At 65.8% G+C, this 49,698-nt stretch carries 55 protein-coding genes and 1 riboswitch (1 of these 56 only partly in view); of the genes, 35 read left to right on the top strand and 20 right to left on the bottom strand.

Annotated features, from left to right (window positions below; genetic code table 11):
* On the top strand, positions 1–228 hold the 3' portion of the coding sequence (locus ASD82_RS10340) for a copper chaperone PCu(A)C (RefSeq protein WP_056717743.1). Its footprint begins 282 nt before the window's first position; 228 of the gene's 510 nt are visible here — the last part of the coding sequence; the start codon falls outside the window, past its left edge; the stop codon is at positions 226–228.
* Here the strand turns inward: ASD82_RS10340 and ASD82_RS10345 are convergent.
* The 7 genes from ASD82_RS10345 to ASD82_RS10375 form a co-directional block, all read right to left on the bottom strand.
* On the bottom strand, positions 222–1,103 hold the full coding sequence (locus tag ASD82_RS10345) for a cytochrome c oxidase assembly protein (RefSeq protein ID WP_056717744.1): 882 nt from the start codon (positions 1,101–1,103) through the stop codon (positions 222–224). The two genes, ASD82_RS10340 and ASD82_RS10345, sit on opposite strands and share 7 nt — an antisense overlap.
* Positions 1,104–1,215: 112 nt before the next feature.
* Complete coding sequence (locus tag ASD82_RS10350; RefSeq protein WP_056717745.1) at positions 1,216–3,132, bottom strand: Gldg family protein; 1,917 nt, start codon at positions 3,130–3,132, stop codon at positions 1,216–1,218.
* 4 nt (positions 3,133–3,136) lie between these two features.
* Entirely contained in the window at positions 3,137–3,871 is a 735-nt protein-coding gene (locus ASD82_RS10355) for an ABC transporter permease subunit (RefSeq protein WP_056717746.1), read from the bottom strand.
* Complete coding sequence (locus tag ASD82_RS10360; RefSeq protein WP_056717747.1) at positions 3,868–4,812, bottom strand: ABC transporter ATP-binding protein; 945 nt, start codon at positions 4,810–4,812, stop codon at positions 3,868–3,870. The genes ASD82_RS10355 and ASD82_RS10360 overlap by 4 nt, the downstream gene beginning before the upstream one ends.
* A 171-nt stretch (positions 4,813–4,983) precedes the next feature.
* Positions 4,984–6,345: a hypothetical protein gene (locus ASD82_RS10365; RefSeq protein WP_056717748.1), complete on the bottom strand. Its 1,362-nt coding sequence runs from the start codon at positions 6,343–6,345 to the stop codon at positions 4,984–4,986.
* A 245-nt stretch (positions 6,346–6,590) separates the two neighbouring features.
* Positions 6,591–7,232: a response regulator transcription factor gene (locus ASD82_RS10370; protein ID WP_007806385.1), complete on the bottom strand. Its 642-nt coding sequence runs from the start codon at positions 7,230–7,232 to the stop codon at positions 6,591–6,593.
* 108 nt (positions 7,233–7,340) lie between these two features.
* A complete protein-coding gene (locus ASD82_RS10375; RefSeq protein WP_056717749.1) occupies positions 7,341–8,564 on the bottom strand; it encodes a sensor histidine kinase in 1,224 nt (407 codons plus the stop codon).
* Positions 8,565–8,770: 206 nt separating this feature from the next.
* Here ASD82_RS10375 and ASD82_RS10380 point away from each other — a divergent pair, with 206 nt between their 5' ends.
* The 5 genes from ASD82_RS10380 (at position 8,771) to ASD82_RS10400 (ending at position 11,869) form a co-directional block, all read left to right on the top strand.
* Positions 8,771–9,391 (top strand): GNAT family N-acetyltransferase, encoded by a 621-nt coding sequence (locus ASD82_RS10380; RefSeq protein WP_056717750.1) that lies wholly within the window; start codon positions 8,771–8,773, stop codon positions 9,389–9,391.
* Positions 9,388–10,149, top strand: coding sequence for a septum site-determining protein MinC (gene minC, locus ASD82_RS10385; protein WP_056717751.1), 762 nt, complete (start codon positions 9,388–9,390; stop codon positions 10,147–10,149). Before ASD82_RS10380 ends, minC begins: the two co-directional genes overlap by 4 nt.
* 37 nt (positions 10,150–10,186) lie before the next feature.
* The gene (minD, locus tag ASD82_RS10390) at positions 10,187–11,002 is read left to right on the top strand and encodes a septum site-determining protein MinD (RefSeq protein WP_056717752.1); all 816 of its coding nucleotides are present in this window, start codon (positions 10,187–10,189) and stop codon (positions 11,000–11,002) included.
* Between the two features lie 5 nt (positions 11,003–11,007).
* Positions 11,008–11,292, top strand: a complete 285-nt coding sequence (gene minE / locus ASD82_RS10395) for a cell division topological specificity factor MinE (protein WP_056717753.1) — start codon at positions 11,008–11,010, stop codon at positions 11,290–11,292.
* Positions 11,293–11,371: 79 nt separating this feature from the next.
* Positions 11,372–11,869 (top strand): hypothetical protein, encoded by a 498-nt coding sequence (locus ASD82_RS10400; protein ID WP_056717754.1) that lies wholly within the window; start codon positions 11,372–11,374, stop codon positions 11,867–11,869.
* A gap of 18 nt (positions 11,870–11,887) precedes the next feature.
* Here the strand turns inward: ASD82_RS10400 and chaB are convergent, their stop codons facing one another.
* The gene (gene chaB / locus ASD82_RS10405; protein ID WP_056717755.1) at positions 11,888–12,115 is read right to left on the bottom strand and encodes a putative cation transport regulator ChaB; all 228 of its coding nucleotides are present in this window, start codon (positions 12,113–12,115) and stop codon (positions 11,888–11,890) included.
* A gap of 3 nt (positions 12,116–12,118) precedes the next feature.
* Between chaB and ASD82_RS10410 the strand changes: the two genes are divergently transcribed.
* Positions 12,119–13,471, top strand: coding sequence for a DUF2235 domain-containing protein (locus ASD82_RS10410; protein WP_235580687.1), 1,353 nt, complete (start codon positions 12,119–12,121; stop codon positions 13,469–13,471).
* Between the two features lie 10 nt (positions 13,472–13,481).
* Here ASD82_RS10410 and ASD82_RS10415 read toward each other — a convergent pair whose 3' ends face one another.
* Entirely contained in the window at positions 13,482–14,747 is a 1,266-nt protein-coding gene (locus ASD82_RS10415; protein ID WP_056717756.1) for a multidrug effflux MFS transporter, read from the bottom strand.
* 76 nt (positions 14,748–14,823) lie between these two features.
* Positions 14,824–14,928, top strand: a riboswitch (Fluoride riboswitch).
* Positions 14,929–14,995: 67 nt separating this feature from the next.
* Here ASD82_RS10415 and crcB point away from each other — a divergent pair.
* The 13 genes from crcB to ASD82_RS10470 all read left to right on the top strand — a co-directional run bounded on the left by crcB (position 14,996) and on the right by ASD82_RS10470 (position 26,732).
* The gene (crcB, locus tag ASD82_RS10420; RefSeq protein WP_056717757.1) at positions 14,996–15,382 is read left to right on the top strand and encodes a fluoride efflux transporter CrcB; all 387 of its coding nucleotides are present in this window, start codon (positions 14,996–14,998) and stop codon (positions 15,380–15,382) included.
* Positions 15,383–15,394: 12 nt separating this feature from the next.
* The gene (locus tag ASD82_RS10425; RefSeq protein ID WP_056717758.1) at positions 15,395–15,733 is read left to right on the top strand and encodes a DUF190 domain-containing protein; all 339 of its coding nucleotides are present in this window, start codon (positions 15,395–15,397) and stop codon (positions 15,731–15,733) included.
* A gap of 39 nt (positions 15,734–15,772) precedes the next feature.
* Positions 15,773–16,891 (top strand): cyclopropane fatty acyl phospholipid synthase, encoded by a 1,119-nt coding sequence (cfa, locus tag ASD82_RS10430; RefSeq protein WP_056717759.1) that lies wholly within the window; start codon positions 15,773–15,775, stop codon positions 16,889–16,891.
* Positions 16,892–17,054: 163 nt separating this feature from the next.
* Positions 17,055–19,352, top strand: coding sequence for a winged helix-turn-helix domain-containing protein (locus ASD82_RS10435; protein ID WP_056717760.1), 2,298 nt, complete (start codon positions 17,055–17,057; stop codon positions 19,350–19,352).
* Positions 19,353–19,502: 150 nt separating this feature from the next.
* On the top strand, positions 19,503–20,393 hold the full coding sequence (locus tag ASD82_RS10440) for a hypothetical protein (RefSeq protein ID WP_056717761.1): 891 nt from the start codon (positions 19,503–19,505) through the stop codon (positions 20,391–20,393).
* Between the two features lie 34 nt (positions 20,394–20,427).
* Complete coding sequence (locus ASD82_RS10445) at positions 20,428–20,805, top strand: hypothetical protein (protein ID WP_056717762.1); 378 nt, start codon at positions 20,428–20,430, stop codon at positions 20,803–20,805.
* 223 nt (positions 20,806–21,028) lie between these two features.
* Positions 21,029–22,063 (top strand): proline iminopeptidase-family hydrolase, encoded by a 1,035-nt coding sequence (locus ASD82_RS10450; RefSeq protein ID WP_082585305.1) that lies wholly within the window; start codon positions 21,029–21,031, stop codon positions 22,061–22,063.
* Between the two features lie 749 nt (positions 22,064–22,812).
* Entirely contained in the window at positions 22,813–23,220 is a 408-nt protein-coding gene (locus ASD82_RS17745) for a hypothetical protein (protein WP_157599241.1), read from the top strand.
* A gap of 11 nt (positions 23,221–23,231) precedes the next feature.
* Positions 23,232–23,591: a hypothetical protein gene (locus ASD82_RS17750; RefSeq protein ID WP_157599242.1), complete on the top strand. Its 360-nt coding sequence runs from the start codon at positions 23,232–23,234 to the stop codon at positions 23,589–23,591.
* A 998-nt stretch (positions 23,592–24,589) separates the two neighbouring features.
* Complete coding sequence (locus ASD82_RS10455) at positions 24,590–24,955, top strand: hypothetical protein (RefSeq protein WP_056767624.1); 366 nt, start codon at positions 24,590–24,592, stop codon at positions 24,953–24,955.
* Positions 24,956–25,310: 355 nt separating this feature from the next.
* The gene (locus ASD82_RS10460) at positions 25,311–25,649 is read left to right on the top strand and encodes a hypothetical protein (RefSeq protein WP_157599034.1); all 339 of its coding nucleotides are present in this window, start codon (positions 25,311–25,313) and stop codon (positions 25,647–25,649) included.
* A 144-nt stretch (positions 25,650–25,793) separates the two neighbouring features.
* Entirely contained in the window at positions 25,794–26,261 is a 468-nt protein-coding gene (locus tag ASD82_RS10465; protein ID WP_235577845.1) for a hypothetical protein, read from the top strand.
* Positions 26,262–26,312: 51 nt separating this feature from the next.
* A complete protein-coding gene (locus tag ASD82_RS10470) occupies positions 26,313–26,732 on the top strand; it encodes a hypothetical protein (RefSeq protein WP_056717766.1) in 420 nt (139 codons plus the stop codon).
* Positions 26,733–26,963: 231 nt separating this feature from the next.
* Here ASD82_RS10470 and ASD82_RS17755 read toward each other — a convergent pair whose 3' ends face one another.
* Genes ASD82_RS17755 through ASD82_RS10485 form a run of 3 tightly spaced genes read right to left on the bottom strand, consistent with a single transcriptional unit; the run spans position 26,964 to position 28,044 of the window.
* Positions 26,964–27,284 carry a hypothetical protein gene (locus ASD82_RS17755; RefSeq protein ID WP_162253823.1) on the bottom strand — a complete coding sequence of 107 codons (321 nt, stop codon included), beginning with the start codon at positions 27,282–27,284 and terminating at the stop codon, positions 26,964–26,966.
* 56 nt (positions 27,285–27,340) lie between these two features.
* On the bottom strand, positions 27,341–27,700 hold the full coding sequence (locus ASD82_RS10480) for an antibiotic biosynthesis monooxygenase (protein ID WP_056717768.1): 360 nt from the start codon (positions 27,698–27,700) through the stop codon (positions 27,341–27,343).
* Entirely contained in the window at positions 27,700–28,044 is a 345-nt protein-coding gene (locus ASD82_RS10485; RefSeq protein WP_056717805.1) for an NIPSNAP family protein, read from the bottom strand. The genes ASD82_RS10480 and ASD82_RS10485 overlap by 1 nt, the downstream gene beginning before the upstream one ends.
* A gap of 123 nt (positions 28,045–28,167) precedes the next feature.
* Here ASD82_RS10485 and ASD82_RS10490 point away from each other — a divergent pair, with 123 nt between their 5' ends.
* From ASD82_RS10490 to ASD82_RS10520, 7 genes are all read left to right on the top strand, one after another.
* Positions 28,168–28,899: a winged helix-turn-helix domain-containing protein gene (locus tag ASD82_RS10490; RefSeq protein ID WP_056717769.1), complete on the top strand. Its 732-nt coding sequence runs from the start codon at positions 28,168–28,170 to the stop codon at positions 28,897–28,899.
* Between the two features lie 74 nt (positions 28,900–28,973).
* Positions 28,974–29,606, top strand: a complete 633-nt coding sequence (locus ASD82_RS10495) for a DUF6058 family natural product biosynthesis protein (protein ID WP_056717770.1) — start codon at positions 28,974–28,976, stop codon at positions 29,604–29,606.
* Between the two features lie 323 nt (positions 29,607–29,929).
* Positions 29,930–30,952 carry an MBL fold metallo-hydrolase gene (locus ASD82_RS10500; protein WP_056717771.1) on the top strand — a complete coding sequence of 341 codons (1,023 nt, stop codon included), beginning with the start codon at positions 29,930–29,932 and terminating at the stop codon, positions 30,950–30,952.
* A gap of 66 nt (positions 30,953–31,018) precedes the next feature.
* On the top strand, positions 31,019–31,405 hold the full coding sequence (locus ASD82_RS10505; RefSeq protein WP_056717772.1) for a YciI family protein: 387 nt from the start codon (positions 31,019–31,021) through the stop codon (positions 31,403–31,405).
* 129 nt (positions 31,406–31,534) lie between these two features.
* The gene (locus ASD82_RS10510; RefSeq protein WP_056717773.1) at positions 31,535–32,302 is read left to right on the top strand and encodes a hypothetical protein; all 768 of its coding nucleotides are present in this window, start codon (positions 31,535–31,537) and stop codon (positions 32,300–32,302) included.
* Positions 32,303–32,421: 119 nt separating this feature from the next.
* Entirely contained in the window at positions 32,422–32,670 is a 249-nt protein-coding gene (locus ASD82_RS10515; RefSeq protein WP_056717774.1) for a hypothetical protein, read from the top strand.
* Between the two features lie 69 nt (positions 32,671–32,739).
* On the top strand, positions 32,740–33,606 hold the full coding sequence (locus tag ASD82_RS10520; protein WP_056717775.1) for a TraB/GumN family protein: 867 nt from the start codon (positions 32,740–32,742) through the stop codon (positions 33,604–33,606).
* Here the strand turns inward: ASD82_RS10520 and ASD82_RS10525 are convergent, their stop codons facing one another.
* Together ASD82_RS10525 and ASD82_RS10530 are read right to left on the bottom strand one after the other, a co-directional pair.
* Positions 33,607–34,593 (bottom strand): aldo/keto reductase, encoded by a 987-nt coding sequence (locus ASD82_RS10525; protein WP_056717776.1) that lies wholly within the window; start codon positions 34,591–34,593, stop codon positions 33,607–33,609.
* A gap of 42 nt (positions 34,594–34,635) precedes the next feature.
* Positions 34,636–35,508 (bottom strand): hypothetical protein, encoded by an 873-nt coding sequence (locus ASD82_RS10530; RefSeq protein WP_056717777.1) that lies wholly within the window; start codon positions 35,506–35,508, stop codon positions 34,636–34,638.
* A gap of 94 nt (positions 35,509–35,602) precedes the next feature.
* Here ASD82_RS10530 and ASD82_RS10535 point away from each other — a divergent pair, with 94 nt between their 5' ends.
* From ASD82_RS10535 to ASD82_RS10545, 3 genes are all read left to right on the top strand, one after another.
* Positions 35,603–36,082, top strand: a complete 480-nt coding sequence (locus ASD82_RS10535) for an Lrp/AsnC family transcriptional regulator (RefSeq protein WP_056717778.1) — start codon at positions 35,603–35,605, stop codon at positions 36,080–36,082.
* 81 nt (positions 36,083–36,163) lie between these two features.
* Positions 36,164–38,401 (top strand): DNA topoisomerase IV subunit A, encoded by a 2,238-nt coding sequence (parC, locus tag ASD82_RS10540; RefSeq protein ID WP_056717779.1) that lies wholly within the window; start codon positions 36,164–36,166, stop codon positions 38,399–38,401.
* A gap of 135 nt (positions 38,402–38,536) precedes the next feature.
* Positions 38,537–38,974, top strand: a complete 438-nt coding sequence (locus ASD82_RS10545) for a hypothetical protein (RefSeq protein ID WP_056717780.1) — start codon at positions 38,537–38,539, stop codon at positions 38,972–38,974.
* A 36-nt stretch (positions 38,975–39,010) separates the two neighbouring features.
* Here the strand turns inward: ASD82_RS10545 and ASD82_RS10550 are convergent, their stop codons facing one another.
* From ASD82_RS10550 to ASD82_RS10560, 3 genes are read right to left on the bottom strand one after another with little or no spacing between them, the layout of a single operon-like run.
* Positions 39,011–40,357, bottom strand: a complete 1,347-nt coding sequence (locus ASD82_RS10550; protein ID WP_235580688.1) for a HAMP domain-containing sensor histidine kinase — start codon at positions 40,355–40,357, stop codon at positions 39,011–39,013.
* Positions 40,354–41,016 (bottom strand): response regulator transcription factor, encoded by a 663-nt coding sequence (locus tag ASD82_RS10555; RefSeq protein ID WP_056717781.1) that lies wholly within the window; start codon positions 41,014–41,016, stop codon positions 40,354–40,356. Before ASD82_RS10555 ends, ASD82_RS10550 begins: the two co-directional genes overlap by 4 nt.
* Positions 41,016–41,363, bottom strand: a complete 348-nt coding sequence (locus ASD82_RS10560; RefSeq protein WP_056717782.1) for a PepSY domain-containing protein — start codon at positions 41,361–41,363, stop codon at positions 41,016–41,018. Before ASD82_RS10560 ends, ASD82_RS10555 begins: the two co-directional genes overlap by 1 nt.
* Positions 41,364–41,471: 108 nt before the next feature.
* Between ASD82_RS10560 and ASD82_RS10565 the strand changes: the two genes are divergently transcribed.
* The 3 genes from ASD82_RS10565 to ASD82_RS10575 all read left to right on the top strand — a co-directional run bounded on the left by ASD82_RS10565 (position 41,472) and on the right by ASD82_RS10575 (position 44,229).
* Positions 41,472–43,526, top strand: coding sequence for a TonB-dependent receptor (locus tag ASD82_RS10565; protein ID WP_056717783.1), 2,055 nt, complete (start codon positions 41,472–41,474; stop codon positions 43,524–43,526).
* A 98-nt stretch (positions 43,527–43,624) separates the two neighbouring features.
* Positions 43,625–43,927 carry a type II toxin-antitoxin system RelE/ParE family toxin gene (locus ASD82_RS10570; RefSeq protein ID WP_056717784.1) on the top strand — a complete coding sequence of 101 codons (303 nt, stop codon included), beginning with the start codon at positions 43,625–43,627 and terminating at the stop codon, positions 43,925–43,927.
* The gene (locus tag ASD82_RS10575; RefSeq protein ID WP_056717785.1) at positions 43,924–44,229 is read left to right on the top strand and encodes an addiction module antidote protein; all 306 of its coding nucleotides are present in this window, start codon (positions 43,924–43,926) and stop codon (positions 44,227–44,229) included. The genes ASD82_RS10570 and ASD82_RS10575 overlap by 4 nt, the downstream gene beginning before the upstream one ends.
* A 177-nt stretch (positions 44,230–44,406) precedes the next feature.
* On the opposite strand, the gene ASD82_RS10580 is transcribed toward ASD82_RS10575, so the two are convergent.
* Entirely contained in the window at positions 44,407–45,924 is a 1,518-nt protein-coding gene (locus tag ASD82_RS10580; protein WP_162253824.1) for a serine hydrolase, read from the bottom strand.
* A gap of 26 nt (positions 45,925–45,950) precedes the next feature.
* Between ASD82_RS10580 and ASD82_RS17370 the strand changes: the two genes are divergently transcribed.
* Positions 45,951–46,574: a nucleotidyltransferase domain-containing protein gene (locus ASD82_RS17370; protein WP_082585309.1), complete on the top strand. Its 624-nt coding sequence runs from the start codon at positions 45,951–45,953 to the stop codon at positions 46,572–46,574.
* Here ASD82_RS17370 and ASD82_RS10585 read toward each other — a convergent pair.
* On the bottom strand, positions 46,552–47,454 hold the full coding sequence (locus ASD82_RS10585; protein ID WP_056717787.1) for an SDR family oxidoreductase: 903 nt from the start codon (positions 47,452–47,454) through the stop codon (positions 46,552–46,554). The two genes, ASD82_RS17370 and ASD82_RS10585, sit on opposite strands and share 23 nt — an antisense overlap.
* Positions 47,455–47,507: 53 nt before the next feature.
* Positions 47,508–48,248 carry an SDR family oxidoreductase gene (locus tag ASD82_RS10590; RefSeq protein WP_056717788.1) on the bottom strand — a complete coding sequence of 247 codons (741 nt, stop codon included), beginning with the start codon at positions 48,246–48,248 and terminating at the stop codon, positions 47,508–47,510.
* A 125-nt stretch (positions 48,249–48,373) separates the two neighbouring features.
* Here ASD82_RS10590 and ASD82_RS10595 point away from each other — a divergent pair, with 125 nt between their 5' ends.
* Positions 48,374–49,291 (top strand): LysR family transcriptional regulator, encoded by a 918-nt coding sequence (locus ASD82_RS10595; RefSeq protein ID WP_056717789.1) that lies wholly within the window; start codon positions 48,374–48,376, stop codon positions 49,289–49,291.
* The last annotated feature ends 407 nt before the right edge of the window (positions 49,292–49,698 follow it).

Raw genomic sequence — 49,698 nt, forward strand, 5'->3', positions numbered from 1 at the left:
CACGGCAAGGCCGCGCTGGCGCCGGCGGGCTACCACCTCATGCTGATGCAACCGAGCCAGCCGGTGAAACCGGGCGACGCCGTGACGCTGACCCTGAAGTTCGCCGACGGCAGCACCCTGGCCACCGACTTCATCGCACGACCGGCCAATGCGCTGGACGCCGGCGACGCTCATGCCGACCCCGCCATGCCCGGCATGGACCACGGCGCGATATCACACGATCACTGAGCGTCCGTAACCGTTGCCTTGCCGGCCAATGCCCGGGCCGTCCTGCGCGGCGGCTTGCGCGGCAACCGACCGTTGCGTGACAGGCGCAGCCACAGGCGCAGCGCCATCAGCCCGCCGATCGACTCCACCAGGGCCGACGGCACCCAGATGATCACGCCGCCGATCAGCTGGCCGGTGAGCACGTTGAAGGTGAACGCGCGTCCGCAGATCTCGAAGATCGGATAGAGGTCGGTCTTCGAGAACGTGACGATCGCTCCGGCGACGATCTGCGGCGTCATGGTGATCGCCGGCGACAGCACGCGCAGCCCGGCGGTCATCCGTCCCGGCGGATGCGGCCGGTGATCGAGCACCAGCGACCAGTAGGCGAAACCGCTGACCAGCATGCTCCAGTTCATGAAGCGGTAGATGCGCCAGTCCAGCATCGCCAGCGTCTGCAAATCGGGAACCAGCCAGATCAGGATGAAGGCGATGAACAGCAGAGTGGCGACGGTCGGATTCCACAGCACGCCGAATACCAGCCGCCACGGCCACGAGCGCTGCAACGGACGCAGCACGCGTACCCGCCAGGCCAGCGGCAGGCCGGCGCGCAATACGGCGGCCGGATACGCCGCGACGATCAGCAGCGGTGCGATGTGATGCAGCAGCAACTGCTGGATGCGGTGCATGAAGAACTCATGCTCGGCGTAGTAGTCCAGATACGTGTGCAGCGACAAATAGATGATCGCCATGCCCGACCAGAACGCCAGCTTGCTGGCGAATCGCACCGGCCGTCGGCGGCAACCGCGCAGGTACAGCACACTGGCCACCACGAAGCACGTGAGCAAGACCCACGAAAACTCCCACGGCACGATCCATTTCAACAGGCTTGCAGTCACTGCACCGGTACTTCTGTCTGCACCGGCGGCGGCCGGCGACCGCCCAGCTTAACGCCGCACCGCCATCGCGTCAGCTTTCAAGGGTCCGCGTGCTTGCGGCAGATTGCCGCCGTCACCGGCGGCGGCGGCCGTAGCGCCCCCTGCGCCAGCCGTACAACAGGCCGAACAGCACCACCAGGGCGGGGATCGCCACGATATTGGTGACCTTCACCCGCAGCCCCAGCGCATCGATCTCCGCATTGAGCTGGTGCTGCACGTCGCGCAGTTCCTTGTTGATCGCCAGCTGGCGCTGGCGGAACTGCTCGATCTCGCGCCGCTGCTCGGCCGTGGCGGTGCTGCCGTGGCCGCCCTTGACGGGTTGCAGCTCGTCCAGCCGCCGCCGGGTGTCGGCAAGCTCCTGCTCCAGCTCCTGCTCCTTCTGCAGGAATTTCTGGTCGGCCACGTTGCGCAATGCCTGCACCCGGGTGAAGGGGCGCTGCGAAGTGGAGCGGCCGCGGATCGACAGCAGCGCCGACGAGCCGCTGAGGTTGTCCACCAGATTGGTCACCAGGTCGCCGTTGTTGGCGAAGATCCGCATCATGGTCTGGCCAAGAATGGTCTGCGGCTCGACCCACAGGCGATCGCTGAGCAGGTCGGTGTCGGCAACCAGGATCACCTCGGCATTCGCGGCCGAGCGCGCACGATGGCCGGCCACGCCGGCGCGCTCCGGGAACGCGCTGTCGAAGGTGCCGTGCAAGCGCGCCGCGAGCAGGTAGTGGGCGCCGTCGGGATGGTAGTTCTGCAGCAGCGTAGTGGGATCGTTGCTCGCGTCCAGCACGCGCTGGGTGGACACCACCTCGGCCTCGGCACTGCTCTGCAACAACGGGATCAGCCGAGTGTGCGCATTCGCGGCAAGGTCGAAGAAGCCTGCGGTGGAGACGTTGATGCGCTGCAGGCTGGCGGTCACCGCATCGTTGCGGTTCAGTTCCTGCGCGCCCAGGTCCAGCATCGCCGGATGGTTGAGACTGCTGCCGGCCAGCTCGATCTGCAACGCGCGGGTACGATCGAGCACCACCTTGTGCGGGTCGTAGACCACGCCCCACGCCTTGAACAGCCGCGGCAGGTCCGACGCACGATCGGGAAAGGTGATGCTCTCCGGCCCGTAGGGCGAGGTGTCCAGCTCGGCGTCCGGATCGACGAATACCACCAGGTGCCCGCCGCCCAGCACGTACTGGTCGATCGCATATTGCGCATCGGGAGTCAGGCGCCTGGGCTGGATCAGCAACAGCACGCGGATCTTGTCGTCCACTTTTTGCAGCGTGGCCGGATCGATCGTCTTGAGGTCGAACAGCTGGCCCAGTTGCTGCAGGACCGTCCACGGCTGCTCGCTGAGCACCGGGTTGCCCTCGACCGGCAGCGAGCTGATCACGCCGACCTGCGGCTTGCTGGTCTGGTTCAGTTCGTACACCAGCTTGGCGATGTCGTACTCGAGGAACGCCTCGCGCGAGGGATCGAAGAACGCGATCGACAGCGTCTTCTCCGGGACGCGGTCATCGTTGCTGTCGCCATCGACGCTGCCGGACATGGCGCTGCCGGCGAGGCCGAAGAACACCCGCTCACCGTTGCTGCCGCCATTGGCTGCGGTGAGGCCGCTGCCTTCGGCGCTGGCCTCGTCATCGGAATACGGCACCGGGTCGATGGTCTGCAGGCGGATGCGCCCGTGCGAACGCGCCACCATCTCCTGCAACATCTCGCGCACGCGCTGCTCGTAACTGCGCAGTTGCGGCAGGTCGCGGGTGGCGTGCTCGGAGAAGTACAAGGTCAGCCGCAGCGGCCGCTGCAATGTATCGACGATGTGCAGCGTGCCCGGCGTCAGCGTGTACAGCTGGTCGGTGGTGAGGTCGACCCGCGACGCGTGCAGCCAGCGACTGCTGGCCACGATCAGTGGCACGAACACCAGCACCAGCAGCACCAGCGCCAGGTAGAGCAGACCCCGTCGGGTCAGTCGCAACGGGGTGGAGAACAGGCGACGGATGCGCGACATGGACATGGCTTCAGCGCGTCCGCTTCAGGTCGAGCAGCAGCACGCCGGCGATCAGCCAGCCCAGCGTGCTCAGCAGGAAATACAACAGGTCGCGGACGTCCAGCACGCCCCGCGCGATCGCCTCGAAGTGGCGCAGCATCGACAGGTGCGCCACCGCGTTGATCAGCTTGCGCGGCAAGGTACCGGAGAAGAAATCGAGCACCTGCGGCTGGCCGATCAGGATCAGCAACACGCAGACCAGCGCGGTGAGGATGAAGGCCACCACCTGGCTGCGGGTCAGTGCGGACAGGCAGGCACCGATCGCCACGAAGCTGCCGGCCATCAGCCAGCTGCCCAGGTATCCCGCCAGGATGATGCCGTTGTCCGGCGAACCCAGGTAGTTGACGGTGATCCAGATCGGGAAGGTCAGCGCCAGCGCCAGGCCGATGAACAGCCAGGCTGCCAGGAATTTGCCCAGCATCGCCTGCCACAGCGTCAGCGGCAGGGTCAGCAGCAACTCCAGCGTGCCGCCCTTGGCCTCCTCCGCCCACATGCGCATGGTGATCGCCGGCACCAGGATCAGGTACAGCCAGGGATGCATCGCGAAGAACGGCTGCAGGTCGGCCTGGCCACGCTCGTAATAATCGCCCGCATAGAACGTGAGGATGCCGGTCAGGACCAGGAAGATCACCAGGAAGACGTAGGCCACCGGGGTCACGAAATAACTGCGCAACTCGCGCCGCAGCACCGCGTTGACCGGGCTCATGCGCGAACCTCGGCGGCGCGATCGTCACTGGTGGTGATCTGGCGGAACACCTCGTCGAGCCGGCCACGCTCGAGCTGGATTTCCGAAACCTCCAGGCCCTGCTCGCGCAGCAGCGTTTCCACCGCTTCCAGGATGCGTTCGCCGGGCTTCGGGAACACCGTGATGCGCCCGTCCAGCGGGTCCACCTCGATCGACGCCACCTGCGGCAGGCGCCCCAGCATCTCCTGCGACATGCCGCTGCCCGGCGCGCTGAACGACACCGCGCCGTGATAGCGCGAGCGCGCTTCCAGTTCGGCCGGCGTGGCATCCGCCAGCAGCTTGCCACGGGCGATGATCACCACCCGGTTGCACAGCGCGTGGACCTCTTCCAGCAGGTGGGTGGAGATCAGGATGGTGCGGTCGCGCGCCATCACGTCGATCAGCTGGCGCACCGCGTGCTTCTGGTTTGGATCGAGGCCATCGGTGGGTTCATCCAGCATCAGTACCGGCGGATCGTGCAGGATCGCCTGGGCCAGCCCGACGCGTCGGCGCAAGCCCTTCGACAGCGTGTCGATGCATACCTCCAGCACTTCCTCCAGCTGCAGTTGCTGCACCACCGCGTCGAAACGACGATAGCCCGTCTCCGCCTTGAGCCCGCGCATGCGCACGATGAAATGGAGGAACTCGCGCACGGTCATTTCGCCGTAACTGGGCGCGCCTTCCGGCAGGTAGCCCAGTGCCCGCTTCGCCTTCAACGGCTCGCGGCTGACGTCGTGGCCGCATACCCGTGCCGTGCCCGAGGTGGGCACCAGAAACCCGGCGATCATGCGCATCGCGGTGGACTTGCCGGCACCGTTCGGGCCAAGCAGGCCCAGCACCTGGCCCGGTTCGACACGGATGCTCAGCGCGTCCACGGCGGTGAGGTGGCCATAGCATCGGGTGAGCTGGTCGGTTTCGATCATGTCCGGTGACGGGCTGTGGAGTTCGGCGCGACCAGCTGGCGGAAGAGCTGGCCGGGCGCTGTCGCGGCGCGTCCCGCAATGTACCGCAAGAAGCGCGGGGGGATCCGAAAGAAAAAGGCCCTTCCGGTGGAAGGGCCTTTTTGTACTTCGGCAAGACCGTTCGCGGAGGGTTTACTCGCCCGCGCTGGCGGCCTCTGCCGGAGCCGCGGCCGTGCCGGCCGGGGCGGGAGCGGAACTGGCCGCTGCCGGTGCCTCTTCCAGGCTGGGCGGCTGCAGACCGGCTTCCTGCTCCGGAGTCTTTTCCGGGGCGTCGGTGATCGGCAGGTACACGTTGTACTTGGCATAGGACGTGATGTTGCCACCGGCGTCCTTCACTTCCGGCGTGGCAATCACGTCGTAGGGGCGGTTGACCACTTCGTCGTACTTGTAGCCATGGGTCTGCGCGTAAGCCTTGAGCATGTCGCGGGTCTGCGGCACACCGGCAAACGTGCCGTTCCACACGCCCTTGAGCGCCGCGCCACCGAACGCCAGCGAGGCGCGAACGTTGCCATCCAACACTAGGCGACCGAAGCGGTCGCGACTGCCGACGGCCACGCTGCTGTCGGCTGCGCCAGCGGCGCTGCTCGCCTCGGCGGGAGCCGCATTGTCGATCGACGGCGGGGTGGCGGCGGTGAGCTGCTCGCTCTGGCCATTCACGGTCAGCGTGCTGCTGTCGATCGGGAACGCCACGTCGAAGCTGTAGGTCTGGTCACCGTAGTTGGTGGTGATCAGGATGCGCGAGCCGGTGATGTTCACGCCGAGCTTCTTGGCGGCCGCCTGGATTTCCGTGGTCGCCTTGGCCACCGCGTCGTCCAGACCTTCCAGGCCGTCCTTGCGCTGGATCGAGCTCGACACCAGCAGCACCGGAGTGGGCTGGGTCTGTTCGATGTAGGGGATCAGCTGGCTGTAGTCGATGTTCGGCACGCCGGCCAGCACGTTCTGCAGGTTGTTCAGGCTGAACTGGATGAAGGAGTCCGGATCGCCGTGGATGTAGAGATTGGCAAAGCGGTTGATCAGGTTCCAGCCGTAGGACACGTCATACGACCAGGTCACCTGGGTCAGCTGGCCGCGGTTGCCCTGGCGCTCCAGATCCAGCGTGAAGTGCTTGTCCAGGCCGCGCCAGTCGTTGTCCAGGTTCCAGATGATGCTGGCGCTCTTGGTGTTGCCGTCGATCTGGTCGAACTCGGGCGTGGCGCTGGCGATGGTCAGGCCACCATTGCCCAGCTTGGCATCCGTCGTGGTCCAGCTGATCTCGGCGCCCGGGCCGTAGGCCTTGCCGGAGAACGCGAACTGCACCTTGGGGTCGAGCGAGCGCAGCACCGAGTAGTCCGGCAGCCGGCGGTAGTTGTCGAGCACGTCATAGACCTGACGCATGTCCTTGCCGATGACCAGCTGGCGTTCCACATGACCGCTGCCGGGCATGACCACAGCCGCCAGGACACCGAGCACCGCAACGATGACCAGGGCAACAAGAAATTCAAAGACACGCATCATTCCAGAGTTCTCCGAAGCGTCTTTACGCCATACCTAGATAGTGTTGCCCCGGCCTTCCGCGCGAACCCGCCCTTCGGTGGGGTCCGAGGGCCATGGCAGGGGGTCGGCAAACGCCGAAGCTACGGATGTTACTTGCTCACGGGCTGGAACGCTATCCGCCCGGACGGCCTCCGCGCAGGGTCGAAAAACGCCCGGCCAAAGCCCGTTGAAACGGCGCATCCGGGCGCCCTGCACCCGGGCGGGCATCAGACGATGCCCATTTCCAGCGCCTTCAGCACGGCCCGCGTGCGGTCGCGCACGCCCAGCTTGGAAAGGATGTTGGAAACGTGGTTCTTCACCGTGCCCTCGGCCACCTTCAGCGAGTTGGCGATCTCCTTGTTGCTGTAGCCGCCGGACAGCAGCCGCAGGATCTCGGTCTCGCGCTCGGTCAGCGGGTCGGGCTGCTCGAGGCTGGTGAAGTTGTTCTGCATACGCGACACCCCGGCCATCAGCCGCTGGGTCACCATCGGCGCCACCAGCGAGCCGCCGGCGGCCACCGTGCGCACGGCCTCGACCAGTTGCTCCAGCGAGACGTCCTTCAACAGGTAACCGCGGGCGCCGGCCTTGAGGCCCTGCAGCACCAGCTGGTCGTCATCGAAGGTGGTCAGGATGATCGTGGGCGGCAGCTCGTTGCGGGCGGACAGCGCCTGCAGCACCTCCAACCCGCTCATGTTCGGCATGCGCAGGTCCAGCAGCACCACGTCGGGCTTGATCCGCGGAATATCCTGCACGGCCTGGGCGCCGTCGGCGCACTCGGCCACCACACGGATGTCCTCGGCCAGGTCCAGCAGCGAGCGGACGCCCTGGCGAACCAGATTCTGGTCGTCGACGAGACAAACGGAAATCATCGCGGATCCTCGGGAAAACTGTGGCTTGACGATGGGATGCTGGCAGCTGGCGCAGGGCCCCGCTGCCAACACCGACGCACTTTCGCACCCCGGCGCAGACGGCAGAGATTACGACACATTGAGCGCTGGTGGCTCAAGCCGGGTCGGCGCATGCGCCAGCGCGGCATGTTCCCCCAGCGGCAGCCGCACGGTCAGCGCAAATCCCTGGCTCGGCGCGCTGTCCAGGCTCAGGCTGCCGCCGAACTCGGCCAGCCGCTCGCGCATGCCGGACAGGCCGTTGCCCGGCTCGACGTTCTCGGCGCCGCGGCCGTCGTCGCGCGCATGCAGGCCGATCAGGTTTTCCCCGGCATAGGCGAAATTCAGCCACAGGTTGCGGGCGCCGGCGTGGCGCGCGGCATTGGTGATGATCTCCTGGGCGCAGCGCAGCAGCACCTGGGCACGGCGCGGGTCCTCCACGCTGAAACGTGGCGGCATCACCACGTGCACGTCGAGACCGGGCACGCCCTCGGCCAGTCCCCGCAAGGCCTGGGTCAGGTCGATCGCGTCGTCCTGGCGCAGTTCGCTGACCACCTCGCGCACGTCGGCCAGCAGCACCTTGGCGGTGCTCTGCGCCTTGCGCACGTGGGCGCCGGCCGCTTCGTTGGTGAGATGGCTGGCCACCTCGAGGTTCAGGCTCAACGCGGTCAGGTGGTGGCCGATCAGGTCATGCAGGTCACGCGCGATGCGCATGCGTTCGGCGATGCGGCTGGATTCGGCCAGCAGGGCGCGGGTGGCGCGCAGCTCGGAATTCAGCCGCCGTTGCACGTCGCGCTGCTCGGCCTGCTGGCTGGCGACCGTCGAGGTCACGAACACCAGCACCGAGATGCCCAGGTAGATGCTGGCCTGGAGAAACCCCAAGGCGACGCTGTGATCGTATTCGGGGAAGGTGGCGAAGATCGCCACCAGGCTCAGGTGCTGCAGCACCAGCCAGAACACCGCCAGCGAGAACGGCAGCAGCCACGGCAGCACCAGCGAGGCGACCACCATCAGCATCGCCGACAGGCCGCTGTGGCTGTACCAGCCCACCGCCACGGCGGCGGCTGTCATCAGCGTCAGCCCGAGCAGTTTCAGCACCGGGTAGCGGCGCGAACCGAGGTTGCTGGTCAGCAGCCAGTACATCAAGCCGAAGATCAGGTAACACAGCGTCCACAGCAGCAGCGAAAAATTCGGCCGCTGCAGTTGGGTCAGCCGTTCGGTGGCCCAGTTCGTGACCAGCGGCGTCCCCACCGACAGATAGGTGAAGAAGCCCGCATAGCGAAGCAGGCGGATATGGTTGAAGAAGGGCCAGCGCATCCCCGCATCATTGGCTGCGCGGGGAATTCGCGCAATGCGCGAGAAGTCATGCCCGGCCAGGTCACGGCTGTCGCCGCACAACGGCTTTACAAAGCTTTTACATGTGCCCTTGCGAGATGTAAGGGCCTGCCGCGCATGTCATAATGCGGCATTGCGCGAGGCAGCGGTCGCCTCTCGTCCCCGAATCCACCCTTGCGGAGCAACGAATGGCCCTTGCCATCCGCGACGTGCGCGAGCACGACCTGGATGCCGTACTGGCGCTCAACAACGCTGCCGGTCGCTCCATCCTCGCACTGGATCCTGCCCAGCTGCGCTATTTCCACGAGCACGCCGAATATTTCCGCGTGGCCGAAATCGACGGCCAGCTGGCCGGCTTCCTGATCGCGCTGCGCGAAGGCGGCGATTACGACAGCCCGAACTATCGCTGGTTCGCCGAGCACTATCCGCAGTTCCTGTACATCGACCGCATCGTGATCGCCAACGCCTACCGCCGCCACGGGCTGGGCCGCATCTTCTATTGCGACGTGCACAGCTACGCCGAGGTGCGCGTGCCGCTGCTCACCTGCGAAGTGTTCCTGGAGCCGCGCGACGACGTGGTCGTGCTGTTCCACGGCACCTACGGTTTCCAGGAAGTCGGCCAGCAGCGCATGGGCGAGCACGGCCCGCAGGTCAGCCTGCTGGCCCGCGACCTGCCCAGCTACGCTTATGTGCGCGACACCTGGCTCGAGAAAGGTGGCCTGCCCGACGTGCCGTGGCTGGCCGAACGCGAACGCCCGGACACCGCCCGGCCGCATCCGCTCCGCCTGGCCGGGGAGCGGCACGCATGAACGCAAGCATGGATGCCACCGACGCCTGTGACCTGCGCTTCGGCCAGGTCGGCCTTGCCTGCGTGCGGGTACGTCGGGTCGACGCCGCCGCCCTGTGCGACGAACTGGAACGCCGCGTGCGCGCCGCGCCGCAGATGTTCGCCCGCGCCGCCGTGGTGCTGGACCTCAGCCACCTGCTCGACCTGCCCGACGACGGCACCGTCGACGCACTGCTCGAAGCGGTGCGCAGCGCCGGCATGTTGCCGGTGGGGTTGGCCTACGGCACCAGCGAGACCGAGGCGCTGGCCAAACGGATGGGGCTGCCGCTGATCGCCAAGTTCCGTGCGGCCTACGAACCGGCCGCGGGCACGCCGGCCGCCACCACGCCTCCCAGCGAGCCCGCCCCGGCGGCGGCGCGCGAACCGATTCTTTCGGCACCGGCCTCCGGCAACGTGGGCGCCCAGCATCACGCCGGCTCGATCCGTTCCGGCCAGCAGATCTACGCCCGCGACCGCGACCTGATCGTCACCGGCGCGGTGGCCAACGGCGCCGAGGTGATCGCCGACGGCAACATCCACATCTACGGCGGCCTGCGCGGCCGCGCCATGGCCGGTGCGCAGGGCGACGAGAAGGCACGCATCTACGTTTCCGACTTCCGCGCCGAACTGGTGGCGATCGCCGGCCAGTACCGCGTGTTCGAACAGATTCCCGGCGACCTCGAGGGCCAGTCCGTGCAATGCTGGCTCGACGGCGAAAAACTGATGATCGCCAGGCTGTGATCACCCACAACAAAAACAAACCTGCGGAGATGGGCCCTTGACTGCTGAGATTATCGTTGTCACCTCCGGCAAAGGCGGCGTCGGCAAGACGACGACCAGCGCCTCCCTCGCCACCGGCCTGGCCATGGCCGGCAAGAAAGTCGCCGTGATCGACTTCGACGTCGGCCTGCGCAACCTCGACCTGATCATGGGCTGCGAGCGGCGCGTGGTGTACGACTTCGTCAACGTCGTGCACGGCGAAGCCACGCTGAAGCAGTCGCTGATCAAGGACAAGCGCTACGACAACCTGTACGTGCTGGCCGCCAGCCAGACCCGCGACAAGGACGCGCTGACCATGGAAGGCGTCGAGAAGGTGCTCGACGGCCTGTCCGAGGACGGCTTCGACTACGTGGTCTGCGACTCGCCCGCCGGCATCGAGAAAGGCGCCCACCTGGCGATGTACTTCGCCGACCATGCGGTGGTGGTGGTCAACCCGGAAGTCTCCTCGGTGCGCGACTCGGATCGCATCCTGGGCCTGCTGGCCAGCAAGACCCGGCGCGCCGAGAAGGGTGAGCCACCGATCATCCAGCACCTGTTGCTGACCCGCTACAACCCGGCCCGCGTCGCCATCGGCGAAATGCTCAGCGTGAAGGACGTCGAGGAAATCCTCGGCATCCAGGTGGTGGGCGTGATCCCCGAGTCGGAGAACGTGCTGACCGCCTCCAACAACGGCATCCCGGTCATCGTCGACGCCAACTCGCTGGCCGGCCAGGCATACAGCGACACCGTGGCCCGCATCCTCGGCGAAGAGCGCCCGCTGCGCTTCATCGACGTGCCCAAGAAGGGCTTTCTCCAGCGCGTGTTCGGAGGTTGATCACGATGGGCATTCTCGATTTCCTCAAGCGAAAGCCCGAGGCCACCGCCAGCGTGGCGCGCGAGCGCCTGCGCATCATCGTGGCGCAGGAGCGCTCCACCCGTGGTGCGCCGGACTACCTGCCGATGATGCGCAACGAGTTGCTCGAAGTGATCAAGAAGTACGTCCACGTCGATCTCGATGCGATCAACATCAACTTCGAGCGCGACAGCGGCCACGAGATCCTCGAACTCTCGGTGACCCTGCCCGACGGCAAGCTGCCGGCCGGCAGCGAAGCCCAGAGCGGCTGAGCACCCACGCCAAGTCCATGCCGGGCCGCCACGCGCGGCCCGGCGCTCTTCATTCCGGATCGTCCGCGCGTCGCGCCCCATGCACCCCGACACCCATTCCACCGCCAGCGATCCGGCCGACAGCGTGCTCTGCGTCGGCCAGATCGGTTTCGCCGATCCCGCCGCGCTGCTCGCGCAGTTCGGATTGACACTCGAACGGGTGGCCCACGACACGCCGATTCCCGGCAGTTTCTGGGGTGAGCGCGAGGCCGGCATCATCGGCACCACGGTCTACGCGCGCGATGACACGCCGGTGCATTCGCTGTTGCACGAGGCAGGCCACCTGATCGTGCTGCCCGAGGAAAAACGCGCAACGGTGCATACCGACGCGACCGACTCGGTCGAGGAAGAGGACGCCACCTGCTACCTGCAGATCGTACTGGCCGACCGGCTCCCCGGTGTCGGCCGCGAACGCCTGATGACCGACATGGACGCCTGGGGCTACTCGTTCCGGCTGGGCTCGACCCGCGCCTGGTTCGAAGGCGATGCCACGGAGGCGCGCGAGTTCCTCAGGGCGCGTGGCCTGCCCCACGCCTGATGCGCCACGGTCGGCAGGCTACTTCGCATGCCAGTCGCCGTCGCTGCCCTTGTCGTACTTCTTCTTCACCGCCGACCACGCCACCTTGTGCGCCACCTCCTCGCGTGATTCGTCGCCGCGGCGCTCGTCGCTGTCGGCGTATTCGTCCCAGGCGCTGTTGAACGCTTCCTTGTAGATCTCCTGGGCGTGCTTCGGCACGTGGTCGCGCACGGACTCGGGCAACTCGCTGACGGTCTTGTAGGGCATGACATGCTCCAGCTGGGAACCGCGGCCAGCCTGGACCCGGCCAGGTCCAGCGCGCGTCAAATGGATGTCCATATCGCGCTAAGCGCCAGCAGCAGCCGCGCACGCGCGGCACCATCCCCCGGCAACCTGCCCGCGGCACTGGCCACCCACAGCCATTGCCCTAGAATCGGCCCAGGCATTCCCTTGCGCAGCGCGCCGGAGGACATCATGGCCACGCGCCAGCTGGTGCTGCTGTTCGACGGCACCTGGAACAAGCCCGAATCCAACACCAACGTGGAACGCCTGCGCCAGCTGATCGCACCGCTCGACGCCCACGGCCATCCGCAACTGGTCAACTACATTCCCGGCGTGGGCGTGACGCGCGGCATCAGCCACCTGCTCGGCGGCGCGTTCGGCTACGGCCTGTCCGGCAACGTGCTGGATGGCTACCGCTGGCTGTGCGAGCAATGGCAGCCGGGAGACCGCATCTTCCTGTTCGGCTTCAGTCGCGGCGCCTACACCGCGCGCAGCCTCGCCGGACTGATCCGCAAATGCGGCCTGCTCCGCTGCGGCAACGACGACAAGGTGGCGAAGTCCGACGTGTCCGCCGCCTATGACCTCTATCGCGACGCCTCCGGCAAACCCGACGGCGACGTCGCGGCCACCTATCGCGCCGAGCATTCGATCGAGGTGGACATCCACTTCATCGGCGTGTGGGACACGGTCGGCTCGCTGGGCATTCCCGACACCGCCTCATGGTTTCCGTATGCCCGGGCGCGCTACCGGTTCCACGACACCGAGCTGAGCCGTATCGTGAAATACGCCTACCAGGCCCTGGCGCTGGACGAGCATCGGTCCGACTTCGCGCCCGCGGTGTGGACGCGCAATCCGTACACCGTGAAGCCGGGCGAATCGCTTACCTCCAAGAAGAACGAGCAGATCGAGATCGAGCAGCGCTGGTTCATCGGCTCGCATTCGGACGTCGGCGGCGGCAACGACTGCGACGGCGCCGGCCGCAAGCCCGATCCGCTGCCCGACCTGCCGCTGGCCTGGCTGCAGCGCAAGGCCATCGACGCCGGTCTGGCGTGCGACAGGCTGCTGCTGCCCGCCGCCGACGCGTACACCGGCGTGCCGCGCAATTCGTACCGGGAATTCATGAGCGGCCTGTACAAGGAGTTCAAGCCGCCGATCGATCGCCTGCTCGGCACCGGCGTCAACGAGAAGGTCGACGAGTCGGTGTGGCAGCGATGGCTTGCCGACAGCAGCTATCGCTCGCCGTCGCTGGTTCGCGCGCTGGCCAGCGCCACGGTGCTGATGTCGGTCGAGGCGGTGGTGCCGATCGGGCATGCGCCTGCCGCAAGCCTGCCCGCTGCCTGAGCCTCTTCGTTCAGCGCGGTTCGGCGATCTCCGCTTCCATCACCGCCGCCGCATCGGCACCGCTGACCGGCAACACGGCCTCGCGGGTCACGCCGTGGTACCAGCCCCAGGCCAGCACGCCCAGCACGGTCAGCAGCGACGCACCCAGCGCCAGCTGCAGCATGCTGGCCGACAGCAGCGGCGACACCACGCCGGCCACGAAGCCGCACAACAGCAGGCTGGCAAACGCCTGCACCGAGGAGATGCCGCCGCGATGGTGCGGAAAGCGATCCAGCAACAGCAGGGTCAACGTGGGGAACGCCAGCTGCACGCCGATGCCGTGCAGGATCAGCGGCAGCATCGACCACGGCAGGCGCGGCTGCGGAAACAGCAGCGCCAGCAGCAGATGCGCCACGCAGGCCAGCAGCATCGACGCGTAGCCCAGGCTCACCGTGCGCTTGGCGCTGCAGCGTTCGGCCATCCGCCCGGACAGCCACGCGCCGCTGATCAAGCCGATCACCACCGGCACGAACAGCCATGGAAAACCCTGCGCCGAAAGATGCAGCAGCTCGCGCACGATGCGCGGCGCGGAGGAAATGTAGAGGAACAGCCCGGCGAAATTGACCGAACTGGAAACCAGCAGCGGCCAGAACGAGCGCTCCCGCGCGAACGCCAGGTAGCCGGCCAGCAACGGGCGCGGCGCGAAGCGCGAACGCCGCTCCGGCGGATGCGTTTCGTCCAGCAGGGTCAGCAGGGCCACCGCCAGCAGCAGGGTGAAACCGGCCAGCAGCCAGAAAATGCCGTGCCAGCCGCCCAGCGGCAGCAACAGGGCGCCGATCATCGGCGCGATCACCGGCGCCACGCCGAAGATCATCATCACCTGCGACATCAGCCGCTGCGCCGCCGGCCCTTCCAGGCTGTCGCGGATCACCGCCCGGCCCACCACCAGGCCGGCGCCCGCGCACATGCCCTGCAGGCTGCGACAGGCCAGCAGCATCGCAAACGAAGTGGACGAAGCCGCGCCCACCGATGCCAGCGCATAGACCAGCATGCCGGTGACGATCACCGGCTTGCGCCCGATCGCATCGGAGATCGCGCCGTGGAACAGGCTCATCACCGCGTAGGTGAGCAGGTACGCACTGACCAGCTGCTGCAGCGCCGTGTCGTCGACCTGGAAGCGCGCACCGATCAGCGGGAACGCCGGGAACACCGCGTCGATCGAAAACGGCCCGATCATCGACAGCCCGGCCAGCAGCCATGGCAGGCTGCGTCGCACGGTGCGCTGGGCTGGAGTCATGACGGCATGCTGGTCGCGGCGGGTCGCGCATTATAGGGCCACCCTTGACGTCGGGGCGGCCGGATCGACTAGGATGTTCGCCATGGGAGATGGCATGCCTCCCGTTCCGGAATGCTCGCTCCCCCCGGGACAAACCGCTTCTCGCGCTCCTTGTGTTGAAGTTGATGATGCCTGCTCCCCCGGTTTCCGGCGGTGCAGGCGTGCCTGCCACCGCGGAACCGGACACATTCCCGTCAGGAGGCGCGCTCGTGGGCTTTACCGGATTCGTGGCAATCGGCATCGGCGGCGCCATCGGCTGCTGGCTGCGCTGGGGACTGGGCATCCTGCTCAACCCGATGTTCCCCACCCTGCCGCTGGGCACCCTGGCGGCGAACCTCGCCGGCGGACTGCTGATGGGCTGCGTGATGGGCCTGTTCGATCACTTCCAGGCGCTGCCGCCCGCACTGCGGCTGTTCGTGTTCACCGGCTTCCTCGGTGGCCTCACCACCTTTTCCACCTTCTCCGCCGAATCCGCCACCCTGCTGTTGCGCCAGCAATACCTGTGGTTCAGCGGCCATGTCGCGGTGCACGTGATCGGCTCGCTGGCGATGACCGTGCTCGGCATCGCGCTCACCCGCAGCCTGCTGCGCCACTGACCGGGCATCCGCATGAACCCGCAAAACCTGCAACGAGGCGTGCACCTGACCTTCTACTGCCACTCCCGCGCCAGACACGATGGCGTGCTGCTGTCCGAATGGCTGCTGGAGCAGGCGAGGCAGCGCGGCATCGGCGGCGGTTCGGTGTTCCGCGCCATCGCCGGCTTCGGCCGGCATGGCGTGCTGCACGAGGAGCAGTTCTTCGAACTGGCCGACGACCTGCCGGTGAAGATCGAGTTCCTGCTGCGCGACGATCAGGCCGCGACGCTGCTGCAACTGGTGCGCGACGCAGGCGTCGACGCCACGTATGCGCGCTGGCCCGCAGACTTCGAAATGCTCGGCAAGCACTGATCACCGGAACCATTCGAACCATCCGCCGCGAGGCACTCCATGAGTCAGGACGATCTGAAAGACCGCGCCAGCCAGTTGCTCGAACAGGCCGGCATCCACATCGACGGCAACGCGCCGATCGACCTGCGCGTGCACGACGACCGCCTGTATCCGCGGGTGTTCGCGCATGGCTCGCTGGGTCTGGGCGAAGCCTACATGGACGGCTGGTGGGACGCGGACGACCTGCCCGGCCTGTGCACGCGCCTGCTCACCGCGGGGCTCGACCAGGAACTGAAGACGCTGGACACCCTGCTCGCCCACCTCAAGGCGCGCTTCATCAACCTGCAGCGCGGCGAGCGCGCGTTCGAGATCGGCAAGGCCCACTACGACCTCGGCAACGACCTGTTCCAGGCCATGCTGGGCAAGCGACTGGTGTACTCCTGCGGCTACTGGGCCAGGGCCGACAACCTCGACGACGCGCAGGCGGCCAAGCTCGACCTGGTCTGCCGCAAGCTGCAGCTGAAGACCGGCCAGCGCGTGCTGGACATCGGCTGCGGCTGGGGCGAGGCGCTGAAATATGCCGCTGAGCGTTACGGCATCGAAGGCGTCGGCATCACCGTCTCGCAACAGCAGGCCGACTACGCCCGCGAGCTGTGCGCCGGCCTGCCGATCGAAATCCGCCTGCAGGACTATCACGACATCAACGAGCAGTTCGACGCGGTGTTCTCCATCGGCATGTTCGAGCACGTCGGCGGCAAGAACTACCGCGCCTATTTCGAGACCGTGCGCCGCTGCCTCAAGGACGACGGACTGTCGCTGCTGCACTGCATCGGCAGCAACCGCGCGCCGGCGCAGACCGACCCGTGGATCGAGAAATACATCTTCCCCAACTCGATGATCCCCGCCGCCAGCCAGGTCACCACCGCGCTGGAGGACCTGTTCGTGATCGAGGACTGGCACAACTTCGGCGCCGACTACGACCGCACCCTGACCGCATGGCGCGCCAACATCGAAGCGGCGTGGCCGAGCCTGCCGGCCAGCTACGACGAACGCTTCCGCCGCATGTGGCGCTACTACCTCGCGGTCTCCTCCGCGGTGTTCCGCAGCCGCCGCGACCAGCTGTGGCAAATCACCCTGAGCCCGAACGGCGTGCCCGGCGGCTATCGCGTGCCGCGCTGATCGATAGCCGGCAGCCTCCGGGTAAAAAACCGCCCAATCGAGCCATCACCAGCGCAATATGCTAAACATCGGGGCTCATGGCGGGGATCCCTGACCGGCTTCACGCCATCAGGAGGCGAGCGGAGGGGGCATGCAGGATAATGCTGGCGTTTATCGATGCGGGATGCACACCATCGCGCCGGCCACGCGACGGCTGCATCGCAACGGCTGCAAGGTCGACATCGAAGCCAAGGTGTTCGACCTGATCCTGCTGCTGCTCGAAAACCGCGAGCGCGCGCTGGGCAAGCAGGAAGTCATCACCGCGTTGTGGGGCCACCGGCCGATCACCGACGCCGCGCTCAGCCAGTTGCTGCACAAGGCGCGCCGCGCGCTCGACGATGATGGCGAACGCCAGGCGGTGATCCGCACCGTGTATGGCCGCGGTCTGCAATGGGTGGCTCCGGTCGAGCTGGTCGCGGAAGAGACGCCCGCCGCGGAGGACGACATCGCGGACGAAGCGCCCGCGCTCGCACCATCATCGCCGCGGCGATATCGCCAGTGGCTAGGGTTCGCCGCGCTGGCCGTGCTGGGTGCGCTGTCGTTGTGGCTCATCCCGCGCGGCATGGCGCCGCCAGTGCCACCGCCACCACGCGTGGCCCTACTGCCGATCGACAACGACACCGGCGACGCCGCGCTGGACTGGACCGCGCGGGGCCTGCCCGGCCTGATGGCCAACCTGCTCGGCGCCGCGCCGGGGATCGACGTCGTCGACCCGCTGCAGGTCGGCCGGATCGTCGACTATGTTCCGCCGAAGGGCCGGTCGGAAACCGAGCACCTGCGTTTCGTCACCGGCGCCAGCATCCTGGTCAGCGGCGACCTGCACCGGCTTGCCGATCATCTCTACGAACTCTCCCTGCACATCGACACCGGCGCCGGCCAGACCGGAACCACCCTCACCTTGCGCGGCAGCGATCCCGGAACGCTGGGTGTCAACGCGGTGCCGCGCATGCGCCGTGCGCTGAAGCTCGACGGCAGCACGCCAGCGACACCGGCCGCCACGCCGCGCGATGCCTACCTGGCGCAGACCTACGCCCGCGGCATCGACCTTGCGATGCATGGCGACTGGGCGAACGCGAAACCCTATTTCCTGCTGGTGGCGAAAGGCGACCCCGACTTTCCGTCCGCGCGCCTGCGCCTGGGCCAGGCGCAGATCAACACGAATCAACTGAACGAGGGTGGCGCGACCTTGCGCGCGCTGCTGGCGCAGGCACGCGCCGGCAAGGATGCCTCGATGATCGCGCAGGCACTGCTGCAACTGGGCAACCTCGCATTCAACCAGCACCATCACGCCGAGGCCCTGGCTGATCTGCAGGAAGCCGCATCATTCGCCGCACAAGCCGGCACGCCCGATCTGCAAGCCGCGATCGCCCTGAAAACCGTCAACACCGCGGGCCGGCTTGAACGCACGCCGCTGGCGCAGAGCGAGCTGCAGCACGCGCGCAAGCTGGTCGCGCAGCATGGCCTGCATCGGCTGGAGGCTGACCTGCACAACAGCGAAGCGTTCCTCGCCGGCGCCCGCGGCGACCTCGCCGGCAGGGAGCGGGCTGACCGCGCCGCGCTCGCCGCCAGCGAAGCGATCGGCAACGAGCGCAACGCGCTGGGCGATACCTACAACGTCGCGCTCGACCTGATGCAGCAGGATCGCGCAATCGAAGCCCTGCCGCTGTTCACCTCGCTCTACCAGCGTGCGCAACAGCAAGGCGACAGCTTGCTGGCCTTCGCCAGCGGCGACCAGCAAGCCCGCATCCTGCTCGACGCCGGCCTTGTTGAACGCGTAGCGCCCATCGCCCAACAGCTGCGCGACCTGGGCAGCAGCCAGAAAAACGCCGTCTGGCAGTCGCTGGCGCTGATGCTGAGCGCCGGCCAGACGTGGTACGACGGCAATGCCGCCGCCGCCCTCGACTATTGCCGCCAGGCCGCGGCGCTGGTCGATGGCAAGCAGGACCCCGCGTTGCTGCTCGCCATCTGGGAAAGCCAGGCCGCCGCCGCGCTGCAGGCGGACCCCAAATCGGTCGCCGCGCTGTCGACACAGGCCGATGCGCTGGCGGCCACGCAGAAGAATCCGGCCACGTTCGGCTACACCCGGCAACTCATCCACGCCCTCGCCGCGGCCGCAGCCAACCGGCCCGGGGATGCCGTGAACGCATTGAAGACAGCAGCAGTCACGCCCACCGCGGATGACCCGCAGCACAACGACCTGCGCTTCGTGGGCCTGGTCGTCGCCGGGCATCTGCATTCCGCCGCCGCGGCGGACGTCGCCCTGGCCGGCTTCGATCCCGCCCGCGACAACCACGCGGACTTGCTGCGCCTGTATCGCGATTGGGCAACGGGCCGCGACGCCATCGGCCATGCCCGTGCCGCCGCGCGTCTCGAACAACTGCGCAGCACCACACTCGCCGCCCTGGCCAACCCCGCCCGCTGAACACCCGCGCGACCTTTCCCCGCCCAAGCCACTGATTGTCCGGGCAGTAAGATTTCGTAAGCGGTTCGTCAGCCCGTCCTCAAGATTCGCTCCGGCCGATCGTCGTCAATGCAGACAGCGATTCCCGCCGACGTTCATCCGGAGCGAACCATGTCCAGCCGCCACCCATTTCCTCCATCCCGCGCACGTCGATCGTCGGCGGCGCTGTGCCTGCTGGCCCTCTTCGCCACCTTCGGCGCCAGCGCCGCCGACGTCGACCGCAAGGTCCCCGACGGCACACTGACCTACCGCATCGTGCTGAGCGGCCACGCCGAGACGAACGGCCCCGGCGCAGCCCATGGCCAGGTGAAGATCTCGCGCCAGTTCGAGGCCACCGTGCGCATGCATGGCAGCGTCACCAATGACCCGAATGCAATGGCCGGCGGCGCGCAGATGATGTCGCTGCAGAAAGCCGCCGAAGCCTGCGGCGAAGACCAGGCCTGCCTGATGCGCGCCATCAGCGCGATGTCGCCCGACCAGCGGCAGGCCTTGAACCGCGAAGCGCAAGACACGATTGCAGCCATCGGCGGCGACACCGCCTGGACCCATCGCTTCCAGACGCCTTGCCAGGGAAGCGCCAGCGTCGACGACAGTTCGGCACATACCGGTCGTGCCAGCGGCGAAGGCATCTCCGTCATGGTCAGCGGCCACGCCACGCGTATCGGCAAGCGCAAGATCGACTGCAGCGGCGAGGACGGCAACTTCACCCTGATCACCCACGACGGCGGGAAGACCTACGACGTGCAGATGCCTTCCGTCGAGGTCGAAGTGACCATCAACGAATTCGATCCCCACATTCCGCCCTACCAGCGGCAGGTGACCATTCCGGAGATTCACCTCAAGGATCTCGTGACGGCCCGGCTCGATGGCCCCCAGGGCGGCCACAAGATCTTCCCGAAGCTGCAGACCGTGAGCGGCCCGGTCAACTACATCAGCCTGCCCACCGTGCCGCTGAAGGCGGAAGTGAGCTGGACCTTCAATCCCGACGGCCAGCGACGCTGACCCGGCCACTCCATTCACCACCAGGAATCCGCCCATGCGCCGACTGACCAGCAGCATCGCCTTTCTCCTCATCGGCATCGGCAGTGCCCAGGCAGCGCCCGGCAGCTGCGCCACGCGGGCCGCCACCATGCTCGACGCGCTCGGCCGCAACGACTACGCCGCCGCCAAGGCCGAGATGGGCCTGTCACTGCAGGACGCGCAGCAACAGAAGATGCTGATCTCGATGTGGGAAGCGCTGATCCGCAACAACTGGGGCCCGTACCGCTCGCATGGCGAAGCCACCACCCTCGTCGACGACGGCACCGTCACCCGGATCAGGCTGCCGCTGCAGTTCGACCACGGCGACACCAACGCGACGATCAGCTGCCACGCGAAGAATGGCGGCGCGATCGATGAACTGGTCCTGCTGTAGCTCACCTCCGACAGCGGTCGGCTCGGAGCCGGTGAAGCAAAACACTTCCAGCGGGAGCACGCGCCCGTTGCACGGTTGCACCTGCCAAAAGGACATGACCGTGATCAAGGCCAAATATCTGGACGGCTGAACACGCCGGAGGACTTCCTCGGGCATCGGCCCCACGGTTGCCCCCGCGTCGGTGGCGTCGCATAGTGCGACCAGCCACCCAGGGGAAACAACGATGAAACGCTGCATCACCGTCCTGATGTCCGGGCTGCTGCTCGTCATGGCCGCCGCCGTCAATGCCGGCACGCCCGCCACCACACCGGACTCCGCCTACTTCGACAACAGCGGTCGCGACGACGTGCTTGCCGGCGGCGTGAAGATGATCCCGATCACCACGCCCAGGGGCACGTTCCACGTCTGGACCAAGCGCATGGGCAACAACCCGAAGCTGAAAGTCCTGCTGCTGCACGGCGGCCCCGGCGCCACCCACGAATACTTCGAGGCCTTTGACAGCTATTTCCCGGGCGCCGGCATCGAGTATTACTACTACGACCAGCTCGGCTCGGCCTACAGCGACCAGCCCAAGGATATTTCGCTGTGGACCATCGACCGCTACGTCGACGAAGTCGAACAGGTACGCCAGGCGTTGCACCTGGACAAGGACAACTTCTGCCTGCTCGGGCAGTCTTGGGGCGGCATCCTGGCCATGGAGTACGCACTGAAATACCAGCAGCACCTGAAGTGCCTGGTGATCTCCAACATGGTCGACTCCATCCCGCAGTACAACGAATACGCGAACAACGTATTGATGCCGGCGATGGACCAGAAAAAGCTCGCCGTAGTGAAAAAGCTCGAAACCGAACACCACACCAGCGACCCGCGCTACATGGCCATCCTCGGCCCGATGCACTACGAGCAGCACGTGTTGCGCATGCCACAGGCGCAATGGCCCGAACCCGTCACCCGTTCGTTCGGCCACATCAACGAGCAGATCTACACCCTGATGCAGGGCCCCAGCGAACTGGGCGCCAGCGGCCGCCTGCTGAACTGGGACCGCAGCAAGGACCTGCACCGCATCACCGTCCCCACCCTGGTGATCGGCGCGCAATACGACACGATGGATCCGAAATACATGGCCAGCATGGCCAAGAAACTCCCGCACGGCCAGTTTCTGCTATGCCCGAAGGGAAGCCACATGGCGATGTACGACGACCAGCAGGTCTACTTCGACGGACTGATCGGGTTTCTGAGGAAGATGGAAGCCGAGTGACGCAAGGAATGCTCCAGACACTGCTGGATTAGGCTACCAGAGAGAAGATCAGGACCTTGATTCACAAGGCAACCGATGAAGATGAGACACCGAAGACACGAAATAGGCTGCAGGAATACACTGCATCTTGAGATCTACTTTGCGTTAGGCCTCATGCGAAACACCATCGCTCTTGCGGTATTGACCCTAGTGGTATTGACCCTAGCGGGCGCAGCCTCGGCTCGAGAGGTTCAATCCTGCGATCTAAGCATTGGCGGTGTGGTGTCAGGCGACACGGAAGCCAATGTCCTCGCCATTCTAGGTGAGCCTTCTCAGCGAATCGATACAGGTGAGGGTACCGACTTCCGGTACCCCGACCTTGTGGTGACAGTGGGCTGGCTTGAGCAAAAGGCAAACGGGGTGCAACGGCGTGTCGTGGCGCTTCGCGGCACCGGCCCAAAGGCCTGCACGCCGCGCGGTCTCTGCCCAGGCATGGCGGTATCAGAGGTGAGTCGCCTGTATGGCCCCTCCGATCCTGTCCAGAGAAGCTATGGCACCTTCATCGAGTATCAGCCGCTGAATGTTGGCTGTTGGCTGCAGGTGGCCCCACAAGCCGGTGTAATTCAGTCCCTCGCCGTGGCATGCCAGCCATGAGGCCTAACAGTGCGTTCAAGCCAAAATTACATCGTCACGCCGTCAACATGGCAGGTAAAGCTTGCCATGTCGCCGGCTACGCGCTGCAATTCGGCTTAACTTGAGCGTTAGCCCCCATGCGTCCAATTGCATGTCTAGCTGCGATCTGTCTGCTCCTGTCTGGTTGCACGGGCTTCTTGCGTAGCCCCGCTCCCGAAACCACTGAGCTGGCGGCCTCGCTTTCATACGTCGCAGGCGATCTGCCTCTTGAGCCTGGCTCCGGCATTGTTTCTGTTGGTAGCTATTACTTTCCCCATGGCTATTCCAGGGTTGTTCACCTGGCTCCCGGCAAACGCGAAGTCGGCTTTTATTGTCCAGGCTTCATCTACGTCGACGGTCCGCCGACCATCTCGTATAACTTCGTTGGTGGTCAGAGCTACGAACTCTATTGCCAAAAGGGTCAGGCGCATATCCGCATAAAGCAGGCTGCGGGCGGGCCTGACCCGTCGTCCGGGCGGACGCGCGACAAGCCGCGCGCCGCATAACGTTAGCGCTCATGAACATTCTCACCAGAATTCGTGGCGCGTCTTCAAGCCGGGGCCACGGCTGGTGGCAATCATTTACGGTAGCCGTCAACGACGAGGGGTTCACCGTTACCGAGGCGCTGCGACGCGAGCGCTCCGCGAACTACTCGGCAACTTGGTCAGGTATTTCTGCGGTTTGCTTCCAGGATGGGGGCCTGGGTAGCGACGTCTTCCGCATCTACACATCAAGTGCTTCCAACCCCATACTTGTTCCCGTTGAGGCAGTTGGCGGCAATTTGTTCTGGTTGCAACTCACGGAGCGAGGGCTGTTTCCCGAGTTCATTTCCGCACAAGCGGTTCCTTCTCGTTCCAAGAGCAGCACGCTTTGGTAGCCGTTCGCTGCAGAGCGCTAACCACTTGTTCAAGGCGGACGGCTACGCCGCCGCTCAACTTTGGCGTCGGGCATGATAAAGACATCATCTTGGCTATGGATAACGGCATTGCTTGCTTTGCAGGCTGCGCCATCGCGTGTGCTTGCTTGCTCATATCCGAAACCGAAGCCTTTCAGTGAGCTCATTCAACGTGCGTCGTCGATTTTCATCTTCAGACTCGAGTCAAGCGAACTGAAGCACGAGAAATTCCCTGGTGGCGGCTACTCGGAGTGGATGCAGGGCCACATACGCGTAGCTCAAACCCTGAAGGGGAATGCCTCATTGTTTCGTTCAGTGACTTTCTCCACCAGCTGGTGTGGAGGCGTGCGACTCGATGTAGGCCACTACTTTCTCGTTGTCACAAGTGCTCGGGGCCCTACGCTTGAGCTCCGGCCCTCGGATCTCTCAATCATCGACGTAACGATGTCATATGACGAGTCACACCCGTCACGAAGCGTGACGAACGGCCTTCTAAAGCCCATATCTGACTACCTCGACGGCAAACCTCTGCCCGTTCCATTTCCACCTGAGGATGTAGCCTTGCTTACGTCTCCACTTCCACCGCCACCGGCTCCCCCACAGGCACGTGAGCATCCGTAGCTCATGCCTGACATCTCGTTCGAGACGGACGACCACGCCGTCGCTCGATTCCAGCATCAGGATCCCGCTGGCATTTGCCGGCGTGACGGGATTGGTAGATGTATCGCTACAGCGATCCTGTCAGCATTTGCTGCCAGGTACAGGTTCAATCCCTGCCGTCGGCGCCCTGCCTGGCATAGCCCTTCAGAACTTGCGGCACTCAATCCGTTCCATGACCGCCATATGGGCGGGTCACAATCCCAGCCTGGCAAGCCTCCGGCACTTCGCTCGAACCGGTATCGCCAAGTTGACCACTCGTTCAAGGCGGACGGTTCGCCGCAGCTTGACTCCAGCGTTGGCCAAGCATGCATACGTCATCCGTGATCTTTAAGCTTCTTGGCACTGTTCACGGGCTCGCCGGTGTGGTGCTGTTGGTTTTCGCGCTGGGCAAGGACTTCCAAAAGTTCTGCTTCTACAACGGGCAAGATGCCTTCACGGGCTCTCTTCGCAAAAATCTCGCGCTCTTGGGTAGCTTGCTCCTGATTGCTTGCGGCCTTCTTGCCTTCTTCAAGCCAACGTTCGCCATCTTCGCTGCCGGGCTCTCTTTCCTTGTTTACCTACTGCCATCGCTTACCCACCTCATGGCTGGGCGTCCTTTTGGCAAGTTCTGCAAGGAGTGCGCGATGTCTTTCGGCGTTCGCGCCCTGGCCTTCATGGCGCTTGCCTCGGCCGGGCTTCATGGCTAGCAGCTCGTTCGAGGCGGGCGGCCCTCCCGGGCCGCAGCTAACTTAAGCGTTGGACCTCATGGAAAAGATCTCGACAATCTTGGAGTCGAACAAGGCCGACAGCATCGAAGTTTGGCCATTCGAGTATTGCTCAGGTCCTGACCAAGGTATCTTGGAAGACCGCATCAAGCGATTACGATGGCATTTACTCGGTATCACATAGGAATTTGGTTCCAGCGTTACCTTGCTGAGAGCTAACGGGCAAGGAGCAAACCACACCAAGGCAAGCTACGCTGGCCGTGATGCCCAACAACTCGTTCACGCAGATGACTGTGCCGCCACTCAACTCAAGCCTCAGCTTCTACGGAGTACTTTGATGCGTCGCATCACATCCTTGCTTGCGCTGCTGCTCCCCATTTCTGTCCTATGCGCTTCGGAATCGCCCGCTGACCCGGCTGCACTTAGAGTCCACCTCATGGAGACAACAAAGGTCATCGGAGTCATGGGAGTCGAGGGTTCATCAACCGACTTTAAAGACGATGGAGATCCCGATACCTTGGAGATCGTCCTTCTCTCCAAGAAGTCCGATGGCCCAAGTCGCGTATCGCCAGACGGCGAAGTCGTCTTTCTCTACAAGGCCTCCGATGAGGAGCAGTCCGAACTGATCGGCAAAGCATTCGACTTGCGCGTAGCGCGCCGGCTGGGTGGAAACTAACGACACGTTCAAACCAACATCGCTCCGTTACGCGGCAGCTTGCTGTCCTTCGCCACAGCAATTTTTCGCGCGCAAGCCTCAGCTTTCAGAGCTGGCAGTTCAGGAAGCCGGTTGTTCAAGCAATCAAAGGGGGAATCAAGGAGGATGGAAGTAATTGATTTTCGCCTGTTGAAAATGTTTGGTCGCGCGGTAGATGACAGGCCCTTCCAGCACGGCCACACGCCAAACCGCTCGCCCTCGAGCGCTTCGCGTTTCCCCACCAGTTCACTCTTGACCCAAACCACCATGAAATACGAAGAATTGCAGGAATCCGCCCTCAAGCTCAACGCGCTCTACGAGCAACTCGAAACCAAGTTGTATGGGCGCGCCTGGAGCACGGAGGAGCTGGCGCTGGGGTTCATGGGCGACGTGGGTGATCTGGCGAAGCTGATCCAGGCGAACGCGGGCATCCGCAATATCGATGACTACAAGTCCAAGCTGGGACATGAGCTGTCGGACTGCCTGTGGTCGATCATCGTGCTTGCGGACAAGTGCGGCATCGATCTGCAGGCGGAGTTCACCAGCAACGTCGAGGGGCTGATGGCCCATGTGTTCAGGGAGATCGCCGCATGAGCATCCGTCCGGGCCGCGGCGTCGCGGCGCCTGGTTCACCCGAGGGGCCGCATGAAGATCCTTCTCCGCATCGCATTCGTTGCCGCCAGCCTTGGTGCCGCTTCGGTGGCGCCTTGCAGTGAGCTGCCGGGCAAGTGGATGCTGTCCATCGAGAATCCCGGGCATCACGCTGTGGCGACGGTTGCCGTGGAGTTCACCGATGAAGTCGCCCCCTCCTGTATGGGCGGCGAATGGAAGGTCGTGAAGGTGGTTTCGGCGACAACCCGTGACAAGACCTTCTTCCCGGTGTCGGACCCGCTGTCGTATCGGATCGAGAACGGGCAGCTGACCATCGGCCGCAACGAAGTATGCGATGCCTACCTCTGGCTGCAGGGTTCGCTCGTCGGTGCCTCGGTGCAGGGCAACTATTTCAGTCTCGGGCTCGGGGGAAGCTCTCCGCTCGGCTACTTCACGTTGCGCCAGGCCAGGTGACCCTCGTCAGGATGTCGAGGTTCCGAACCCGGACGGGACGTTCGCAAGCCCGGCGTCAAGGCTCCAAACCCCGACAGGGGCGTTCGCCGGCTCGACGTCGAAGTTCCGAACCCCGGCGGAGACGTTCGCAACCCCGGCATCGAGGTTCCGGACCTCGGCGGGGACGTTCGCAACCCCGACGTCGAGGTTCTGAACCTCGACAGGGACGTTCGCAACCCCGACGCCAAGTTTTCAAACCCCGACGGGGACGTTCGCAAGCCCGGCCTCCGGCATGGAGAAAGCCCCCGCACGGAAATCCCGCGTCCAACCGGTCGTTCGAGGCCACAATGAAACGCCGGCGCCATGCCGATCCAGCGAGAACGAAGCATGAGCAACTCCAACTCGTTGTCCGAATATCTCGTCCTCTCCTGCGGTCGGTGGAATCGCGACGTCTCGCGCGAGGACATTCACAAAAAAGGTGTCCGAGACAATGACTACCAGTGCGACCGACTGAACGATCACCGATACGTTCAAATTGTCGCCGTTCAAATTGCCCTTGGCACCGTTCTTCATGACCACGTGTTGAGCCTGGCGCTTGGCGCCTGAGCCGTCCCGCCAGCGACTTCCGTTCAACGGGCGTGCGGGGCTTCCGCCAGTGACGGCGCGTCGTCCGGCGCGCCACCTCTGTCCACCAAGCCGTAGTCGCGCACAACGTGTGCGACGCGGATTCTGTAGTCGGCGAAGATGGACTGCCTGCCCTCTCTCTGCGCAGCGCGATGAACACCCAGATTCCGCCACTGGCGCACCGCCTCTTCATCGCGCCAGAACGATAGCGAAAGAATCTTGCCGGGATGCGCAAGACTCTCGAACCGCTCGATGGAGAGAAACCCATCCACCTTTTGAAGATGCCGCGCCAGGTTCGCGGCCGCATCCAGATAGGCTTGCCGACGATCCAGATGGGGCTGCACTTCAAAAATCACCGCGATCATCAGCGCAAGCTCCCTTGCCAAGGGGCGATGCCCAGTGTGCCGTCCACCACCTCCACGAAGCTGCGCTCTTCCTTCAGGATGAAGCGTTGCTGTTGGGCCATGGCGAAGTTTGCACGTCCGTCCTCGTCCGATTTCAGGCGGGCGCGATAGGCCTCGTACGCGGCGAGGCTTTCAAACGCAATCAATCCCCACGCAATATGGTTTGCCCCTTCGTGGGGCAGGAAGTAGCCGATGAGGTGACCGCCACAGCGTGGAATGATGCGACCCCAGTTCTCGGCATACTTGGCGAAGGCTTCTCTTTGGAACGGGTCGATCTCGTAGCGAATCACGCAGGTGATGGTCATGCCCGGGTCTCCCATATTTGAATGTCGCGAACCGTAGCGGAGTTTCTGATCATCCTGATTCGACCGGGATCGAAGCATGGCTGGTGGCGTTTCTGATCAACTTGATTCGACGGGGAGCGAAGCATGGCTGAAGGACCGAACATCACGCGGATTGCGGCGCTCATGGGTGACAACGCCCGGGCCGAGGTGCTGTCAGCCCTCATGAGTGGCTGCGCGTACACCGCGACCGAACTGGCGGACATGGCAGGAGTCACCCGGCAGACCATCAGCTTTCATTTGGGGAAGCTGATGGAGGCTGACCTGGTTGCGGTTGATCAACAGGGCCGTCACCGGTACTTCCGTCTTGCGGGCGGTGAAGTGGCTCATCTGCTTGAGTCGCTGATGGGGCTTGCCGCCAGATCGGCGCCATCACGCCTGCGGTTCGGGCCGCGGGAGCCTGCGCTGCGCAAAGCCCGCGTCTGCTACGACCACCTTGCCGGAGAGCTGGGGGTGCTGGTGTACGAAGAGATGCTGCGGCACGGTCTGCTGCGGCGTGCCGATGGCGGCTTGATGCTCATGGAGCAAGGACGCCGGTGGTTCGAGGGCATCGGGATTGACCCGCAGAAGGTTGCCGCACGAAAGCGAACGTTTTGCCGGGAGTGTCTGGACTGGAGCGAACGTCGCCACCATCTGGCGGGCGCGCTTGGCGCCGCCCTGCTCCACCGGATTCAGGAGATGGGCTGGGCGCAGCGCGAGAAGGAGTCGCGCGCCATCGTATTCACATCGGACGGGGAAAAATCTCTGCGCGCCCTGTTTCATCTTGCGGCCACGAAAAACCCGATACGGGTGGCGCAAACAGGTGACAAAACAAGATGACGGACCATGGCATCCTGCGTGACGGCTGCGACGCAGCCGCGCCGCATGCCAGAGCGTCGAGATTTGGAGAGACCATGTCGTTGCATGACTATCTGCAAAAGCACTTCGTGGACAAACCCACCTTCGCCTCATTGACGGGCATTTCGCCAGAACGCCTTGACCGGCTTCTCGCCGATGAAGCGATACCGCACGCCACGTACATCTGCGATGGAAACTCGGTTCGTTCCGCGGCATTTGGCGTGACCGATATCCGCGAGCCCCTGACCGGCGAGTACTTCCGCCCCGAATGCGTGCGCTGGGCCAAAATTGCCGCTCAAGCAGCTCCAGGATCGGAACGCGCCACTGTTCTTGCGGAGCTGACCGGCGAACTCCACAGGGCGCTGCAGAATCACATCGAAGACTCGGCAGCCATAGATGCGGAGATTCAACGCTATCTGCCCCACTTCTGGAATGGCACGTTCGGCCTGTGTGTCGCCGACCCATCCTCTGGAGTTGGCATCGTGAACAAGGAAATGCTTCAGGAGAAGCTGACGGCACTCACCGCCAACGGCAGCGACGCCTGCCCTGCCGACATCTCCCCGAAGGATCTGCTCCAACTCATCGACGACTACGCTGATTCCGCCATGCCCTTCTCGCCTGCCGAGTATGAACGCAGCAGCAGAAAGCGACTTGTTGACGACTTGCGACCCACCGTGGCCAAGGCCTGACGATTCCGCAAGAGCAACTGCCCGATCATATTTCTTGAGCGGCATCTTTCCGCGCTTCGCGCATGAGGTTGCAAGAAAATCGGGCAAGTCGCTGGCGCGCGCATTTCGGACGTCCATACGGGCCGGCGCCGGTTCCGCCGGCAGATTCATCTGCAACAGCCGCGAATTCACACCGAAGCGTCGCAGCGCACCCTGCCGATCTCCCTTGTTCACGCCGCGGTATTGACGCAAGATCGACCGTGGTTTTCCGCAACCTCGTCAGGCGACACCGAAAAATCGCCGCGCCGCAACCAGGCCGGCATCGCGCACGGGAGAGCTCCGAAATGATCAAGCCCATGTTCGTCGCGGCGTGGTTCGCGTGTTGCGCGCTGCTGGTGATCGCGCCCGAACGCGCCGTTGCGTCGGCCGTGGGCGTCCAGCCCCAGAAGCCGGCGGTCCGTGACACGGATGGCGCGCCCGCCCGGCACGTTCCGCCCGCGCCGGACACCATCACGGTCGTGCTGCTCGGCACCGGCGTGGGACCGCCGGTGAACTTGCAGCAGTATGGGCCGAGCACGCTGGTCGAGGCGGGCGGGCAGCGCCTCCTTTTCGATTGTGGCCGGGGGGCCACGTTCCGACTCAAGCAGGCGGGGGTTCCGCTGGGATCGATCAGCCGGGTATTCCTGACGCACCTCCATTCCGACCACATCATCCAGCTTCCCGATCTTCTGCTGGCCGGCTGGGTGGCCGGACGGCACGCGGTTCCGCTTGAGGTCTGGGGGCCGGCGGGCACGCGCGCGATGATGGACCACCTGCAGCAGGCGTTCGCGTTCGACATCCACATGCGTCGGGACGTCGACGAGCACTTCCCGGCCGCGGGCATCAGGGTGGTGAGCCACGAGGTGCACGAGGGCGTCGTCTTCGACGAACACGGTGTGACGGTGACCGCGTTCCTCGTCGATCACGGCCCGGTGCGGCCGGCGTTTGGCTATCGCATCGACTACCACGGCCACTCGGTCGTGTTGTCCGGCGACACGCGCGTGTCGGAGAACCTGATCCGCCACGCACGGGGCGTCGATGTGCTCATCCACGAGGTCATCGATCCGGAGGCGCTTCGCGCGCGGCCGGATCGCCCCAGCGCCAAGGTGATCGCCGCGGTCATCGCGCACCACACCACACCGGAGCAGGCGGGCGAGGTGTTCACCCGCGTCCACCCCCGGCTTGCCGTTTACTCGCACGCGCCCGACCACGAGCGCGTGCTGATCCAGACGCGCAAGACGTACGCGGGGCCACTGCAAGGCCCGGAGGACCTGCTGACCATCGTGATCGGTGACCAGATCACGGTGCGCCACCCGCCGCGACTTTGACACCACGAACCTGCCTCCTGAGGCGAGAACGAAGCCGGCACCATGCCACTTCAACGGAAGCAAACCATGAGCGAGCCAGCCGCACTCTTCGAATACCTCGTCCTCTCCCGCGGCCAGTGGGACAAGGATGCCTCGCATGAAGACATCCAGGCGGCGATCGACCGCTTCTACGCGTGGCACGACCGGCTGGTCGGCGAAGGCCGGATGCGCGCCGGGCAGCGGCTGGCGCGGGAAGGCAAGGTGGTGTCGCGGCAAGGGGCGCTGGACGGTCCGTTTGCCGAGGCCAAGGAGGTGGTCGGCGGCTACTGGCTGATCCTGGCCGGCAGTCTCGACGAGGCGGCGGCCATTGCCGCGGAGAATCCGTGCCTGGACTATGGCTTGATGTTCGAAATCCGGCCGATCGACCCGGTGCGCGCCAGCGCCTTCGCGCTGACCAACGAGACGCCCACGTAGCGAGCCACGCACACCCGCATCGTGGCCCTGCCCGGTGTCGACCTGACGCTTCTTTCCTGCAGGAACGGAGTATGTTGTCGCGGGCAGCAGCGTTGACATCTTCGACATGTCTCACGCAGGGGAACCACGATGAACACGACAGCTATCGCGGGCAACGGCGTACGGGCCGAAGGCCGGCACTTCTATGTGTGGATGGCCGGCGCCTTCATCCTGGTCGCCTTTGGCGGCTTCGTGCCGACCTTCTGGGCACCGGTGGTGGCCGGCACCTTCCATGCGCCGCCGGTCATCCACATCCACGGCATCCTGATGTTCGTCTGGGTCTGCTTCTACTTCGTGCAGACGACCCTGGTCGCCACCGGACGCACGCTCGATCATCGCTCGTGGGGACTGGCCGGCATCGCACTGTTCAGCGTGATCGCCTGCGCCATCCTGGTCGGCGAGATGGCTGTGATCAAACGCGACGAAGCCGCCGGCATGGGCGATGCGGCGCGCCGGTTTGCCGCGGTCACGCTGTGTGCGTGGCCGCTGATGATCGGCCTGTTTGCCACCGCCATCGCCAACACCCGGCGGCCGCAGGTGCACAAGCGCGTGATGACGCTGCTGATGGCCGCGATGATGACGCCGGCGATTGCGCGCGTGTTCCTGACTCTTCTGGCGCCGGCCGGTGCCGCGGCAGGTGGACCGCCGCCACCGTTCGTATCGATACCGCCGAGCCTGGTGGCGGACCTCTTCATCGTGGTCGCCATGGTGCATGACTGGCGCACCCGCGGGCGGCCGCATCCGGTGTATGTCTACGGCGGCGCGATCCTGCTGGCGCAGCAGGTGCTCACGGTCCTGTTTGCGTCGACGGCGACGTGGATGGCCATTGCCAGGGCATTCGAGAGTCTCGCCGGATAACTCCCGCTGCGCCGATGCGGCATGCCCCCGAACGGATACATCGGCAAGGCCGGGAGTGCTCCCGCGACGAATCCGGAGGAAGATGCCGGATATCGCACGCAGGTCCGCCAGGGCACGCCATGACCATCGAACACAAATACTGGTTTCCCGCCAAACGGTTCGGCTGGGGCTGGGGCCTTCCGGTCCGCTGGCAAGGCTGGGCCTGCCTGGCCGTCTACGTGGCCGGGATTACGCTGGTGCTGCATTTCTTCGGGCCGGGCCGGGAGCCCGGCCTGCGCATGGCCGGCCTGGGCCTGCTGACGCTGGCGCTGTTCGTCATGTTCTGGCTCAAGGGCGAGCGACCCGGGTGGCGTTGGGGCAAGAAATAAGAACGTGGCGAGCGGACGAACACCGGCAGCCCGATTGAACCCGTCCGCACTTGCCGCGACACTGGCCCGATGAAACGTTTGCTCGTCCGCTGCGCCATCGCCCTGCTCCTGCTGCCCGCGCCCGCGATCGCCGATCCGGCCCTGTGGGTGGTGAAGGATGCCGACACCACGATCTACCTGTTCGGCACCGTGCACCTGATGCCGAAGGATGCCGACTGGCGCTACCCGGCGCTGGAACGCGCGCTGGCCGACAGCCAGACGCTGTATATCGAGCTGACCGACGACAACCCGGCCAATATCGCCGGGCTGGTGCTGCGACTGGGCATGGATACCGCGCACCCGCTGACCAGCCAGCTCGATGAGTCCGAAGCGAAGCGCCTGCGCATCCTCGCCGACAGGACGGGCGTGCCCGGCGGCATGCGTACCCTGAACATCATGCGGCCATGGCTGGCCGCGCTGACGCTGTCATTGATGCCGCTGAAGAACGCGGGGCTGGACCCGGAACAGGGCGTGGACAAGCAGCTCAAGGCGCAGATGCTCGCCGCCCACAAGCCGGTGATCGGCCTGGAAACCGCGGAGCAGCAGATCCACCTGCTGGCGGACATGCCGCGCGCGGTGGAACTGGGCCTGCTGCGTTCGAGCATGCGCGACGCCGACCAGGGCACGGCGAAGCTGCAGCAGATGATCGCGGCATGGAAGGCCGGCGATCCGGACACGATCGATCGCGTCGGCACCGCCGAGATGCGCGCGAAGGAACCGAAGCTGTATCAGTCGATGCTGGTCCAGCGCAACGAAGCGTGGGCGACGAAGATCGCCACCCTGCTGCAGCAACCCGGCACTATCTTCATCGCCGTCGGCGCCGCCCACCTGGCCGGGCCGGACAGCGTGCAGGTACAGCTGCGGCAGATGAACCTGCCTACCGAACAGCTGCACTGATCAGTCGATGCCGGCAACGACATGCGGCAGGTACGGCGCTTCGAGCGCCGCCAGCTCCGCCTCCGGCAGTCCGACCGCCAGCGCCGCCACCGCCTCTTCCAGGTGATGCGGTTTGGTCGCGCCGACGATCGGTGCGGTGACCACCGGCTGGTGCAACAGCCACGCCAGCGCCACCTGGGGCCGCGGCACGCCGAGCCGCTCCGCCACTTCGCCGACGCGATCCACCACCGCCTTGTCCGCCGCCTTGCTCGCGGCGTACACGCCATCGCCCCAGGGATCGGAACCGCCGCGCACCGTGCTGGGCTTCTCTTCCCACGGCCGCGCCAGGCGGCCGCGCGCCAGCGGGCTCCACGGCACCACGCCGATGCCCTGGTCCGCGCACAACGCCAGCATCTCGCGCTCCTCCTCGCGGTAGAGCAGGTTGTAGTGCGGCTGCATCGAGACGAAGCGGGTCCAGCCATGCAGGTCGGCGGTGTACAGCGCCTTGGCGAACTGCCAGGCCATCATCGACGAGGCGCCGATGTAACGCGCCTTGCCCGACTTCACCACGTCATGCAGCGCCTCCAGCGTTTCCTCGATCGGCGTGGCATGGTCCCAGCGATGGATCTGGTAGAGGTCGACGTAGTCGGTGCCGAGCCGTCGCAGGCTGGCGTCGATCTCGGTCATGATCGACTTGCGCGACAGGCCGCCGCCGTTGGCATCCTCGCGCATCGGGTAGAACACCTTGGTCGCGATCACGACCTCCTCGCGCCGCGCGAAATCGCGCAAGGCACGCCCCAGCACCAGCTCGCTGCCACCGCCGGAGTACATGTTCGCGGTGTCGAAATAGTTGATGCCCAGTTCGAGCGCGCGGCGGATGAACGGCCGGCTGTGCTCCTCGTCCAGCGTCCATGGCCTCGCCCTGGTGGGCGCTTCCGAATAGCTCATGCAGCCCAGGCAGATGCGCGAGACCTTGAGGCCGGTCTTGCCGAGTCGTACGTAGTCCATGGGGATGACCTCTCTCTCTCGTTGCGTGAAATCGGCCCGGCCCTATCGCCGCGCCTCGCGATGGATGGCGATGCCGGCGGCGACCAGTGCGATGCCGATCGTCTCCGCCCGGCCAGGCAACTGGTGCAGCACGACGGCGCCGACCAGGCACGCCGTGGCGGGCAGCAAGGCCAGCAGCATGGCGAACGTGGCCCGCGGCAACCGCGCCATCGCCAGTTGGTCGCACACGTACGGAATGACCGATGATGTCACGCCCACGCCAATGCCTGCGGCGAGCAGCGGCAGGCTGAGCAGCGCCGGCGCGGCCGGGCGAATGCCGATCAGGCTCACCACCGCCAGCGCCACCAGCATCGCGGCCGCCAGGCCGTCGATGGCGTTGCCACCGCCGTCGTTCGCCACCCGATCGCCGAGCACGATGTACAGCGTGAACAACGCGCAGTTGGCGAACGCGAACGCGAAGCCGAGCGGCGCGCCGGCCAGGCGCAAGTGAGTCAGGAACCACACGCCGGCAATCACCAGGGCCAACGCCACGGTATTGCGCTGCGTGCGCAGGCCGACCAGCGCCAGCGCGATCGGACCGAGGAATTCGATCGCGCCGACCGTCGCCAACGGCAGTCGATCGATCGCCAGATAGAAGCAGGCATTCATGCCGCCGAGCACCACGCCCAGCCCCACGATGTTCCATCGCGCCGCGGCATCCATCTGCCGGAAGCGGCGCCACGGCCGCCGCCACGCGGCAAAGATCAACGCCGCGCTGGCGATCCGCAACCAGGCGACGCCGAGCGGCTCGACCCGGGCGAACAACAGCACGGCGAAGGCCGGGCCGAGGTAGTGGAAGATCGCACTGGCCACGAAATACAGCTGTGGCGGCGGCGCGAACCGCGGCATCGGAGAGGTGGAAGGCTGCTCGTTCATGGCTTCCCATTTTCCAGGGAATCGGCGCATGATCCATCCACAATCCAAGGATGTGCCCGTCAATTTTTCAAGTATTGCAGCAAAAGTGAACGATATGCCTCAGATTTCCAGCCTCGTCTCCGACCCCCGCAACATCGAATTGCTGAAGGCGCTGCAGGAAGACCCGCGCCAGCCGGTCAGCAAGCTCGCCAGTCGCATCGGCATGTCCGCCCCGGCAGTGAAGGAGCGACTCACCCGACTGGAGGAAACCGGGGTGATCCGCGGCTACCGCATCGAGCTGGAGCCCAAGGCGCTGGGCTGGCCGATCACCGCGTACGTGCGCGTGCGCCCGATACCCGGGCAGCTGTCGAAGATCGCCGAACTCGCGCAGAAGATGCCGCAGGTCGTCGAATGCCATCGCGTCACCGGCGAGGACTGCTTCATCATCAAGGTGTACCTGGACGCGCTGGAAAATCTCGATCTGATCCTCGACCGCTTCCTGCGCTACGGCCAGACCACCACCTCGATCGTGCAGTCCACCCCGGTGCCGCTGCGCGCGCCGCCGCTGCCGGGCAATGGCGGCAGCAATCCGTAGACGCGCTACAAGAGGTTGCCACTTTCTGGCACCATCGACCGGTTATCCGCGCCGCGTGCGCCACTTTCCAAGATGTAACCCATGAACCTGCAAGCCAATTACGAACAGATCCCGCTCAAGGAATACGCCGAGCGGGCCTATCTCGATTACTCGATGTACGTGGTGCTGGACCGCGCCCTGCCCTTCGTGGGCGACGGCCTTAAGCCCGTGCAGCGGCGCATCATCTACGCGATGAGCGAGCTGGGCCTGAGCGCCACCGCCAAGCCGAAGAAATCCGCCCGCACCATCGGCGACGTGATCGGCAAGTTCCATCCGCACGGCGACAGCTCCAGCTACGAAGCGATGGTGCTGATGGCGCAGCCGTTCTCGTACCGCTACCCGCTGGTCGATGGCCAGGGCAACTTCGGCTCGCCGGACGACCCGAAAAGCTTCGCGGCGATGCGCTACACCGAATCCAAACTCAGCCCGATCGCCGAGGCCTTGCTGGGCGAACTGGGCCACGGCACGGTCGACTGGGTGCCGAACTTCGACGGCACCCTGGAAGAGCCGGGCTGGCTGCCGGCGCGCGTGCCGCACGTGCTGCTGAACGGCTCGATGGGCATCGCGGTGGGCATGGCCACCGACATCCCGCCGCACAACCTGCGCGAGCTGGTCACCGCCTGCATCCGCCTGCTGGACGAGCCGGACGCCACCGTCGCCCAGCTGTGCGAACACGTGCTGGGCCCGGACTACCCGACCGAGGCCGAGATCATCACCCCACGCGCGGACCTGCTGTCGATCTACCAGACTGGCGGCGGCTCGGTGCGCGCCCGCGCGGTGTACCAGCGCGAGGAAGGCAACATCGTGATCACCGCGCTGCCGCACCAGGTCAGCCCGTCGAAGATCCTCGAACAGATCGCCGCGCAGATGCGCGCGAAGAAGCTGCCGATGATCGAGGACCTGCGCGACGAGTCCGATCACGAAAATCCGATCCGCCTGGTGATCGTGCCGCGCTCGAATCGCGTCGACGCCGACGAGACGATGCAGCACCTGTTCGCCACCACGGACATGGAAAAGAGCTTCCGCGTCAACCTCAACATGATCGGCCTGGATGGCCGCCCGCAGGTGAAGGATCTCAAGCGTATCCTCACCGAGTGGCTGAGCTTCCGCACCAGCACGGTCACCCGCCGGCTGGAGCACCGCCTGGCCAAGGTCGACCGCCGCCTGCACCTGCTCGAAGGCCTGCACACCGCCTACCTCAACCTCGATGAAGTGATCCGCATCGTGCGCACGGAGGACGAGCCCAAGCCCGTGCTGATGGCGCGCTTCCGGCTCAGCGAGGAGCAGACCGACTACATCCTCGAAACCCGCCTGCGCCAGCTGGCCCGCCTCGAGGAAATGAAGATCAACGCCGAGCGCGACCAGCTCGAAGAGGAGCGCGCCCGCATCAACGTGCTGCTGAAATCGCCGGCCAAATTGAAGGGCCTGATCAAGGACGAGCTGCGCGCCGATGCCGAAAAGTTCGGCGACGCGCGTCGTTCGCCGCTGGTCGAACGCGAAGTGGCCCAGGCGCTGGACGAAAGCGCGCTGGTGGCCAGCGAACCGGTCACCGTGGTGCTGTCGCAGAAGGGCTGGGCCCGCGCGGCGAAGGGCCACGACATCGACGCCGAGGCGCTGAACTACCGCGAAGGCGACGGCCTGCTCGCGGCGGTGAAGGCGCGCACCACGCAGCAGGTCGCCTTCATCGACTCCACCGGCCGCGCCTACTCCACGCCCGCGCACACGCTGCCCTCGGCGCGCGGCAACGGCGAGCCGCTCACCGGCCGCTTCAGCCCCGCCGGCGGCGCCAGTTTCGACGCGGTGATCGCCGGCGACAACGACACCCGGCTGATCCTCGCCACCGACTTCGGCTACGGCTTCGTCAACCGCTTCGAAGCGCTCACCGGCCGCAACAAGGCCGGCAAGCAGATCATCTCGCTCAGCGACGGCGCGAAAGTGCTGGCGCCGCAGGTCAGCGCCGATCCGGCGCGCGACCGCATCGTGGTGGTCACCAGCGAAGGCCATCTGCTGATGTTCTCGGTGGCCGAACTGCCGGAACTGGACAAGGGCAAGGGCAACAAGCTGATCGAGATCCCGAAGAAGCAGCTGGCCGAAGGCGAACGCGTGGCCGGCGTGGCCGTGGTCGCCGAAGGCAAGGGCGAAGTCACCATGTACGCGGGTGCGCGCAAGCTCACCCTGAAATGGGCCGACCTGGTCGAATACGGCGGCAACCGCGCCACCCGGGGCAACCTGCTGCCGCGCGGTTTGCGCCGCGTCGAACGGATCGAAACCACCGGTTGAGCACGGCATGACGCAGGGCGGGCAGTGCCCGCCCTGCGGAGCGAGTCCAGGAACTTGTCGCCGCACCACCGTTCCAACAGGGATGTGCACGCCGACGCGGCCCCGCGCGTTGAACACGTGACCACCGGAGTAAGCATGACCATGCAACGCATCCTCGCTGCCCTGTTCGCCGCCCTGCTGACCACCACCGCCTGGGCGCAGACGCCGGCCAGGCCGCTGAACCTCAAGCTGGCGCCCGCCGACATTCCCGCAACCAGCAGCACCGTCGCCAGGCCGGCCTCCGCCACCAGCGCGCCCGGCGTCTACTACGGCGACACCAGCGGACGCATGGGCAACACCGAAGTCACCAGCGCCAGCGACACCGATTCCGATTGCGACGATTACAGCTACAACCGGCCGCAAGTGCACGGCAGCGTCGGCATGGGCGTGGTCGGCGGCAACCACGTCAGCGGCAATTACCAGACCGGCACGGTGAACCTCAGCAAGGCCTTCGGCAGCTGCGACCATCCCAGCGGCGGCGTCAGCATCTCGGTCGGCGGGGGCACCGGCAACTTCCACGGGCGCGGGCATTGATGCGTTGAGGGGCGGCGCCGCGATCGCGCAGCCGCCTCACTCCACCCCCGGCCCCCAGCAGAAATCCACCTTCAACCCGCCCAGCGCCGATCGCGACATCGCGATCGTGCCGCCGGTCGCCTCGGCCAGTTCGCGGGCGATCGCCAGGCCCAGGCCACTGCCCTCGTTCGCCTCGTCCAGCCGCCCGCCGCGCGCCAGCGCATCGCGCGCGTGTTCGGCGGCGATGCCGGGACCGTCGTCCTCGATGCTCACGCGCGCCCATTCCGGTCCGGCCGCCGCGCTGACGCGCACCTGGCGGCGGGCGTAACGCACCGCGTTTTCCAGCACCGCGCCGAGGATCTCGGACAAGTCATCGGGCTGGATCGCCAAACGCAGGCTGGCGGGGATGTCCAGGGTGAAGGCCAGCTCACCGCCGCGATCGGTCTGCTCCAGCACGGTAAGCAGGCGCTCGACCGTGTCGCGCACGGCGGCATCGCCACCGGGCTGGCGACGGATCACCGCGATGCGCGCCCGCGCCAGCTCGGCCTCGACCGCCCGGCGCATCGCGGCGATCGCGCGATCCAGTCCTTCGGCGGCCTGCTCCGCGCCCGCCTCGCGCGCGCGCCGGCTCTGCGCCGCCATCGCCGACAGCGGCGTCTTCAGCCCGTGCGCCAGGTCGGCCGCGCGCTGGCGCGCCACCACCAGATCGTGTTCGCGCGCGTCGGCCAGCGCGTTGATCGAGTCCAGCAGCGGCTGCACCTCGCGCAGGTGGGATTCGGGCAGGCGCGCGCTGGCACTGTCGCGCAAGGCGGCCAATGCATGTCGCACGCGGCCCAGCGGCCGCAGGCCCAGCTGCACCTGCAGCCACGCGGCGGCGGACAGCACCAGCCACAACAGGCCGAGAAAGATCGCCAGTTCGCGCCCGAACTCGGCGCGCGCGGACAGCAGCGGCGCACTGTCCTGGGCCAGCTGGATCAGCACCGGGGCAGCGTGGTCGGCCAGCTCGATGCGCCGTTCGAGCAGCGCCACCGGCTGTCCGTAGGGGCCATCGACGCGTTGCATGCGCCAGTTCGCGGTGGTCGGAACCGGGCGACGCAGGTCCGCGTCCCACAGCGAGCGCGAGCGCAGCGTGCCGCCCGCCGCGGTGATCTCCCAGTAATAGCCGCCGGCCGGCGTCTCCAGCCGCGAATCCACCGGCGGCCGCTCGATCCGTGGCGCGCCATCGCGCTCGATCAACAGTCCCGCGACCAGGCGCAGGCCGTCGCGTGTCATCTCCGCCTGCAGCCGACGTTCCAGGTGGCGCTCGAACAGCAGCGTCATGAACAGCCAGGCCACCGCCAGCGCCAGCAGGATCGCCGCCATCGCACCGGCCAACAGGCGCCAGTGCAGCGAGCGGGTGATCACGCGCTGGTCTCCAGCAGATAACCGAAGCCGCGGCGGGTGGCGATGAGGTCGGCGCCGAACTTGCGCCGCAGCCGCGCCACGATCGCCTCGATCGCATTGGTGTCGCCGTCCTCGGCTGCGCCGTACAGATGCTCGGCCAGTTCGCCGGCGGACACCGCGCGGCCGTCCTGGTGCGAGAGGTAATCCAGCAGGCGGAATTCCAGCGGCGACAGCCGCGCCGGCGCACCGTCGAAGGTGGCGCTCATCCGCGTGGTGTCCAGCCGCAGCCGGCCGATCACGATGACGCTGGAAAGCCTGCCCGCCCCGCGCCGCACCAGCGCGCGCACCCGCGCGATCAGCTCGCCCATCTCGAACGGCTTGGCCATGTAGTCGTCGGCGCCGGCCTCGATGCCCTCGACCTTCTCGGTCCAGTCGCCGCGGGCGGACACCACGATCACCGGGAACGCGCGGCCCGCCGCGCGCCAGCGCCGCAGCACCGACAGGCCATCCAGTTGCGGCAGGCCCAGATCCAGGACCGCCGCGTCGTAATCCTCCACGTCGCCCCGATACCACGCGCTCTCGCCATCGCCGGCGCGGTCGACGGTGAAGCCGGCCGCCTCGAGTGCACGCGCCAGGTCGGTCTGGATGTCGGGATCGTCCTCGACGACGAGACAGCGCATCAGTCGTCCTCGATCTCGCGGACCGTGCCGTTGCCCGCGTTCAACTTCACCTCGCGCACGCGGCCGTCGGCGGTGAGCACCTTCACCTCGTATTCCCAGCCGTGCTTGCCGTTGTCCAGCTCCACCTCGATCACGTCGCCCGCCACCTGCTGCTGCACGATGACCAGGATGCGGCTGAGCGGCAGGATCTCGCCCCGCTGCAACAGCGCGCGGGCCTCGATGTGATCGTCGTGGTCATGGTGATCGGCCATCGCGCGCGGCGACACGACCAGCGCCGACACCGCGAACAGCGCGATGGCCAGCGAGAAGGGAAGCGCGAGGCGGCGGTAGGTGCGGAGATTTTTCATGGGCCGATCCTGCGACAACCGCGCTGACAACAAGCTGACATCGGGCGTGGCGCGGATGTCAGCGACGCCGGCACAGACTGCGGGAAACTCCTGCGGATTGAAGTCTCCATGTCCATCGCTTCGCGTGCAAGCTGGTTCGTCCTGGCCGCCATCGCCGGGCTGTCGATCGCCGCCCGCGCCCAGGCGCAGCAATCGCCGGCCACGCGCGGCGGCGACGTCAGCGTCTATTCGCCCGCCGACTTCGCCGACAACGCGCCGGCCAACGCGTGGGACATGCTCTCGCGCCTGCCCGGCTTCGTCACCGTGGATGCCGACGAGGACGTGCGCGGCTACGCCGGCGCCCGCGGCAACGTGCTGATCGACGGCGCACGCCCCACCAGCAAGCATGAGGACGCCAAGACCCTGCTCAAGCGCATCCCGGCCAGCGCGGTGGCGCGCATCGAACTGATCCGCGGCGGCGTGCCCGGCATCGACATGGCCGGCTACGCCCTGCTCGCCAACGTGGTGCGCCGGCACGAAGCCACCAGCCAGTCCGCCATCGAGGCCGGCATGATGGCCGCCACCGACGGCTGGCTCGCCCCAAAGGGCCAGTGGGAATACGGCCACCGCTGGGACGGCCACGCGCTAGAGCTGGCCGCGAAGCTCGATCCCGAACTGGACGACGACAGCGGCCGCGGCCACATCGATACCTTCTCGCCGGACGGCACGCAGCAGCAGCGCGAGCGGCTGGACACCCGCACCATCAAGAACAAGGCCGAAGCCAGCGCCAGCTGGCGCCAGCCACTGGCCGGCGGCCAACTCACCCTCACCGCCGCCGCCCGCGGCGAACGCGCGCGCACCGACACCCGCATCGACGCGCTTGCGCCTGACGAGGGCAGCGAGCGCGTGCACGAAAACGAGGACACCGACGAAGCCGAAGCCGGCGCCCGCTACGTGCGCGAGTTCGGCGAACGCACGCGGCTGGAACTGATGGCCACCCGCCACCAGGCCTGGCTGGATGATCGCGAGCGCTCGCACGAAGACGACGAAGATGAAACCTTCGACGAGCACACCCGCACCGGCGAAAGCATCGGCCGCATCGACCTCACCCACGCCTGGTCCGATGCGCTCAGCTTCAACGGCTCGTTCGAAGGCGCGCGCAACACCTTGCGCAGCAGCACCCACCTGCAGCAGGACGGCATCGACATCGCCCTGCCCGGCTCCGACGTGCAGATCGAGGAACGCCGCAGCGAAGCCGCCGCCGGCGCCACCTGGAAACCCGCGCCCGGCTGGATGCTCGACGCCGACCTGCGGCTGGAGCAATCCACCATCGCACAAACCGGCGACTCGCCGCGCCAGCGCCACTTCAGCTACCCCAAGCCGCGCCTGTCCGTGCAATGGGACGTGGACGCCAACGATCAGCTGCGCCTGGCGCTGTCGCGCGAAGTCGGCCAGCTCGACTTCGAGGACTTCGTCGCCTCTGCCTCGCTGGAAACCGACCGCATCAGCGCCGGCAACGCCGAACTCAAACCCGACCGCACCTGGCGCAGCGCCCTCACCTGGGAACACCAGCTCTGGCGCGACGCCGCCTTCACCGCGAGCTGGACCCACGAGCGCATCAGCGACGTGGTCGACCGCGTACTGGTGATCACCGACGACGACATCTTCGATGCCCCCGGCAACATCGGCGACGGCCGTCGCGACACCCTCGCGCTGGACGTCTCGCTGCCGCTCGACGGCATCGGCTTCCACGGCGGCCGCCTCACCTCATCCATGCAATGGCGCCGCAGCCGCGTCACCGACCCCACCACCGGCCGCCCCCGCCCCATCTCCGAAGAAAAGCCCGTCGAAGGCAGCATCGAACTCACCCAGGACCTCCCCACCACGCGCACCCACTGGGGCATCCAGATCGAACACATCGCCGAACGCAAAACCGAATACCGCTACGACGAGATCAAGCGCAAATCCGAGGGCATGGGCTGGACCGTGTTCATCGAACGCGAACTGGGCACGCACTGGCGCGTGCGCGCCGAGGCGACCGATCTGTTCGGGCGGGGGTTCAAGGAAACGCGGGAGAAGTACGACGGGCCTCGTTCGAACGTGCCGCTGGGGGAGATTGAGCGGCGCCGCCGGCGGTCGCCGGGGTTTGTGAGTTTGACGTTTCGGCGGAGTGTGGGGGGTTAGGGGCACGCGATTCCGGGGGCCTGTTTTCAACCCACTGGGAAGTGCACTCGCCCATCCTTCTCGTTGACCGAGTGAAAACCACAGTTTACACTTGAGCCATGTTCGAACTGGTCAAGTCCGCCACCTTCGACACTTGGCTTCGGGGCCTACGCGACGCTCGGGCCAGGGCTCGCATCGCGGCGCGACTGGATCGCGTGGCTTATGGGAACTTCGGTGATGTCAAACCGGTTGGCCATGGCATCAGCGAATTGCGGATCGACTACGGACCCGGCTATCGGGTGTACTTCATCCAGCGCGGCTCGGTACTTGTCGTGGTCCTGGCAGGTGGTGACAAGCGCACCCAGCACGCGGACATCCAGACGGCCCGACGCATTGCATCCGATTGGGAGCGCGAATCATGAAAGGTGTACGAGAGAATTTTTCCCGTTACGACACCGCCGATTACCTGAAGACCGAGGCCGACATCGCGGCCTATCTCGAAGCCTGCGCAGAGGAAGCGCCCAACGATGCAGCCTTCATGCTCAAGGCATTGGGCACGGTGGCACGTGCACGGAACATGAGCCAGCTGGCCGAAGCCACCGGCATGACCCGTGCGGGTCTCTACAAGGCGTTGTCGGGCGAGGGCAACCCCAGTCTGGCCAATACGATGAAAGTCGCCAAGGCGCTGGGGTATCGGCTGGCCTTGGTGCCGGATCACGATTGATCCCGGACAATCGGTAGCCCGGGCCCAGTCGATGGCGGTATTCGCCGATGCCGTCGAACCACTCACGCTGGAGATATTGCCATCTCCATCCGCACCACCGCGATGGCCACCTTGGCCGCAGCCTGCATGTGCAGGCTGTCGAACCGCGGGTGTTCGTGGTTGACGTGGCGATATCCGTCAGCGCCGGAAGACGCGGTGTCGCCATTCGATCGTGCCGTCGTCGGGATGGCAGGTGACCGGCTCCGCCGGCTCCAGCGTCCCGTCGGTCGCCGCGAAGAGCCCGGGCCGGGCCGGCTTCAGGACGAGATGCCGTGCGCCGATGTCGGCCGTCACTTCGCCGGACGCCGTGCCCACGATCATCGGGCCGAACAAGGCGTTGCGGAAGGTTCCACTGCAGGCTTCCAGTTCTTCCTTGCCGGGCGTCCACGACCAGCCTCCCCAGGACGGATCGGCGCGCGATCCGGCCATGGCGCGTGCACGTTTATCCACCGTCTTGGCCAGACGTGACGGAAAAGCCGCCACCACCGCATCGAGTCGCGCGGCTTCTCCATCCTGCCCCGTGGCCAGGCCGATGAACGCTTTCATGACCTCAAGTTCAAAGCCTTCCATCGCGCTATCGCTGTTCACCACCAGCGCAAGGCCGGCATGCGCGGATGGCACCAGTACCGTGACGGAAACCGTGCCCACGTAGCTGCCGGGATGCATCAACGCCTGCTGGCCCTTGTAGCTGCAGCTGTACCAGCCCAGGCTGTAACCGTCGCAGTTGATCTGGCCATCGGACATGTGCGCGACGGCGACGGGTTGCTGGGCGCGCGCGAAATCGGAGGGCTCAAGCGCACCACCGGCGCCGGCGGACCCCAGGTTCGCCTGCATCCACATCGCCATGGCTTTTCCGGACGCGAACAGGCCACCCGCGGCGTGCATCAAGGCGTCCGGCTTGGGCGCAAGCGCGTGCCACGCCTTTCCATCCCACTGATGGTTCCATGCGAAGCGTCCGGGCGACATGCGCGATGGTCGCGAGGTGATGCCATGGTCCAGCCGTAGCGGCTGCAACACTTCCGCGTCCAGCCAGTCGTGCCAGTTGCGGCCGGTACGCGTTTCGAGTGCCGCGCCATAGATCAGGTCACCCAGATTGGCGTAACGGAAGCCCGGGTCGCGCGTACCGGTTTCGGTTTCCAGCCAGTGCGGATACTCCGCGGCCGGAATATCGCGCACGTAGGCCGTGACGTTGTTGAGCGTGTCGGTGGTCAGCCCCTCCTGGTGCGACAGAAGATCGGCCATGGTGATGCGGTGCGGGTCTGCCGGTGCCGGCAGACGCAGCTGCGGCCAGATCCCGGACAGCGTGGTGTCGAGTGGCAGTACGCCCTTCCGGTCGAGCACCGCTCCGAGCAGGCCCATGAACGACTTGGTCTGCGAGGCCATGTAGAACAGCGTGTCGGCGTCGGCCTCGGCAGCCTGATCCGCCTTCAGCCGGCCACGGATATGGACCCAGGGCGCCGCGTTGCCCTGCACGATCACCGCGGAAACCGCAGGGTATGCGCCAGGCACGGCCTGCAACTTGTCGACGGCCTGCTGGATGGGCGCGGTCAATTCGGTCGAGACCTTGACCGGCGCAACGGTCCCCTGCGTTGCCAGAACGGGATGGGCAAGCGCAGATCCCAAAACGATCATGAAGGCTGTGACTGGACGAAGCATGGCAGGAACCTGTGTGAGCGAAGTCAATGCCATGGATACGTCTTGCGACAAGGCAGTTGCATTTTCCTGGCGGCACGCTGCTTGAATCCTGCCTTGCATGGCTACCCACGCCACCTCCAACCAAGCTCTCGGGGACCATCGGCAAGAGCGGGGTCAAGTTCATCCAGGTTCGGCTGGACGTGAACCTGACCCGTCAGTCACTGCAGCATCTTCATGCCACCTTGCTTGAGCGCCTGGCCACATTGTGCGGACGCCACCGCGTGCACCGGCTGGCAGTGTTCGGCTCGATGGCACGGGACGAGGCCAAGACCGGCAGCGATTACGACTTTCTGGTGGCGTTCGATGCCTTGCCATCGGGTGGCTACGCCACGGCCCTCTTCGGCCTGCAGGAAGATTTGCAGTCGTTGTCGGAAGCACCGGTCGAGATGGCCGTCGATCGTCCTACAAAAAGGTGGTCACGGGAATGCCGGCGACGCCTTGAGGGAAAAGCCGGCCGCCCTCCTCTCGCCTTCGCTATGCCGGCCCTCGCGACGATGATCGGAATGTGTCGACCGAACTCGTCCACGGAGATGGCTTTGGGTGTCGAAGCGAGGGGGGGTGAACCTGGTCCCGTCAGTCGTTCCTGCGTCAAATCAGTTTTGCCGGCTTGAGCAAATCGGCGAGGCCGATACGATGGAGCATTTCAGCTTTGACGCGATCCATCACCGCGAAAGTGACGCTTGCACCGTCCTGCGCCGGATCGCAATGGACCCGGAAGGGACGCTCACCGAAAGGCATGTCGACAACATCGACGATGGCGCGCGATACGCCTTCAGGATCGGCGTCATCCGGCACGGTCGCCGCCAGCCTGGACTGAAGCTCCTCGGCAAAATTCTTGTAGGGACCTGCCTCGTATTCCGCCACGCGCTGTTCGTCGTCCGGGTGGCCCGAGTGGACGAAGTGATTGGTGCCCCTGGTGAAGGCGCCCGGCACGATGATCGTTGTTTCGATGCCCCAGCGGGACAACTCGCGGGCATACTGGATCGCCAGCGCGTCCATCCCTGCCTTCGCCGCAAAATAGGGTGCAAGGTAGGGTGGTGTGCCCCCGGCTGAGCTGCTGCTCGACACCCAAATCAGCAAGCCCTGTTTGGCGGCACGCATGTGCGGTAGTGCGGCGCGGTTCACCCGCTGCGTGCCGAGCACGTTCACGTCATATTGCTGGGCATACTGCTCGGGGGTGAAGGCTTCGGCCGGGCCGAACATCATGTGACCGGCATTGTGGATGAGCACGTCGATCCGCCCGCTTTCGGCAATGACCTTCTCGACAGCCGCATTGGTCGAGGGCTCCGACTGCACGTCGAGCTCGACCGAACGGAGGTCGAGGCCCTCGCGCGCCGACAGCTCCGCCATGTCGGTCGCGTTCCGCCCGTTGCGGCCGGCGATGTCGCGCATCGAGGCATGGACGGTGTGGCCAGCGCGGGCGAGCGCCTCCGCTGTCAGGCGCCCGAAGCCGCTGGAAGCACCAGTAATGAGAATGATCTTCTTGGGCATGGCCCGGCTCCTTTCGGTTGATGGCGTCCCCGGACGCGTGACGAGGGCAAGCGTCAGACCATGCCGCCGTTGGCGCGCAGCACCTGGCCGTTGATCCACGCACCGTCGGGACCGGTGAGGAAGGCGACGGTCGCCGCAATATCCTCGGGCGTGCCGAGACGTTCGAGTGGATTCATCTTCGACATGCGCTCGACCAGTTCCGGCGACTTGCCGTCCAGGAAAAGGGCGGTCGCGGTGGGTCCAGGCGCGACGGCATTGACGGTGATGTTGCGGCCCCGCAGTTCCTTGGCGAGGATGCCGGTCAGTGTCTCGACGGCGGCCTTCGTGGCGGCATAGACACCGTAGGTTTCGAGCTTGAGCCCGACGACGCTGGTCGAGAAGTTGACGATCCGGCCACCGTCGCGCAAACGCCTTGCAGCCTGACGCAGCGTGTTGACAGTACCCTTGAGGTTGACGGCGATCTGAGAGTCGATGAGGGCGTCATCGGCATCGGCCATCGGCGCCAGCCGCATGATGCCGGCGTTGTTGACCAGGACATCGATCCCGCCGAATGCGGCTTCCGTTTCGTCGAACAGCCGCGCCACCGCCGTTGCATCACTCACATCAGCCTGCACGGCGAGGGCCTTGCCGCCGGCAGCTTCGATCATGCCGGTGATCTGCTCGGCCTCCCCGGCGCGACCCGCGTAGTTCACGACCACCGCGAAGCCGTCCTTCGCCAGGCGCTGGGCGACTGCCGCGCCGATGCCGCGCGAGGCTCCGGTAACGATGGCGACCTTTCGGGAAATGTTGTTCATGGGAAGACTCCTGCACTCGAGCATGGGAACGGATGGATGGACACATTCTCTTCATTCAAAACATCGAGATAAATAGGCTAGGATTGGTTTACAAATTCCATATCCATCAATAATTATCCCTTCCCATGGACCACCTCGACGCGCTCCATCTGTTCACGCGGATCGTCGAGCAACGCAGCTTCGGCCGCGCTGCCGATCAGCTGGACGTCCCTCGCGCCACCGCCACCCACGCGATAAAACAACTGGAAGCGCGGCTCGGCACCCGCTTGCTCGAACGCAGCACGCGTCACGTCCGCCCGACGCCGGATGGCGAGGCCTTCTATGAGCGTTGCGTGCATGTATTGAGCGAACTGGACGACGCCGAGGCCTCGCTGCGCCACGCCGCATCCAATCCGCGCGGCGTCCTGCGCGTCGACATGCATGGCACCCACGCCACCGGGATCGTCTTGCCGCGTATCCGCGAGTTTCGCGAGCGCTACCCCAACATCGACATCGTGATCAGCAGCGAAGACCGCCTGGTCGATCTGGTGCGCGAAGGCATCGATTGCGCCATCCGCGGCGGTACCGTCCGCGACTCCAGTCTCGTCGCGCGGCGGTTGGCCGTCATCCCCGAAGTCACCTGCGCCAGCCCCGACTACCTCGCACGCTTCGGCACGCCGCAACACCCGTCCGAACTTGCCGCGCATCAGGCCGTGCAGTTCTTCAACTCCAGCGGCGGCCGCGCCTACCCGTTCGAATTCACCATCAACGGCAAAATTCGCGAAGTCGAGCTCAAGGGCTGGCTCACCGTCAATTACGCCGAGAGCTACGTGGTCGCCGCGCGAAACGGCTGCGGCCTGATTCAGCTCCCGCGATACCACGTCGAAGACGACCTCCGCAGCGGCCACCTGGTCGAAGTACTTGCCGATTTCAGCGGACCGGGCTTTCCAATCACCGCGCTATACCCACACCGCCGTCAACTGTCACCACGCGTGCGCATCTTTCTTGATTGGGTCGGCCAGCTGTACGAAGAAGCCTTTGGACCAACGCAAACGTCGACCTGATGTCGCGGCCTGAAGCAACCTCATCAACTGCGGTTGACGGAGGAACGATGCGTCTTCCCTGGATGCAGGAAGTGCCATTCGCCAGAGGCCAGGCTTCCCAGAGAAGCTCCACCAACCGCGCCGCGCACGGCGAGAGATCATGCCCGCCGCTGTGAAATCGCGGAAAGGACCAGCTCACTCTGACCCTTTTGCTATGTCCGCGTAACGGACAGCATGCGATGCAGGTTCTTGCTGGGGCGCTTGGAGGCCGAGCCGGAACAGAGTCGGAGCGGCGCGCCGGCCGTTACCTTCTCAATTTAACTTCCTCCGTCCCGGTTTCGACGGCGCTGGCCGGGTTCGGAATTTAATTAGCCACGTCCCCATTAATCCCTCCCCCCATTAATCCCTCCCCCGAGGTTCAGTTGCTG

Origin of the sequence: Rhodanobacter sp. Root179, assembly GCF_001428465.1 — a bacterium.
GTDB lineage: Bacteria > Pseudomonadota > Gammaproteobacteria > Xanthomonadales > Rhodanobacteraceae > Rhodanobacter.

Excerpts from the sequence above, each read along its gene's own strand:
- ASD82_RS10350 (WP_056717745.1), bottom strand. The coding sequence starts at position 3,132 with ATGTCCATGTCGCGCATCCGTCGCCTGTTCTCCACCCCGTTGCGACTG.
- ASD82_RS10355 (WP_056717746.1), bottom strand. The coding sequence starts at position 3,871 with ATGAGCCCGGTCAACGCGGTGCTGCGGCGCGAGTTGCGCAGTTATTTC.
- ASD82_RS10360 (WP_056717747.1), bottom strand. The coding sequence starts at position 4,812 with ATGATCGAAACCGACCAGCTCACCCGATGCTATGGCCACCTCACCGCC.
- ASD82_RS10365 (WP_056717748.1), bottom strand. The coding sequence starts at position 6,345 with ATGATGCGTGTCTTTGAATTTCTTGTTGCCCTGGTCATCGTTGCGGTG.
- ASD82_RS10370 (WP_007806385.1), bottom strand. The coding sequence starts at position 7,232 with ATGATTTCCGTTTGTCTCGTCGACGACCAGAATCTGGTTCGCCAGGGC.
- ASD82_RS10375 (WP_056717749.1), bottom strand. The coding sequence starts at position 8,564 with ATGCGCTGGCCCTTCTTCAACCATATCCGCCTGCTTCGCTATGCGGGC.
- ASD82_RS10380 (WP_056717750.1), top strand. The coding sequence starts at position 8,771 with ATGGCCCTTGCCATCCGCGACGTGCGCGAGCACGACCTGGATGCCGTA.
- minC (WP_056717751.1), top strand. The coding sequence starts at position 9,388 with ATGAACGCAAGCATGGATGCCACCGACGCCTGTGACCTGCGCTTCGGC.
- minE (WP_056717753.1), top strand. The coding sequence starts at position 11,008 with ATGGGCATTCTCGATTTCCTCAAGCGAAAGCCCGAGGCCACCGCCAGC.
- ASD82_RS10400 (WP_056717754.1), top strand. The coding sequence starts at position 11,372 with ATGCACCCCGACACCCATTCCACCGCCAGCGATCCGGCCGACAGCGTG.
- chaB (WP_056717755.1), bottom strand. The coding sequence starts at position 12,115 with ATGCCCTACAAGACCGTCAGCGAGTTGCCCGAGTCCGTGCGCGACCAC.
- ASD82_RS10410 (WP_235580687.1), top strand. The coding sequence starts at position 12,119 with ATGCTCCAGCTGGGAACCGCGGCCAGCCTGGACCCGGCCAGGTCCAGC.
- ASD82_RS10415 (WP_056717756.1), bottom strand. The coding sequence starts at position 14,747 with ATGACTCCAGCCCAGCGCACCGTGCGACGCAGCCTGCCATGGCTGCTG.
- ASD82_RS10425 (WP_056717758.1), top strand. The coding sequence starts at position 15,395 with ATGAACCCGCAAAACCTGCAACGAGGCGTGCACCTGACCTTCTACTGC.
- cfa (WP_056717759.1), top strand. The coding sequence starts at position 15,773 with ATGAGTCAGGACGATCTGAAAGACCGCGCCAGCCAGTTGCTCGAACAG.
- ASD82_RS10435 (WP_056717760.1), top strand. The coding sequence starts at position 17,055 with ATGCACACCATCGCGCCGGCCACGCGACGGCTGCATCGCAACGGCTGC.
- ASD82_RS10440 (WP_056717761.1), top strand. The coding sequence starts at position 19,503 with ATGTCCAGCCGCCACCCATTTCCTCCATCCCGCGCACGTCGATCGTCG.
- ASD82_RS10445 (WP_056717762.1), top strand. The coding sequence starts at position 20,428 with ATGCGCCGACTGACCAGCAGCATCGCCTTTCTCCTCATCGGCATCGGC.
- ASD82_RS10450 (WP_082585305.1), top strand. The coding sequence starts at position 21,029 with ATGAAACGCTGCATCACCGTCCTGATGTCCGGGCTGCTGCTCGTCATG.
- ASD82_RS17745 (WP_157599241.1), top strand. The coding sequence starts at position 22,813 with ATGCGTCCAATTGCATGTCTAGCTGCGATCTGTCTGCTCCTGTCTGGT.
- ASD82_RS17750 (WP_157599242.1), top strand. The coding sequence starts at position 23,232 with ATGAACATTCTCACCAGAATTCGTGGCGCGTCTTCAAGCCGGGGCCAC.
- ASD82_RS10460 (WP_157599034.1), top strand. The coding sequence starts at position 25,311 with ATGCGTCGCATCACATCCTTGCTTGCGCTGCTGCTCCCCATTTCTGTC.
- ASD82_RS10465 (WP_235577845.1), top strand. The coding sequence starts at position 25,794 with ATGGAAGTAATTGATTTTCGCCTGTTGAAAATGTTTGGTCGCGCGGTA.
- ASD82_RS10470 (WP_056717766.1), top strand. The coding sequence starts at position 26,313 with ATGAAGATCCTTCTCCGCATCGCATTCGTTGCCGCCAGCCTTGGTGCC.
- ASD82_RS17755 (WP_162253823.1), bottom strand. The coding sequence starts at position 27,284 with ATGAAGAACGGTGCCAAGGGCAATTTGAACGGCGACAATTTGAACGTA.
- ASD82_RS10480 (WP_056717768.1), bottom strand. The coding sequence starts at position 27,700 with ATGATCGCGGTGATTTTTGAAGTGCAGCCCCATCTGGATCGTCGGCAA.
- ASD82_RS10485 (WP_056717805.1), bottom strand. The coding sequence starts at position 28,044 with ATGACCATCACCTGCGTGATTCGCTACGAGATCGACCCGTTCCAAAGA.
- ASD82_RS10490 (WP_056717769.1), top strand. The coding sequence starts at position 28,168 with ATGGCTGAAGGACCGAACATCACGCGGATTGCGGCGCTCATGGGTGAC.
- ASD82_RS10495 (WP_056717770.1), top strand. The coding sequence starts at position 28,974 with ATGTCGTTGCATGACTATCTGCAAAAGCACTTCGTGGACAAACCCACC.
- ASD82_RS10500 (WP_056717771.1), top strand. The coding sequence starts at position 29,930 with ATGATCAAGCCCATGTTCGTCGCGGCGTGGTTCGCGTGTTGCGCGCTG.
- ASD82_RS10505 (WP_056717772.1), top strand. The coding sequence starts at position 31,019 with ATGAGCGAGCCAGCCGCACTCTTCGAATACCTCGTCCTCTCCCGCGGC.
- ASD82_RS10510 (WP_056717773.1), top strand. The coding sequence starts at position 31,535 with ATGAACACGACAGCTATCGCGGGCAACGGCGTACGGGCCGAAGGCCGG.
- ASD82_RS10515 (WP_056717774.1), top strand. The coding sequence starts at position 32,422 with ATGACCATCGAACACAAATACTGGTTTCCCGCCAAACGGTTCGGCTGG.
- ASD82_RS10520 (WP_056717775.1), top strand. The coding sequence starts at position 32,740 with ATGAAACGTTTGCTCGTCCGCTGCGCCATCGCCCTGCTCCTGCTGCCC.
- ASD82_RS10525 (WP_056717776.1), bottom strand. The coding sequence starts at position 34,593 with ATGGACTACGTACGACTCGGCAAGACCGGCCTCAAGGTCTCGCGCATC.
- ASD82_RS10530 (WP_056717777.1), bottom strand. The coding sequence starts at position 35,508 with ATGAACGAGCAGCCTTCCACCTCTCCGATGCCGCGGTTCGCGCCGCCG.
- ASD82_RS10535 (WP_056717778.1), top strand. The coding sequence starts at position 35,603 with ATGCCTCAGATTTCCAGCCTCGTCTCCGACCCCCGCAACATCGAATTG.
- parC (WP_056717779.1), top strand. The coding sequence starts at position 36,164 with ATGAACCTGCAAGCCAATTACGAACAGATCCCGCTCAAGGAATACGCC.
- ASD82_RS10545 (WP_056717780.1), top strand. The coding sequence starts at position 38,537 with ATGACCATGCAACGCATCCTCGCTGCCCTGTTCGCCGCCCTGCTGACC.
- ASD82_RS10555 (WP_056717781.1), bottom strand. The coding sequence starts at position 41,016 with ATGCGCTGTCTCGTCGTCGAGGACGATCCCGACATCCAGACCGACCTG.
- ASD82_RS10560 (WP_056717782.1), bottom strand. The coding sequence starts at position 41,363 with ATGAAAAATCTCCGCACCTACCGCCGCCTCGCGCTTCCCTTCTCGCTG.
- ASD82_RS10565 (WP_056717783.1), top strand. The coding sequence starts at position 41,472 with ATGTCCATCGCTTCGCGTGCAAGCTGGTTCGTCCTGGCCGCCATCGCC.
- ASD82_RS10570 (WP_056717784.1), top strand. The coding sequence starts at position 43,625 with ATGTTCGAACTGGTCAAGTCCGCCACCTTCGACACTTGGCTTCGGGGC.
- ASD82_RS10575 (WP_056717785.1), top strand. The coding sequence starts at position 43,924 with ATGAAAGGTGTACGAGAGAATTTTTCCCGTTACGACACCGCCGATTAC.
- ASD82_RS10580 (WP_162253824.1), bottom strand. The coding sequence starts at position 45,924 with ATGCTTCGTCCAGTCACAGCCTTCATGATCGTTTTGGGATCTGCGCTT.
- ASD82_RS17370 (WP_082585309.1), top strand. The coding sequence starts at position 45,951 with ATGCCATGGATACGTCTTGCGACAAGGCAGTTGCATTTTCCTGGCGGC.
- ASD82_RS10585 (WP_056717787.1), bottom strand. The coding sequence starts at position 47,454 with ATGCCCAAGAAGATCATTCTCATTACTGGTGCTTCCAGCGGCTTCGGG.
- ASD82_RS10590 (WP_056717788.1), bottom strand. The coding sequence starts at position 48,248 with ATGAACAACATTTCCCGAAAGGTCGCCATCGTTACCGGAGCCTCGCGC.
- ASD82_RS10595 (WP_056717789.1), top strand. The coding sequence starts at position 48,374 with ATGGACCACCTCGACGCGCTCCATCTGTTCACGCGGATCGTCGAGCAA.